This is a genomic window from Devosia sp. 1566, assembly GCF_004005995.1.
Classification (GTDB): Bacteria; Pseudomonadota; Alphaproteobacteria; order Rhizobiales; family Devosiaceae; genus Devosia.
The window spans coordinates 3,681,487-3,737,015 of the sequence record NZ_CP034767.1; the positions used below are offsets into that span (position 1 = coordinate 3,681,487).

General features: G+C 63.6%; 55 protein-coding genes (1 of these 55 running past the window's edge). 25 read left to right on the forward strand and 30 right to left on the reverse strand.

Annotation, left to right across the window (positions count from 1 at the left end; genetic code table 11):
* Nucleotides 1-28: 28 nt before the first annotated feature.
* The 3 genes from ELX51_RS17545 to ELX51_RS17555 all read left to right on the forward strand — a co-directional run bounded on the left by ELX51_RS17545 (nucleotide 29) and on the right by ELX51_RS17555 (nucleotide 6,187).
* Nucleotides 29-1,297, forward strand: a complete 1,269-nt coding sequence (locus ELX51_RS17545; RefSeq protein ID WP_127754704.1) for a DNA repair exonuclease — start codon at nucleotides 29-31, stop codon at nucleotides 1,295-1,297.
* On the forward strand, nucleotides 1,297-4,779 hold the full coding sequence (locus ELX51_RS17550) for an AAA family ATPase (protein ID WP_127754705.1): 3,483 nt from the start codon (nucleotides 1,297-1,299) through the stop codon (nucleotides 4,777-4,779). Before ELX51_RS17545 ends, ELX51_RS17550 begins: the two co-directional genes overlap by 1 nt.
* A gap of 232 nt (nucleotides 4,780-5,011) precedes the next feature.
* Nucleotides 5,012-6,187, forward strand: coding sequence for a hypothetical protein (locus ELX51_RS17555; protein WP_127754706.1), 1,176 nt, complete (start codon nucleotides 5,012-5,014; stop codon nucleotides 6,185-6,187).
* A 127-nt stretch (nucleotides 6,188-6,314) separates the two neighbouring features.
* Here ELX51_RS17555 and ELX51_RS17560 read toward each other — a convergent pair whose 3' ends face one another.
* From ELX51_RS17560 to ELX51_RS17580, 5 genes are all read right to left on the reverse strand, one after another.
* Complete coding sequence (locus ELX51_RS17560; RefSeq protein ID WP_127754707.1) at nucleotides 6,315-7,082, reverse strand: hypothetical protein; 768 nt, start codon at nucleotides 7,080-7,082, stop codon at nucleotides 6,315-6,317.
* 134 nt (nucleotides 7,083-7,216) lie between these two features.
* Nucleotides 7,217-9,523, reverse strand: a complete 2,307-nt coding sequence (locus tag ELX51_RS17565; protein WP_127754708.1) for an EAL domain-containing protein — start codon at nucleotides 9,521-9,523, stop codon at nucleotides 7,217-7,219.
* Between the two features lie 134 nt (nucleotides 9,524-9,657).
* Entirely contained in the window at nucleotides 9,658-13,080 is a 3,423-nt protein-coding gene (locus ELX51_RS17570; RefSeq protein ID WP_127754709.1) for an error-prone DNA polymerase, read from the reverse strand.
* Nucleotides 13,077-14,747 (reverse strand): DNA polymerase Y family protein, encoded by a 1,671-nt coding sequence (locus tag ELX51_RS17575; protein ID WP_164854907.1) that lies wholly within the window; start codon nucleotides 14,745-14,747, stop codon nucleotides 13,077-13,079. Before ELX51_RS17575 ends, ELX51_RS17570 begins: the two co-directional genes overlap by 4 nt.
* Nucleotides 14,632-15,438 (reverse strand): hypothetical protein, encoded by an 807-nt coding sequence (locus ELX51_RS17580; protein ID WP_127754711.1) that lies wholly within the window; start codon nucleotides 15,436-15,438, stop codon nucleotides 14,632-14,634. The genes ELX51_RS17575 and ELX51_RS17580 overlap by 116 nt, the downstream gene beginning before the upstream one ends.
* Nucleotides 15,439-15,635: 197 nt before the next feature.
* Between ELX51_RS17580 and ELX51_RS17585 the strand changes: the two genes are divergently transcribed.
* Nucleotides 15,636-16,076, forward strand: coding sequence for a TerB family tellurite resistance protein (locus ELX51_RS17585; RefSeq protein WP_127754712.1), 441 nt, complete (start codon nucleotides 15,636-15,638; stop codon nucleotides 16,074-16,076).
* Nucleotide 16,077: 1 nt separating this feature from the next.
* Here ELX51_RS17585 and ELX51_RS17590 read toward each other — a convergent pair whose 3' ends face one another.
* Nucleotides 16,078-16,590 carry a hypothetical protein gene (locus ELX51_RS17590; RefSeq protein ID WP_127754713.1) on the reverse strand — a complete coding sequence of 171 codons (513 nt, stop codon included), beginning with the start codon at nucleotides 16,588-16,590 and terminating at the stop codon, nucleotides 16,078-16,080.
* 126 nt (nucleotides 16,591-16,716) lie between these two features.
* On the opposite strand from ELX51_RS17590, the gene ELX51_RS17595 reads away from it, so the two are divergent.
* From ELX51_RS17595 to ELX51_RS17610, 4 genes are all read left to right on the forward strand, one after another.
* The gene (locus tag ELX51_RS17595) at nucleotides 16,717-17,169 is read left to right on the forward strand and encodes a universal stress protein (protein WP_127754714.1); all 453 of its coding nucleotides are present in this window, start codon (nucleotides 16,717-16,719) and stop codon (nucleotides 17,167-17,169) included.
* A gap of 94 nt (nucleotides 17,170-17,263) precedes the next feature.
* Nucleotides 17,264-17,797, forward strand: coding sequence for an inorganic diphosphatase (gene ppa / locus ELX51_RS17600; RefSeq protein WP_127754715.1), 534 nt, complete (start codon nucleotides 17,264-17,266; stop codon nucleotides 17,795-17,797).
* Between the two features lie 65 nt (nucleotides 17,798-17,862).
* Nucleotides 17,863-19,233 (forward strand): serine hydrolase, encoded by a 1,371-nt coding sequence (locus tag ELX51_RS17605; RefSeq protein ID WP_164854908.1) that lies wholly within the window; start codon nucleotides 17,863-17,865, stop codon nucleotides 19,231-19,233.
* Nucleotides 19,230-19,829 carry a chloramphenicol phosphotransferase gene (locus ELX51_RS17610; RefSeq protein WP_127754717.1) on the forward strand — a complete coding sequence of 200 codons (600 nt, stop codon included), beginning with the start codon at nucleotides 19,230-19,232 and terminating at the stop codon, nucleotides 19,827-19,829. Before ELX51_RS17605 ends, ELX51_RS17610 begins: the two co-directional genes overlap by 4 nt.
* Here the strand turns inward: ELX51_RS17610 and ELX51_RS17615 are convergent.
* A complete protein-coding gene (locus tag ELX51_RS17615) occupies nucleotides 19,826-20,359 on the reverse strand; it encodes a cytochrome b (RefSeq protein ID WP_127754718.1) in 534 nt (177 codons plus the stop codon). The two genes, ELX51_RS17610 and ELX51_RS17615, sit on opposite strands and share 4 nt — an antisense overlap.
* 75 nt (nucleotides 20,360-20,434) lie before the next feature.
* Here ELX51_RS17615 and ELX51_RS17620 point away from each other — a divergent pair, with 75 nt between their 5' ends.
* Complete coding sequence (locus ELX51_RS17620) at nucleotides 20,435-20,893, forward strand: MarR family transcriptional regulator (RefSeq protein ID WP_127754719.1); 459 nt, start codon at nucleotides 20,435-20,437, stop codon at nucleotides 20,891-20,893.
* Here the strand turns inward: ELX51_RS17620 and ELX51_RS17625 are convergent.
* From ELX51_RS17625 to ELX51_RS17640, 4 genes are all read right to left on the reverse strand, one after another.
* The gene (locus ELX51_RS17625; protein ID WP_127754720.1) at nucleotides 20,890-21,441 is read right to left on the reverse strand and encodes a dihydrofolate reductase family protein; all 552 of its coding nucleotides are present in this window, start codon (nucleotides 21,439-21,441) and stop codon (nucleotides 20,890-20,892) included. The two genes, ELX51_RS17620 and ELX51_RS17625, sit on opposite strands and share 4 nt — an antisense overlap.
* Nucleotides 21,442-21,658: 217 nt before the next feature.
* Nucleotides 21,659-23,800, reverse strand: coding sequence for a sodium-translocating pyrophosphatase (locus ELX51_RS17630; RefSeq protein ID WP_127754721.1), 2,142 nt, complete (start codon nucleotides 23,798-23,800; stop codon nucleotides 21,659-21,661).
* A 126-nt stretch (nucleotides 23,801-23,926) separates the two neighbouring features.
* A complete protein-coding gene (locus ELX51_RS17635; RefSeq protein ID WP_348983134.1) occupies nucleotides 23,927-24,280 on the reverse strand; it encodes a DUF167 family protein in 354 nt (117 codons plus the stop codon).
* Nucleotides 24,264-24,554 carry a YggT family protein gene (locus ELX51_RS17640; protein ID WP_127754723.1) on the reverse strand — a complete coding sequence of 97 codons (291 nt, stop codon included), beginning with the start codon at nucleotides 24,552-24,554 and terminating at the stop codon, nucleotides 24,264-24,266. Before ELX51_RS17640 ends, ELX51_RS17635 begins: the two co-directional genes overlap by 17 nt.
* 153 nt (nucleotides 24,555-24,707) lie before the next feature.
* Here ELX51_RS17640 and ELX51_RS17645 point away from each other — a divergent pair, with 153 nt between their 5' ends.
* Complete coding sequence (locus ELX51_RS17645; RefSeq protein WP_127754724.1) at nucleotides 24,708-25,205, forward strand: DUF3597 domain-containing protein; 498 nt, start codon at nucleotides 24,708-24,710, stop codon at nucleotides 25,203-25,205.
* Between the two features lie 42 nt (nucleotides 25,206-25,247).
* On the opposite strand, the gene ELX51_RS17650 is transcribed toward ELX51_RS17645, so the two are convergent.
* The 5 genes from ELX51_RS17650 to ELX51_RS17670 form a co-directional block, all read right to left on the reverse strand.
* Nucleotides 25,248-25,856 carry a DedA family protein gene (locus ELX51_RS17650; protein WP_127754725.1) on the reverse strand — a complete coding sequence of 203 codons (609 nt, stop codon included), beginning with the start codon at nucleotides 25,854-25,856 and terminating at the stop codon, nucleotides 25,248-25,250.
* Between the two features lie 93 nt (nucleotides 25,857-25,949).
* On the reverse strand, nucleotides 25,950-27,761 hold the full coding sequence (gene typA, locus ELX51_RS17655; protein ID WP_127754726.1) for a translational GTPase TypA: 1,812 nt from the start codon (nucleotides 27,759-27,761) through the stop codon (nucleotides 25,950-25,952).
* Between the two features lie 186 nt (nucleotides 27,762-27,947).
* Entirely contained in the window at nucleotides 27,948-29,168 is a 1,221-nt protein-coding gene (gene chrA, locus ELX51_RS17660; protein ID WP_127754727.1) for a chromate efflux transporter, read from the reverse strand.
* Nucleotides 29,169-29,228: 60 nt separating this feature from the next.
* A complete protein-coding gene (locus tag ELX51_RS17665; protein ID WP_248305367.1) occupies nucleotides 29,229-31,322 on the reverse strand; it encodes an EAL domain-containing protein in 2,094 nt (697 codons plus the stop codon).
* A gap of 115 nt (nucleotides 31,323-31,437) precedes the next feature.
* Complete coding sequence (locus ELX51_RS17670; RefSeq protein WP_127754729.1) at nucleotides 31,438-32,664, reverse strand: argininosuccinate synthase; 1,227 nt, start codon at nucleotides 32,662-32,664, stop codon at nucleotides 31,438-31,440.
* A gap of 114 nt (nucleotides 32,665-32,778) precedes the next feature.
* On the opposite strand from ELX51_RS17670, the gene ELX51_RS17675 reads away from it, so the two are divergent.
* Complete coding sequence (locus ELX51_RS17675) at nucleotides 32,779-33,426, forward strand: LysE family translocator (RefSeq protein WP_127754730.1); 648 nt, start codon at nucleotides 32,779-32,781, stop codon at nucleotides 33,424-33,426.
* Between the two features lie 51 nt (nucleotides 33,427-33,477).
* Entirely contained in the window at nucleotides 33,478-33,636 is a 159-nt protein-coding gene (locus ELX51_RS17680; RefSeq protein WP_127754731.1) for a YqaE/Pmp3 family membrane protein, read from the forward strand.
* Nucleotide 33,637: 1 nt separating this feature from the next.
* On the opposite strand, the gene ELX51_RS17685 is transcribed toward ELX51_RS17680, so the two are convergent.
* From ELX51_RS17685 to thpR, 8 genes are all read right to left on the reverse strand, one after another.
* Nucleotides 33,638-34,018, reverse strand: a complete 381-nt coding sequence (locus tag ELX51_RS17685) for a restriction endonuclease (RefSeq protein WP_127754732.1) — start codon at nucleotides 34,016-34,018, stop codon at nucleotides 33,638-33,640.
* Nucleotides 34,018-34,422, reverse strand: a complete 405-nt coding sequence (locus ELX51_RS17690) for a VOC family protein (protein ID WP_127754733.1) — start codon at nucleotides 34,420-34,422, stop codon at nucleotides 34,018-34,020. Before ELX51_RS17690 ends, ELX51_RS17685 begins: the two co-directional genes overlap by 1 nt.
* Nucleotides 34,423-34,432: 10 nt before the next feature.
* A complete protein-coding gene (rlmN, locus tag ELX51_RS17695; protein WP_127754734.1) occupies nucleotides 34,433-35,635 on the reverse strand; it encodes a 23S rRNA (adenine(2503)-C(2))-methyltransferase RlmN in 1,203 nt (400 codons plus the stop codon).
* A 95-nt stretch (nucleotides 35,636-35,730) separates the two neighbouring features.
* Nucleotides 35,731-35,856: a hypothetical protein gene (locus tag ELX51_RS20460; RefSeq protein WP_282567565.1), complete on the reverse strand. Its 126-nt coding sequence runs from the start codon at nucleotides 35,854-35,856 to the stop codon at nucleotides 35,731-35,733.
* On the reverse strand, nucleotides 35,853-36,074 hold the full coding sequence (locus ELX51_RS17700; protein WP_127754735.1) for an amino acid transporter: 222 nt from the start codon (nucleotides 36,072-36,074) through the stop codon (nucleotides 35,853-35,855). The genes ELX51_RS20460 and ELX51_RS17700 overlap by 4 nt, the downstream gene beginning before the upstream one ends.
* A 4-nt stretch (nucleotides 36,075-36,078) precedes the next feature.
* Nucleotides 36,079-36,582 carry an invasion associated locus B family protein gene (locus ELX51_RS17705; protein ID WP_127754736.1) on the reverse strand — a complete coding sequence of 168 codons (504 nt, stop codon included), beginning with the start codon at nucleotides 36,580-36,582 and terminating at the stop codon, nucleotides 36,079-36,081.
* Nucleotides 36,583-36,672: 90 nt separating this feature from the next.
* Nucleotides 36,673-37,194: an invasion associated locus B family protein gene (locus tag ELX51_RS17710; protein WP_127754737.1), complete on the reverse strand. Its 522-nt coding sequence runs from the start codon at nucleotides 37,192-37,194 to the stop codon at nucleotides 36,673-36,675.
* Nucleotides 37,195-37,409: 215 nt separating this feature from the next.
* On the reverse strand, nucleotides 37,410-37,949 hold the full coding sequence (gene thpR, locus ELX51_RS17715; protein ID WP_127754738.1) for an RNA 2',3'-cyclic phosphodiesterase: 540 nt from the start codon (nucleotides 37,947-37,949) through the stop codon (nucleotides 37,410-37,412).
* Nucleotides 37,950-38,150: 201 nt separating this feature from the next.
* Here thpR and ELX51_RS17720 point away from each other — a divergent pair, with 201 nt between their 5' ends.
* Together ELX51_RS17720 and ELX51_RS17725 are read left to right on the forward strand one after the other, a co-directional pair.
* Nucleotides 38,151-38,921: a Bax inhibitor-1/YccA family protein gene (locus tag ELX51_RS17720; RefSeq protein WP_127754739.1), complete on the forward strand. Its 771-nt coding sequence runs from the start codon at nucleotides 38,151-38,153 to the stop codon at nucleotides 38,919-38,921.
* Between the two features lie 99 nt (nucleotides 38,922-39,020).
* Nucleotides 39,021-39,518, forward strand: coding sequence for a GNAT family N-acetyltransferase (locus tag ELX51_RS17725; protein WP_127754740.1), 498 nt, complete (start codon nucleotides 39,021-39,023; stop codon nucleotides 39,516-39,518).
* A gap of 81 nt (nucleotides 39,519-39,599) precedes the next feature.
* Here the strand turns inward: ELX51_RS17725 and ELX51_RS17730 are convergent, their stop codons facing one another.
* From ELX51_RS17730 to acnA, 4 genes are all read right to left on the reverse strand, one after another.
* Nucleotides 39,600-39,947 carry a DUF2794 domain-containing protein gene (locus tag ELX51_RS17730; protein ID WP_248305368.1) on the reverse strand — a complete coding sequence of 116 codons (348 nt, stop codon included), beginning with the start codon at nucleotides 39,945-39,947 and terminating at the stop codon, nucleotides 39,600-39,602.
* A 322-nt stretch (nucleotides 39,948-40,269) separates the two neighbouring features.
* Nucleotides 40,270-40,971 (reverse strand): DUF1223 domain-containing protein, encoded by a 702-nt coding sequence (locus ELX51_RS17735; protein ID WP_164854909.1) that lies wholly within the window; start codon nucleotides 40,969-40,971, stop codon nucleotides 40,270-40,272.
* Nucleotides 40,972-41,079: 108 nt separating this feature from the next.
* The gene (locus ELX51_RS17740; protein WP_127754743.1) at nucleotides 41,080-41,445 is read right to left on the reverse strand and encodes a VOC family protein; all 366 of its coding nucleotides are present in this window, start codon (nucleotides 41,443-41,445) and stop codon (nucleotides 41,080-41,082) included.
* A 126-nt stretch (nucleotides 41,446-41,571) separates the two neighbouring features.
* Complete coding sequence (acnA, locus tag ELX51_RS17745; protein WP_206524655.1) at nucleotides 41,572-44,262, reverse strand: aconitate hydratase AcnA; 2,691 nt, start codon at nucleotides 44,260-44,262, stop codon at nucleotides 41,572-41,574.
* 154 nt (nucleotides 44,263-44,416) lie between these two features.
* On the opposite strand from acnA, the gene ccmA reads away from it, so the two are divergent.
* From ccmA to ELX51_RS17770, 5 genes are read left to right on the forward strand one after another with little or no spacing between them, the layout of a single operon-like run.
* A complete protein-coding gene (gene ccmA, locus ELX51_RS17750; RefSeq protein ID WP_127754745.1) occupies nucleotides 44,417-45,052 on the forward strand; it encodes a heme ABC exporter ATP-binding protein CcmA in 636 nt (211 codons plus the stop codon).
* A complete protein-coding gene (ccmB, locus tag ELX51_RS17755; protein ID WP_127754746.1) occupies nucleotides 45,049-45,714 on the forward strand; it encodes a heme exporter protein CcmB in 666 nt (221 codons plus the stop codon). The genes ccmA and ccmB overlap by 4 nt, the downstream gene beginning before the upstream one ends.
* A gap of 9 nt (nucleotides 45,715-45,723) precedes the next feature.
* The gene (locus tag ELX51_RS17760; protein WP_127754747.1) at nucleotides 45,724-46,488 is read left to right on the forward strand and encodes a heme ABC transporter permease; all 765 of its coding nucleotides are present in this window, start codon (nucleotides 45,724-45,726) and stop codon (nucleotides 46,486-46,488) included.
* The gene (gene ccmD, locus ELX51_RS17765; RefSeq protein WP_127754748.1) at nucleotides 46,485-46,658 is read left to right on the forward strand and encodes a heme exporter protein CcmD; all 174 of its coding nucleotides are present in this window, start codon (nucleotides 46,485-46,487) and stop codon (nucleotides 46,656-46,658) included. The genes ELX51_RS17760 and ccmD overlap by 4 nt, the downstream gene beginning before the upstream one ends.
* Nucleotides 46,658-47,191 (forward strand): DsbE family thiol:disulfide interchange protein, encoded by a 534-nt coding sequence (locus ELX51_RS17770; RefSeq protein ID WP_127754749.1) that lies wholly within the window; start codon nucleotides 46,658-46,660, stop codon nucleotides 47,189-47,191. The genes ccmD and ELX51_RS17770 overlap by 1 nt, the downstream gene beginning before the upstream one ends.
* Nucleotides 47,192-47,250: 59 nt before the next feature.
* On the opposite strand, the gene ELX51_RS17775 is transcribed toward ELX51_RS17770, so the two are convergent.
* Nucleotides 47,251-47,478 carry a DUF1674 domain-containing protein gene (locus tag ELX51_RS17775; RefSeq protein ID WP_127754750.1) on the reverse strand — a complete coding sequence of 76 codons (228 nt, stop codon included), beginning with the start codon at nucleotides 47,476-47,478 and terminating at the stop codon, nucleotides 47,251-47,253.
* Nucleotides 47,479-47,570: 92 nt separating this feature from the next.
* Here ELX51_RS17775 and htpX point away from each other — a divergent pair, with 92 nt between their 5' ends.
* The 6 genes from htpX (at nucleotide 47,571) to ELX51_RS17805 (ending at nucleotide 55,168) form a co-directional block, all read left to right on the forward strand.
* On the forward strand, nucleotides 47,571-48,554 hold the full coding sequence (gene htpX / locus ELX51_RS17780; protein ID WP_127754751.1) for a zinc metalloprotease HtpX: 984 nt from the start codon (nucleotides 47,571-47,573) through the stop codon (nucleotides 48,552-48,554).
* 74 nt (nucleotides 48,555-48,628) lie between these two features.
* Nucleotides 48,629-49,864 carry an RsmB/NOP family class I SAM-dependent RNA methyltransferase gene (locus tag ELX51_RS17785; protein WP_127754752.1) on the forward strand — a complete coding sequence of 412 codons (1,236 nt, stop codon included), beginning with the start codon at nucleotides 48,629-48,631 and terminating at the stop codon, nucleotides 49,862-49,864.
* A 116-nt stretch (nucleotides 49,865-49,980) separates the two neighbouring features.
* Nucleotides 49,981-51,594, forward strand: coding sequence for a heparinase II/III family protein (locus ELX51_RS17790; protein ID WP_127754753.1), 1,614 nt, complete (start codon nucleotides 49,981-49,983; stop codon nucleotides 51,592-51,594).
* 72 nt (nucleotides 51,595-51,666) lie between these two features.
* Nucleotides 51,667-53,259 (forward strand): bifunctional phosphoribosylaminoimidazolecarboxamide formyltransferase/IMP cyclohydrolase, encoded by a 1,593-nt coding sequence (gene purH, locus ELX51_RS17795; RefSeq protein ID WP_127754754.1) that lies wholly within the window; start codon nucleotides 51,667-51,669, stop codon nucleotides 53,257-53,259.
* A 98-nt stretch (nucleotides 53,260-53,357) separates the two neighbouring features.
* A complete protein-coding gene (leuC, locus tag ELX51_RS17800; RefSeq protein ID WP_127754755.1) occupies nucleotides 53,358-54,761 on the forward strand; it encodes a 3-isopropylmalate dehydratase large subunit in 1,404 nt (467 codons plus the stop codon).
* Nucleotides 54,752-55,168, forward strand: a complete 417-nt coding sequence (locus ELX51_RS17805) for a metallopeptidase family protein (protein WP_127754756.1) — start codon at nucleotides 54,752-54,754, stop codon at nucleotides 55,166-55,168. Before leuC ends, ELX51_RS17805 begins: the two co-directional genes overlap by 10 nt.
* A 3-nt stretch (nucleotides 55,169-55,171) precedes the next feature.
* On the opposite strand, the gene ELX51_RS17810 is transcribed toward ELX51_RS17805, so the two are convergent.
* Nucleotides 55,172-55,529 carry the 3' portion of a hypothetical protein gene (locus ELX51_RS17810; RefSeq protein WP_127754757.1) on the reverse strand. The gene runs 35 nt beyond the window's last position, so the window shows 358 of its 393 coding nt (coding positions 36-393); its start codon lies off the right edge, out of view — the gene reads right to left on this strand; the stop codon is at nucleotides 55,172-55,174.

Consider the following 55,529-nt stretch of genomic DNA (forward strand, 5'->3'; position numbering starts at 1 on the left):
GCCGCGCCCCTCCGACGAGCTCCCTTTCATGCCCTTCCGCTTCGTCCACACCGCCGATATTCACCTCGATTCCCCCCTCCGCTCCCTGGCATTACGCAATGCCGATCTGGGGCAACTGGTCGGCGACGCGACCCGCCAAGCGCTTGTTTCCATTGTCGATCTTTGCCTTGCCGAAGCGGTCGACGCCCTCGTGATCGCGGGCGATCTTTATGACGGCGATCAGACCTCGATGAAGACCGCCCGCTTCATCGCCACCCAACTTGGCCGCCTGCACGAAGCCGGCATCGCCGTCTTCATCGTCCGCGGCAATCACGACGCACTGTCCAAGATCACCCAGGAACTGATCCTGCCCGACAGCGTCAAAATCTTCGGCAGCCGCGCCGAAACAATCACCCTGCGCCGCGGCGCCCTCGATATCTCATTGCATGGATTGAGCTTTTCGCGTCCGCACGCCCCCGAAAGCCTGCTGCCGAAGTTCCGCGCCCCCTCCCCCGACACCGCCCATATCGGCATCATGCATACCAGCCTTGCCGGCGCGCCGGGCCACGACAATTACGCCCCTTGCAGCCTCGCCGACCTGCAGGAATGGGGCTTTGATTACTGGGCCTTAGGCCATGTCCACGCCCGCGCCCATCACCCCGGCGACCGCCATGTCATCATGCCCGGAATGCCCCAGGGCCGCGACATCAACGAGGCCGGCCCTAAAACCGTATCGCTGGTGACCATCGCCGATGATCGCTCGGTAACCGTCGAGGAAAGGCTGACCAGCATTGCCCAGTTCGAGCGGCTCGCGGTTGATCTTTCGGGCCAGCAATCCTGGCGCGAAGTCATCGACGCGCTTGAAAGCAGCGTCGCCGCCTTACGCGCCGCCACCGCAGCGCCCCATCTGGTGCTGCGCCTCAAGCTAGCGGGTGAAACGCCCCTGAGCTGGCGCATGCGCCGCGATCGCGACTTGCTCCTCACCGAAATTGAGCAGCGCCTGGAGGGAATTGGTCAAACCTGGATCGAAAAGATTGAGCTGGCCACCACCTCCCCAAACACAGCCGAAATCCGTCCTTCGGCCGATCCGGTGCTCGAACTGGGTGACCTCATGCGCACCCAAAGCATCGGCCAGCACAGCGTGCGCGAAACCCTCCGGCAACTGGTCAAGGATGTGCGCGACAGCTTGCCGCCCGAAGCGCGGCGCTTTGCCGGCGACGACGAAGCAGGTTTCGAAGCCTTTATCGATCAGGTGCTGAGCGAAGGCAGCGAGGACGTGGTCGCCCGTTTGCGTCAAAGCGAAGCCGGGGCCGATTAATGCGCCTGCGCCGCCTCGACCTGCTTCGCTATGGCAAGTTCACGGATTTTTCGCTCGATTTCGGCGCCCATGAGCCCGGAACCCCCGACCTGCACATTATCTATGGGCTTAATGAAGCGGGGAAATCCACCTCGCTTTCGGCCTATCTCGACCTGCTGTTCGGCATCGAAGAGCGCAGCCGCTACAATTTTCTCCACCCCTATCCGTCCATGGAAATTGGCGGGGTTTTGGAGTTCAACGACGAAAACCATGCGCTGCGTCGCGTCAAGGGCCGCACCAATTCGCTGCGCGATGGACGCGGCCAGCCCGCCAATGAGGCGCTGCTGAGCACGCCACTGGCAGGCCTTACCCGCGACGCCTATCGCATGATGTTCTCGCTCGATGATCAAACCCTTGAAGATGGCGGCAATGCCATTCTGGAAAGCCGGGGCGATCTAGGAGAGCTGCTATTTTCGGCGAGCACGGGCCTTGCCGATATCGGCCGCATTCTTGAAGGCCTCAAGGCGGAAGCGGACGGGATTTACCGCAAAAGCGCCAGCTCCACCCAGATTGCCGTCCACAAGCGCCAAATTGCCGAGCTGAAAACGAAGCGGGACCAGATTGATGTGCAGGCTTCCGCCCACAATGCCCTCGTCGCCGATCTGGACCGGGCGACCAGGGCATACGAGGAGATCAGCAGAGAACTTGGGCGCGCCCGGGCTGAGCATGAAGCTCTAAGCCGCATCGCACGCGCATTCCCCCTCGCCCAGGATCACGCTCGCCTGACCGAGACGCTCGCCAAGTTGGAGGATCTTCCCCGCCCGCCCGCCCATTGGGGCCAGGAACTGCCAGGCCTGATGCACGATGAAACCCGGCTTCAAACGCGCAATGCCGAACTGGAAGGCCGCGCCAAGCGCCTTCGTGCCGAGATCGAGGCCATTGCAGTGGACGGGGCCGTGCTGGCTCTCGCCGAGCCCATCGAGGCACTTGCCGATGCCGCGGCCCGCTTTCGCACCGCCGAAGACGACTTGCCTAAGCGGCGCCAGACCTTGCTGGAGCAACAGGCCCGCATCTCCGCCATTACCCGCTCACTTGGGCGGGCGGACCAAGCCGACGCCCGCGCCCTCCTCATCCCGGCGCCGGTTGCCGGAACCCTGCGCGACCTGATCGAGCAGCGCTCCGGTATCGACGCGCTGCTCGCGACGGCCGAGCAGGAAGTCACCGCAGCTCAACTTGCCTTCGAGGCGGCCGAGCAGGAGCAACAAGCCTTGCTTGCCAAGCGGCCAAGCTTAGATCCATCGACTCTAGCCAATCTGCAAGCCGGCATCGCCGCCGCGCGCCAAAGCGACCTTAGCGCCCGTGAGCGGATCCATGCCAGAGAGCTCCCGCGGCTGCAACGGGAGTTCGATGGCGCGATGGCTGCCTTGCTGCCCTGGTCCGGCACTGCTGATGATCTGGCTGGCCTCACATTGCCAACAGTCGCGCAAATCAGCCAATGGCGGAGCGGCATCAGCGAAGCGGAGGCACGCGCAACAAGGCACCGGGAGAACCAGCGGGAACTGCTGGCGCGCCAAACTGAACAGCTTAATCGCATCAAGCATTTGCGGGCTGCCGGAGCGATCGACGATACCGAGGCTGCAAACCTGCGGGCCGAACGCGATGCCGCCTGGGGCCGCCATCTGGAGCAACTCGACCGCGACAGCGCTCTGCAATTTGCGGCTACCATGACGGCCGCCGACCAAATGACTGACGCCCGCATCGCCAACGCGCAGGCTACGGTGGAGATGCGCAGCCTTTCGGCTGAACTCACTTCCACCGAGGCGCGCCTGGCCCAGGAAGAAGCACAGCTGGAGGAAGCGGCAGCAGAACTCGAAACGCTGCGCTCGGCCCCCCGCGCCAGCCTGCCCGCTGACCTGGATCAACTCGCCGACACCGCCACACGCCAATTGCTGGACGACATCGACAATTGGCGCACGGGGGTCGAGCGCGCTCGCGCTGCGCTGGCGACGCTGGACGGCGCAACCGCCGCGCTCAGCGACACGCGCGCTGAACTTACCCGTGAACGGGACGAGCTTGCCCAAGCGCTGACCGCCACTGGCGCCGACACAAGCGCGTTGAGTGTGCCCGCGCTGCTGCAAAGCGCCGAGAACGCTTTGAACGCCGTCGCCTCCGCTCAGGCGGCAAGCGAAAGCGCGGACAAACTGCTGCGTGAGCGTGAGCGCGAACTGCTGGCGCGCCGCCGCGTTCGAGACGCAGCTTTGGGCAAGCAAACAGACTGGCAGAACCGCTGGGACCGAACGGTGGAAGAAACCTGGTTTGCCGACCAGGCCCCCAGTACCGGCGCAGTGCGGGCAATTCTGGACGCCTTGGCGGAGCTTGGTGCAGAACTGCGCCACCGAGAGGAAACCGAGCATCGTATCGCTGCCATGGAGCGCGATCAGGCTGCCTTTCGCGAGCGAGTGGCGGAACTGCACAACGAGCTGAAGGAGACGTTCGAGCCTGCACAAGCCCCGCAACTGGCTGGAGCCCTTGCCCAAAGGAGCCGCCAAGCCCGCCAGAGCCTGCAACGCCGCATGGAAAAGGCTGGCGAACTCGAAGCGCTGCAGGCCGAGTTGGGGTCCCTGGCGCAAGAGCTGCGGGTCTGCGAGGCCAAGAAAGGCGAACTGCTCGAGTTCTTTGCCGCCGAGGACCTGGCCGGGGTAGCGGCAGCCCTGGCGCAGTGCGCCGAGCGCGACCGGCTCGAACATGAGCAAGCCAAGCTTGCAGCCCGCATTGTCGGCGAGATGAACGTGTCGAGCCTTGAAACGGCATTGAACAGGCTTGCCGATATTGACCGTACGGCGCTGGACGAAACGGCGGCGGTGCTTGCCGCCAGGCTTGAGGATTTGGACGAGCGGCGGCGGATGCTGTTCGCTGAAAGATCAATGGCGCAGGAACGACTCGCCGCAGTTGGCGGCGATGACGCGGTTGCCCGGATCGAAGCGGAACGGCGCACCTTGTTGCTCCAGATCGAGGAGCTCGCCTTGCGCTTTGTGCGCCTCCGCGCGGGAGGGCTTGTGGCCGAGCACGCCTTGCATGCCTACCGCGAACAGCACCGCTCTTCCATGATGCAACGCGCGTCCCAGGCATTCCAGCTGATTACCCGCAACGAATATACGGGCCTCACCACCCGCGCTGAAAAGGACGGGGAAGCGCTCATTGGGCTCGCGCGCGGCGGCGGCTCCAAGCTCGCCACCGATATGTCCAAAGGCACCCGGTTCCAGCTCTACTTGGCCTTGCGCCTTGCAGGATATGCCGAGTTCGCTGCCGTGCGCCCTTCTGTGCCGTTCATCGCCGACGACATCATGGAAACCTTTGACGAGCCGCGCTCGGAAGAAGTGTTTCGGCTCTTTGCCCAAATGGCCATTGTGGGGCAAGTGATCTATCTGACCCACCACCGCCACCTCTGCGACATTGCCCAGCAAGTGGTTCCGGGTGTGCGCATCCACCAGATCGCTTCCTGAGGCCTCAACTGGGCGCTCGGTGCATTCCGAGTGCCCCGCCGCCCTTTTATGTAAGAAACTTACAACTATCCTCAGCTCTTTGGGCAAATTCGTCATTGCCACCGAATGAATAGGTGGCCCTTCGCGGCGGTTGCTTGACGACGAAAGTAGGTTTGTTACAGATTGCTGCATCCCGGCCGTTTCGGCCAAGCGCACCAGCGCTCTAACCTGCCATTCCTGTCGAGGTCCGCCGATGAGCTACAAAGCCATCTATACCTATGCCTGGGACCTCCAGGAGGCTGGTGTTCCCGCGGCCGTTGACGAATTCCGGCGGCTGGGGCTCGACACCGTAACAGTGGCCGGTAGTTATCATGCCGGCAAGTTCCTGCGGCCGCGTGGCACCAGGGGCAAGGTGTATTTTCCCGAGGATGGCACAGTTTATTTCCATGCCGATCCGGCACGCTATGGCACAATTCAGCCGCTGGCAAACTCCCTGCTCGCCGAGGGCGATGTTCTTGGTGAACTGACGCGCTCGGATATGGCTACCAATGTGTGGCTGGTGCTGTTGCACAATACGCGGCTGGGGATGGCCCACCCGGAAAGTGTCGTGCGCAACGCCTTTGGCGATCCCTATTTCTACAATCTCTGCCCATCAGCTCCGGACGCACGCGCCTATGCTGTTGCTCTCGCGAGCGACGTAACCGAGCGCTATCCGGTATCGGGCATTTCCCTCGAAGCACCCGGCTGGACGCCTTATGCCCATGGCTTTCACCACGAATTTGCCCTCCTGAAGTCCAATGCCTGGCTCGAAAACCTGCTCGGGCTTTGCTTTTGCGAGCATTGCCTCGCCAGTGCGGAACGAGCCGGCATCGATGCGCGCCGGCTCAAGGCTCAAATTGCCAGCGACATCGAGGCTTATCTGGAAAGCGGCATCGATTATCCCGCCGACATGGCGGAAGCCTTCTGGCGAGCCGACCTGGCGGGAGACTTTGAGCTCCAGAGCTTTCTGGATTTCCGTTGCGGCGTCGTAACGTCCTTGGTCGGTGAAATTCGGGACGCCGTCAGAGCCGATGCAACGGTTTCGGTGATCCCCTCCGTTGCCCGGCCGACCGCCGGCGCCTGGTACGAGGGCAGCGATTTGCCCGCGCTGGCGCAAACGGCTGGAATCATCGAGGCGTGCTTTTATGAAGCATCGGCCGAGCGGGTTTCCGCCGACCTTTTCGATCTCCAGCGACGCCTCAGGGGCGCGGGCAAGCTGCGCGGCATCCTGCGCCCCTCTTATCCCGACCTTGCGAGCAAAACCGAATTCCTCGGCGCTGTGCAGGCGCTCCGCAACGGCGGCGTTGAAGAAGTCGCCTTCTACAACTGGGGCTTCCTGCCCCAAGACAATTTGGCGTGGATTGGTGACGCGATGCGCGAACTTGGCTGAGCGGACCGGAACCGACCTGCGGCAAACTCCCTTTGGCCGGTTCCGACGCGTGAGGCATCGGTCAGGAACCACACGCCCCCTGGTGCGCGAGTTTAGCCCGGCTGTGTGCACCACAAGGGCCCGGTTCTCACAGCTCCCCTTCGGCTGAGCCGCCGAGTTGGGCAATGCGCCGGGCCATGCGGGCGCTGGGAGCGACCAGCTTTACCGAGCCGCTGGGCGAGCCGAACAGCGCCTGCCGCTCTTCTTCGGTGGACATGAAGAACGGGTATCGCTCCAACAGCGGCGGATAAATCACCGGCACATCGGCCACCATCAGCACCATCGGGAAGCGCAGCCCGTGATAATACCGAGCCTCGCCCCACTGCGTGGAGTTGAACACCCTTCGGTAAAAGGCGGAGTGTTCGGGCCTCACCGAGGACAGGCAATAGCGAGCGCCATAATGGCGCGCGGCCATCACCCCGATCCTCAGGGCCAGAAAGGGCAAGGCCGGATAAGCTAGAGTCGCTTCGTGATCGGCGGTGAACCGGCCGGGATCCACCATGTGCACCCCGTCCGCAATCAACGGATCGAGGAGGTCAGGAAATACCGATTGTGATGGCGAAACCGGGGTGTCTCGGCTCAGATGATGGACGCGGATGGAACTCACCAGCCGCCCGTCGATAAGCACCCCGAAACAGGAAACATTGGGCAGTTCGTCGAACTCGTCGCGCACCACCTGCTGGCTGTTGAACGGGATGAATTCCTCCCGCCGATAGGCCTCGTAACGAAGCCGATACACTGGATCAAGCTGATCCTCTACGCTCACCCGCCGGTACTCGACCCTGTCCAAGAGATCGACAAGCGCTTCCGCAAAACGGGAAGTGCCCCCAGCAACGGGTGTGACTACCGCACTCATCACATCACCCCTTACACCCGACACAAGTTAATCACTTGTTAGTCATGTTGAAAACAGGGGAACTGCGGGGTTTGGCGGCGTTTCTGGCGAGGGAAATTTTCTGCCGCCGGCAAAAACGCCGGAGGGGCGGGCGTTTACCGAGAATTAACCGTTTTGACGATTTTCGCAGGGAAGCTTTGCGCCATGCGCATGCGGCCGATCAACTCGGCAATCTCGCGCCGCGGGAGCGGCGCGCCAAACAGGAAGCCCTGGATTTGATCCACGCAAGTATGCTGGGAAACCAGCTCCAACTGGTCCTCGGTTTCCACGCCTTCGGCAGTGATCACCAGATTGTTGTCCTTGCCCAGTTGGGCCACATTGGACAGGAGCTTGAGGGCCCGCGCATCGGCGGCGATGTTCATGACGAAGCTGCGATCGATCTTAAGCTTGGTGAACGGCAGCGCCTGCAGATAGCTTAGCGACGAATAGCCGGTGCCGAAATCATCAAGCGCAATGCCGATTCCCCTGGTCGCCAATCCACTCAGGATCTTGGTGGCCGCGTCCCGCTCCTCGATCAGCGCGGTTTCGGTTACCTCGACTTCCAGCCGGTGCGGTGCCAGGCCGGAACTGCGCAGCGCCTCCTCGACCATGTCACCGACATCGGCATTGCGGAAATCGCGGGCCGAGATGTTCACCGAAACGCTGACATCTTCGGGCCAGGAGCGGCATTCGCGCGTAGCGGTCGTCAACACCCAGCGGCTGATATCGGAGATCAAGCCGGTTTCTTCGGCCATTGGGATAAAAATGGCTGGGGATATGGGTCCGAGTTCGGGATGGTGCCAGCGCGCCAGCGCTTCGCAGCTGACCACGCGCTGGGTCTTGATATCAACGATCGGCTGGAACACCAGGGACAGCGCGTCGGTATCAAGGGCATGGCGCAGATCGGTCTTGAGGCGCTGGCGATACCGGTAATCCACGTCCATTTCTTCCTGGAAGCACTGCACCTGCGACTTGCCCGAGCCCTTGGCCTTGTAGAGCGCAAGATCGGCCTTGGTCATCAGCGAATCCAGCCCCTCGGCCATGGCGTCCTCAACCACGAGGCCGACGCTGACATTGACCGCGATAACCTGGCCCATGATGTTGAATGGCGGCTTGAACACGGCAACGATGGCTTCGGCATCGCGCGCTGCCTCTGCCTGGGTGACATCGCCGCGATAAACCAGGAACTCATCCCCGCCAAAGCGGCCGACAAGGCAATCCACCCCCATCAAGGTGTCGAGGCGGTGGGACACCTCCACCAGCAGGCGGTCCCCGATCAGGTGACCCATCGTATCGTTCACATGCTTGAAGTCGTCGATGTCCACGATCATCAGCACGATCTCGCCAAAGGCGCGCGTGGTGCGGCGCTGCACCAGATCGGCTTCCACCAGTTCGGCGAAGTGCCCCCGGTTCGGCAAACCGGTAAGGCTGTCGAAATGCGCCATGAAGTTGATCCGCTCGGCCGCCTCCACGCGCGCGGTGATGTTTTCGAACAGCAGCACCTTTTGTTCGCGCCGTGAACTGACCGTAACTTCGATGAATTCACCGGTTTCGAGCTTCAGGACGGTCTTGCCACTACCCCGGGCAACGCAGTCGAGCAGATTCTGCGCATCCGGGTGCGACAGGGTATCGTGGGCTTCGGCCTGCGCGATGCTGTCGGAAAAGCACCGGCCGCCCCATTCTCCCGGCACCAGCGCCTGGAAGATCTTTTCGGCATAATCATTGGTGACCGAGATAAAGCCCCGGCTATCGAGCATGCACAGGCCATGCTGCATCGTATCGAGTGCGGTATCGAGCTCAATGGCGAGGCGGGAGGCCTCAACCCGCTGGTGAACCGCGCTAAGGAGGATCAAGCGGACATCGCGCGCCAATACGCGCATGCTGAGCAGCATGGGCAGCATCAGGACGCCAAGAACCTGGTGGTAGATATCCCCCCCGAGCAGCAACCCGGCGCACATCAGGGTGCAGGCAATAACCAGTTGCAGGGTGAGGAGCCGGTCCAGCCCGAAATTGCGCGTGACAATGCCCACCATGCAACCAGTGGTAGTGACCATGCTGATGATCTCCGCGACGGGATCATCAACAAAGACGAAGCTGAAGAAACACCAGGAGCCATAAACAAGCGCGGCGAAAGCGCCCCAGAGCGTAGCGCGCACTTCCCACTGATAGGCCGCGTCGACATCCTCTGGACCGATATCGGCCTGCTTGAACTGCGTCATGTCGATAAATCGAAAGACGGCGATCAACAGGAAAATGACGGTGATGCCCCAAAGCAGCGGAGATCCGGTTTTCAGCGCGGTCGTGGCCGCGCCGACAGCGCTGGCCAGCGTGCCGTAAATCATCGCGCGCCTGTCCTTATAGACAGACTTGACGGTCGATACGTAATCGAGCGCCGGCATTGATTTATGCGCGGGGGTGAACACACCTGTCTCCGGTTCGTGATCGGCCAATCAAACCTTATCGAGGTTAAGGAGGGCTTGAGATCGTGTCCTCAATACGTAAATTACCGAGAGCGATACCGGAAAGCCGCTTGCGAGCTTTTTCAGGAACGACCCGCCTAGTGAAAATTGCGTCCGCTGGGCAGGGCCGCATGGGCGTGGCGGCGGGCTGTATCTTCGTGGCGCAACTGGTCTCGTTCCGGTCCCCGGCTGCCCGGGGTGCCGGTGCGCCCTTCGTCCGCACGCGCCAACACGGCATCGCCCAAGGGATGACCATCGGCAATGTCCAAGAGGGTTGGTGTCAGGTCCGTCAGCTGTCGGGCAACAATATGGATCACGAGACCCTCCCGCTGCAGCTCGCCCTTGACCGCCAGCATGCGCGCACCCAGCACCACGCGCCGATTGGCTTCAAACACTTTTGGCCACACGATTATATTGGCCACGCCGGTTTCATCCTCGAGGGTAGCAAAGATCACTCCCTGCGCAGTGCCCGGCCGCTGGCGCACCAGCACCAGACCCGCCACCTCCACTTGCCGGCCGGGGGAAAGCCCCAGCAAGGCGCTGGCCTTGACCACGCCGCGCCTTTCTAGCTGCGGCCGGGCAAAATGCACCGGGTGGCCTTTTAGCGAGAAGCTGAGGTGGCGATAATCATGGATCACCTCTTCGCCGGGCGGCATCGGCGGCAGGCCCGCATCGGCTTCTCCTTCGCCGAGCGATTGCGCCCCTGGGGTGGCGGCAAACAAGGGCAGCGTTTCGGCGCCGGCAGTGGCCGTCAGCCCTTTTACCGCCCAGGCCGCATCGCGACGCGATAGCCCCAGTGAGCCAAAGGCATCCGCCTGCGCCAGGATCTCCAGGCTCGCTACCGGCAGCCCGGTGCGCAGCCACAGATCGCGCACGGAATCATAGCCCCGCCCGCGGCGGGCGACGAGACGGTTGGCGTGGTCCTCCTTAAGGCCCTTGATCGCCGACAGCCCCAGCCGGATGGCATGGGTAGAGCGGATGTCGCCCACCATTTCGGCATGCTGCACCCACAAATGCTCGGCCGCCGGGCGGCTATTGCCTTCCAGCACATGCTCGAGGTGGGAGCGGTTGATATCGACGGGCCGCACTTCCACCCCATGCTCGACCGCATCGCGGATAATCTGGGAGGGAGCATAGAAGCCCATGGGCTGGCTGTTGAGCAGCGCGCAGGCAAACACATCGGGATAATGGCATTTGAGCCAGCAGGAGGCATAAACCAGCAGCGCGAACGAAGCCGCATGGCTTTCGGGAAAGCCATATTCGGCAAAACCCTGGATTTGCGCAAAGCAGCTTTTGGCGAACTCCAGCTCATAGCCATTGGCGAGCATCCCGGCGATGAACTCCTCGCCGAATTGCGCGATCTGGCCGGTGCGTCGCCACGCGGCCATGGCCCGGCGCAACTGGTCGGCCTTCCCAGCCGAAAAGCCCGCCCCGACCACGGCGATCTGCATGGCCTGCTCCTGAAACAAGGGAATACCGAGGGTGCGCCCCAGCACGGCCTTGAGCTCGGGCTTGGGATAGGTGACCTCCTCATTGCCTAGCCGGCGCCGCAGATAGGGATGCACCATGCCGCCCTGGATTGGCCCTGGCCGCACAATGGCCACCTCGATCACAAGGTCATAAAATCTTTGCGGCCGCATCCGCGGCAGCATGGACATCTGCGCCCGGCTTTCGATCTGGAACACCCCGATCGTATCGGCGCGGTGGGTCATGGCATAAACTCGCGCCTTCTTGGATTGGTCGGGATCGGTTTCTTCAGCCAAAAGATCTACCAGCCGGATCTCCTGATTGTAGTGGCGGTGCATCAGCTCAAAACCGCGCCGCAGGCAAGACAACATGCCGAGTGCCAGAATATCGACCTTGAGAATGCCCAGCGCGTCGATATCGTCCTTGTTCCACTCGATGATGGTGCGGCTTTCCATGGCCGATTTGCTGATCGGCACCAGACTTTCCAGTGAGTCCCGGGTGATGACGAACCCACCCACATGCTGGCTCAGATGGCGTGGAAAGCCATGCAGAACCTTGGTCACCTCGAACAATTGGGCGAGCACGGGATCATCGGGATGCATGCCGATCCGCTCGACTTCGCGCAGATCGAAAGGGGCACCCCAGCCCCATTGCATCTGGTTGAGCGCAGCCACCGTATCCTCGGCCACCCCGAACACCTTGGCCGCTTCGCGCATGGCGCTCTTGGAGCGATAGGAAATCACATTGGCGGTGAGGCCCGTGCGCTTGCCCCCATATTTCTGGTAAACATATTGCATCACCTCTTCGCGCCGCTCATGCTCGAAATCGACGTCGATATCGGGCGGCTCGTCGCGTTCGGTGGAAATGAAGCGCCCGAACACCAGATTGCCGGTGACCGGATTGACCTCGGTGATCTCAAGGCAAAAGCAGACGGTGGAATTGGCCGCCGAACCGCGCCCCTGGCACAGGATCTTGCGCTCGTAGCGGGCAAACATCACGATGTCATGGACCGTCAGGAAATAGGCCGCGTAGCGCTTATAGGCGATCAGGCACAATTCGCTCCAGATCATGCGCTTGACCTCGTCGGGCACCCCATCGGGAAAGCGCCTGGCTGCGCCGGCCCAGGTCAAGCGCTCAAGGGTCTGCTGGGCGGTTTCCCCATTGCCGACCGTTTCCTCGGGATAGTTGTATTTGAGCTGGTCGAGCGAAAAGCCAATCCGGTCCATCAGCAGCTGGGTTTGCCGGAGGGCATCGGGATGTTCGGCAAAGAGCCTTGCCATTTCCCGGCCGGGCTTGAGATGGCGTTCGGCATTAGCTTCGAGCCGCCTGCCGGCGGTTTCAAGGGTCAGGTGCTGACGGATGCAGCTGACCACATCCTGCACCATCCGCCGGTTGGGCTCGTGGTATAAAACGTCATTGGTGGCGAGCATGGGCACGCCATGCCGGTGCCCCATCTCGGCAATGCGGTTGAACCGGGCCCGATCGGAGCCGGCGTAGCGGGGGGCGGCAGCAACCCACACCCGCCCCTTGGCCTGCCCGGCCAGGGTTTGCAGCGTGCGCTCGGTCAAATCCCAATCGCTTTCATCGGGCATGAGGATGAGGAGCTGCCCCGCCGCCGCTTTTTCCCCCGCTTCGTCCCTTTCCAGAAGATCGGCGAGATACAGCACCGGAGCGCCCTTTTCCCCTCGCCCATTGCCCAGCGTCAGCAGCTGGCACAGGCGGCCATAGGCCTGCCGGTCACTGGGATAGGCGATGATGTCGGGTGTGCCGTCGCTGAACACCAGCCGTACGCCCACGAGATAACGAAAGCCGGGCGCCTGCGGCCCCATGTCTCGCGCCACCATGTAGCCGCGCACCACGCCGGCAAAGCTGTTGCGATCGCATAGCCCGAGCCCGGTCATGCCATAGTGGATGGCGGCTGATACCAACTCTTCAGGGTGCGAGCCGCTGCGCAGAAACGAGAAATTGCTGGTGCTCACCAGTTCCGCAAATTGCGGCGCCGGCGGCTGCTCCCGCCCACCTCCGGACGGAGGGAATGACAGCACCCGGTTCATGAAAAGAACCCGTGCAGATACCAGGACGGTCCGGCGGTGCTGCCGTAAAAGCCCTGCCGATAAAGCCAGAACCGCCGCCCGCCATCATCCTCGGCAATAAAATAATCGCGCGTTTGCGCTTCGGGATCAAAGCGCACCAATTGGGGTAGATAGGGCTGAGCCTGCCCCGGCTTGCTCCCCTGTCCCTGCGGTGGCACCAATTGCAGGCGCTGGCCGCTGCGCCACCATTCGGCCGCTAGGCGCTCGGGCCCCGAGGTCTTGATGAACTGGTACCCCACCCGCCGCCAGATCATGCCGGCGGGAGGACCATCGGGCACCTGGGCGGCGGTGATGGTGATGGGCTCGGGCACCGGCAGGAGCCGCAGCGGCCGCGCCCGGCCGGGATCGGGCAGCGCTTCGGGATCGTCGGGGGTGCGGGCGATCACCGGCTCAAGCCGCACGGCCCGCTCGGGAATATGGGTATTGCTGAATTTGGTGCGCAGCACCGCCAGCGCCCCCAGGCGGCTAGCCATGCGGTCATAAAGCCGGTCCAGATCCTGTGCCCCGTCGGCAGCGGCAAAGGCGCCCACCTGCACGGCATCGAGCGGGGACACCGAGCTGGCAGCAAGCCGGATCGCATCAATGCCAAACCCCGCATCGTAATCTCCGCCCAGCCGCTCGGAGCGATGGGCGAAAAGACGCGCAATATGGGCAGGGTCTCGCGTGGCCCGGGCCGCATTGACCGACAGGCACATCACCTTGTGGTCCACCCGATAGAGGAACAGATGAAAGCTTTGCGCACCCAGCCCTTCGCTTTCGAGCCGCAGCCCAATCTGCACCGCCAGGTCATGGGCACACATCAGCACATCGTCCATCAAGCCGATCGGGTCGGCAAAGCGGCGCTCGGCATAGCGTTCAGCCAGGGGCAGGCGGGGCACGGGACGTTCTTCGAGTGCGCCATAGGCTTGGTCGAGCCGGGTCAGCAGCGACAAGCCGAACCGGGCCTGCAGGGCCTTGCGCTCGCGCCCGCGCACCTGCCCTACCTGCTTGAGCCCCATGGCATTGAGCCCGGCAATCTGGATCGGGCTGAGGCGAAGCGCGGCGACCGGCAGATGCGCCAGGACCCGCTCGGTATCGGCCGCAGCCACCACCTGGTTGGCGGCAAAATGGGCAACAGCCCAGGCTGCGCCCACGGTGGAGGCCACCGCGCCCTGGACCCGATAGCCCAGAACCGCCAGCCGCTTGAGCAGGGTCGCAAGCATCGCTTCCTCGCCGCCAAACAGATGCGATACTCCGGTGATATCGAGCACCAGATCGCCAAAGGGGCTCATGTCGGGCAGCACCGCGACCAGCGGGCTGGCATTGGAATGCCAATCAGCAAAATCGGCAAAGGCGGCTTCCAGGAGCGGCCGGCCGATAGGCAGCGTGTGCAGATTGGGCACCAGCGCGCGCGCATCGGCCAGGTTCTGGCCCGGGCTGAGCCCGGCCGCCGCCGCTTCCCGATCCACCGCTGCCAGCCGCATGCCCCCCTTGATGCGCTCAAACAGCGCCAGGGGTGACTGCAGCCGCCGATCAGCCCGCTTGAGATAGTCGGTCGCCCAATCGGTCAGGTAAAGTGCCAGGAAGCGGCGTGCTCCCCGTTGTTCCATCCACACCGGGGCGGGCTGCTTGCTCTGCTCGAAAGCCATTTTCTGTCCACTCCAGGATCCATTCGCCGCCATGGCTTTGTCCAAGCGCGCCCTTTTCAAGTCGGGCGCTCCAGCGGCTCGCCCCCGGCGCACGGGCGTCGAACGGGGTGGGTGAGCTCAGCAGGGGCGCCAGGTGCCAGCGCAACTGCGCGGCGCTCGATTCGCGCCAGCGCCCATAGCGCAGCAGAAACACCGATGCCCCGCCGCTTTGGGCGCGCATGCTGAGGCGCCGGCTGGCGGTGAAATCGAGAATCTTGGGCTGGCCCGCGACGTCGGCGACCACGGCCGCTACCGCCCCGCAGCCCAGCGCTTCTTCAGCCGCCCACAGCAATTCGGCGATATTGGCAGGCCGGATCAGCACCAGGTCAGCCGCATCAAAGCCAAAAAACTGCAGCCCGCTGCCATAGGGCAGGCCCATTTCCTGAGCATCGGCCGTCATCTGCAGATAAACCACTGCTTGGCGGGTACCCCCCAGCAATCCCCGCGCCTGCCCCAGCGCAAACCCCAGCACAGCGCCGCCATTGCGCCGTTCATCGGCGAACACTTCATGCACCACCCCCGGGCCAGCCAGGGGAAAGCCGCCCGCCATCGCTCCCGGTGCCGCCGTTTCGGCCAGGGCCGGGCGGCGTTCGAGATCGGCAATACGGGTGCGCAGCGCCGCAAGGCGCGTTTGGCGGTCAAGGTCGCTCATGGGGCTTTCGGTTCTTGGTTCAGAACAAAACAAGAACACTACGGACCGGGTTCCGGAGTCAAGCCGAGTCTTTTTGCGGGGTTGGGGAAAAGGTTAACCTTTGCCATCCACCGCCCTCGCAATGAAGGATGGAACGCTAACCGCGCCTTAGCGCTTTCCTCTTACGCCGAAAGGCCAGATGCCGGCAGAGGTTTTGCATGTTCGACGCCCTTACTCGCTTGTTTGCAAAACCGGAAACGGCAATGGACGAGCATGATCCGCAACTGGCGGCAGCAGCCCTCCTGGTGCATCTGGCATCGGTGGACGGGCAGATGAAGCCCGAAGAGCAGCAGGCCATCAAGACTGCGCTGATGAGCCACTACCAACTCGATGAAGCGGCTGTGGATAAACTGGTGCGGCAAGGCGCCATGCGCGATGCCGAGGCGGTGGATTTCTACCGCTTTACCTCGGCCCTGACCGCGCTGGAGCTCGAGGATCGCATCGCCATCATCCGCATGATGTGGGAAGTGGTGTTTGCCGATGGCAAGAATCACGAACTTGAGGACAACATGGTCTGGCGCATTGCCGAGTTGATCGGCGTACCTTCGCGCGAACGCACCGTGCTGCGCAACCAGATCGGCAAATCTCGATCCTCTTGAGCTACCAGGCCTTGAAGGTGCCGATGGTTTTGGCTTCATCAAGCGCACAATCGAACTCGCCAGCCTGGTCGGCGGCGGCACGCGCCAACTCGTTGGCATCGGGATTAGCCAAGGCGTCCACATAGGCGATGTGACAGGAATTGCCTTCGGCAATCTGGCTAACCACCAGGATCTCGTTGCTGTCTTCGCCCGTTTCGGCATCGGCAGTGTGGTAGCGCACGATGGTCGCGATAGGCAGCCAGCGGCCTGAGGCGTTGGACAGCCGCCATTCCAGCTTGGGGCCGAGGCGGTTGAAGGGCGGCAGGGTTTGGGCGCCGTTCTCGTTGTTGTCGCCAAAGCCATAGGCCAGGGAAAAGCGCAGGTCCCCTTCCATGACCTTGAGCGGAAAGCCTTTATAGCCGGGGCAGGCCCAGCTGGCGCCGAAATCGTCGGCGTCAAGCACGAGGCACTCGTTCAGATCCAGATCGGTATAGGCGCTGTTGAAACCCGATTGGGCCAGGGCGGGGGTCGCCAAGGCACTGGCCCCCCATGCCGCACCGAGGCAAAATAGCCCTGCCATTCTGATCGAGATCAAATTCGCCACCTTTGTGTTTCTGCTACAAAACCGTTGCAAGCCATTCCATCACAGGGAGAAACGCCGATGTTCAACAACATCCTCATCGCCACCGACGGCTCCGAACTGGGCGACAAGGCCCTCGCTGCGGCGCTCAACCTAGGCAAGGGCAGTGGCGGAAAGGTGACCGTTTTGACCGTGACGGATCCGGTGACCACCATGGTCGGGGGCACGGGTGGATTTGGCCAGATCGATGCGGGGCCGCTGATCACCCAGCTCGAGGATGGCTATCGCGAACGTGCCGGCAAGGTGCTGGCGGCGGCCCAGGAGCAGGCGCAAGCCCTTGGAATGGCTGCGGAAACGCTGCACCTGCCCGACCATCTGGCGGCTGACGGCATCATCGAAACGGCCGAGCAGCAGGGAAGTGATCTGATCGTGATGGGCTCGCATGGGCGGCGGGGACTGGGGCGATTATTGCTGGGCAGCCAGGCGGCCGAGGTGCTGGCCCGCGCCAAAGTGCCGGTTTTGGTGGTGAAATAAGCCACTACAGGCAAGAGGCTTGCTTTTGCTGGCGGTTCTGGGCAACAAGGCCGCCACCTTTTCGCCACCCAGATGAACCAAGGCTGAACGCCCAATGAACATCGACGCCATTCCAATCGGCAAGAACCCGCCCGAAGACCTCAATGTGATCATCGAAGTGCCTTTGGGCGGCGAGCCGATCAAGTACGAAATCGACAAGGCCTCGGGCGCGTTGTTCGTGGATCGGTTCCTCTACACCCCAATGCGCTATCCCGGCAATTACGGCTTTGTGCCCCATACGCTGTGTGGCGATGGCGACCCGCTCGATGTGATCGTGATGAATTCGCGCCCGCTGGTGCCCGGCGCCGTGGTGCGCTCGCGCCCGGTCGGCGTGTTGTTCATGGAAGACGATGGCGGGCAGGATGAAAAGATCATCGCGGTGCCCGTATCCAAGCTAACGCGCATGTATGACAACATCCTCGATATCGAGGATTTCCCGGAAATCCAGCTTGAGCGGGTGAAGCACTTCTTCACCCACTACAAGGATCTCGAGCCCGGCAAATGGGCCAAGATCGACCGGATCGGCAATCTGGCCGATGCGCGCAAGGTGATTCTCGATTCCATCGAGATGGCCAAGGGCGCCCAATAGGCCCTGCCCCATCTTGGCCGCAACGCGGGTGCAGCTTTCGAGCAATGCACCTGCGAGGGCCCCTGATGAACCGTCGAACTGCAACGCTGCTTACCCTGGGCCTTTGCGCCACCCCGGCGCTGGCCGAGACAGCATCATCCTCCTCGCCCGACATCGCTGCGGCTTTAGCTGACCGGCTCGATCGCGCCGGGCAAGGCAAGGGTATTGCGACGGCCCGGCTGCACAATGGCGAGGTCCAATTTGCCGCCCAGGGCGTTGTTGCCGAGGGCGGCGCGCCGGTAAGCGAAACGACGATCTTCGAGATCGGCTCGATCAGCAAGCTCTTCACCAATCTGCTGCTGGCGCAACTTGTGCTCGATGGCGCGGTGAGCCTTCCTGCACCCGTTGCCAACTACCTGCCGGCCGGCACGGCGGTACCCAGCCTTGCCGGCCGCGAGATTACCCTGTTTGATCTTGCGACGCACAGTGCGGGCCTGCCCGCCATTCCCCCCGATCTGGGCGTGGCAGATCCCGCCGATCCATATCGCGGCTACAGCGCCGAACAGCTGCTGGCGTTTCTGACGGGCTACACGCTGCTCCGGGAACCGGGCAGCCAATTTGAATATTCCAATACTGGGGCGGCGCTCCTCGGACTGGCGCTCGAGCATACCGGGGGGAAACCCTACGCCGATCTTGTGCACGAGCGCATTCTTGAGCCCTTGGGCATGACCGAGACTGGCCTTGTGCCCGTCGATCCCGGGCGGTTTGCCACCGGGCATGACCGGGCCGGCAATGCGGTACCCCATTGGGGCTTTGACGTGTTTGCCCCGGCGGGTGGTTATTGCTCCACCGCCGCCGATCTCACTCGCTTCGTCCAAGCCGCCAGCGGCGCTGTGGTGACCGATCTCGCTCCAGCCTTCGCGCTGATGCTGGCCGAGCAACGACCGGCTGGTTCGCCCAATATGCGCATTGGGCTGGGCTGGATGGTGCTTAATGGCCCAACCGGCCCACTGATCTGGCACAATGGCATCACGGGGGGCTTCAACAGCTTCATCGGCTATGCGCCCGAAAGCAAAGCGGGCGCGGTGGTGCTGGCCAATGCGGTGACGCAAACCGGGATCGAGGATTTGGGCTTTCACCTGCTCGAGGCCAGCCTGCCGCTGGCGCCACAACCAGAGCGGCGAGAGCCGGTCAGCATCGATCCAGGGCTGCTGCCGCGCTATGCCGGCACTTATCGGCTGGGGCCCGAATTCGACCTGGTGGTCACGAGCGAAGGGGGGCGGCTGTTCGTGCAGGCGAGCGGGCAAGAGCGGCTGGAAGTGCTGCCGCAAAGCGAAACCGAGTTCTTTTACACCGTGGTCGACGCCCAGATCAGCTTCGAGCTCAATGCCGAGGGGCAGGTCACCGGGCTCGTGCTGCACCAGAATGGCCAGGATATTCCCGGCAAGCGGCAATGAGCGGCCGGGTCGTCATCCTCAATGGCGCGCCGCGCTCGGGTAAATCGAGCATCGCCCGGGCCATGCAGGACAGCCTGCCCGGGCAGTGGATCAATCTAGGGGTGGATGGCCAGAACGCCACCCTGCCCGAAGTGCTGCGCCCGGGAATTGGGTTGCGGCCGGGCGGTGAGCGGCCCGATCTCGAGCCGGTGGTGGTCCGGCTTTATCACGCGCTTTACGCCTCGATCGCCGCGCATGCCCGCGAAGGCTTTGATGTGGTTGCGGATGTCGGGCACCACGACGGCTATTCGGCACCCCTCGGGATCCTGCCGCGCTCGGCGCGGCAGCTAGCGGGGCTCGATGCACTGCTTATAGGCGTGCGCTGCCCGATCGAGACGATCATGGCGCGCCGCAATGCCGATCCGCAAAACGGGTTCTATGCCGCGGGACCAGGTGTTCCCGCACCGGTGCTGCGCTGGCAGGAGGCGGTGCACCAGCCCGGCATCTATGATGGGGAAGTGGACACGGGCAGCATGAGCCCACAGGACTGCGTGGCCGTGATCGCGGAGGCGCTGACCCGGCCCAAAACGGCCCTGCCCCAGCTCGCCCGGCTCTAGCGCCCCAGCCCCATGCGGGCCAGCAAATTGTCGCGGCGGATGAACTGGTGGTAAAGCGCGGCGGCGATGTGCCCAAGCGCCAGGATCAGCAGCAGCCGTGCCACAATGGCATGCACGGTAAAGGGTGGTGCCAGGGCAAAATCGGGCAAGGCACCGCCGCCGCCAAACAGCACCAGATTACCGCCGGTTGTGATCAGGGTGCCCATGCCGCTCGCGACCATGACAAGGATCACCAGGTAAAGCCCATAGTGCACGCTGCGCGCCGCCAGGTGCTCGAGCCGCGAGGGGCTGGCGCCGTCCTCGGGCCGGCGATCGAAGAACACCCACCAGACAATGCGGAACACGGTCAGCACGGCGATGCAAACCCCGACAATGGCATGAAAGCGCAGCAAGCCCGCTTCGGTCGCCGGATCACTGGCATTGCTGGCAGACAGGCCGGTACCCAGCATGACGGCGATGGCCGCCGCGGTGATCCAATGGATGAGGATGGCGATAGTGCCATAACGACGCGGCGTACTCTTGAGCGACATGGGAGTGATCCTTGTGCCGGCTGGAGGGACCGCCTATACATATCATACTATGAAAAAAAATAGCAAGCTATGTAAATGGCACTGAGCCGTGAAACTTCGGCGGGGTACCTCGCCAACTGGGCCGCGCGGCTGTTTGCGCGCGAACTGGACCGGCAGTTGCAGCCCACCGGCATTGCGCCCGCCTATATGCCGGTGATGTTCGCCCTGGGCGACGGGGGAACGCTGACGCAAAAGGAACTGGCGCGCCGCGCGGCCGTGGAGCAACCAACAATGGCCGCAACGCTCAACCGCATGGAGCGCGACGGCTTCATCAGCCGCCGGCCCGACCCGGGGGACCGACGCAGCGCGCTCGTCGTGCTGACCCCTTCCGGGCTGGCCCTGCTGCCCGAGGTGGAGCGGGTGGTGCACACGATCAATGCTCTGGCCCTGGCGAGCCTTTCCAGCGCCGAACAGGCGGCGTTCTTTGCCGCAATCGGCAAGATCATCGCGGCACTGGAACAGCAGGATCCAGCCCTTGCCCCATCGACCGCCTAATCGGCGCGCCGGCTATAGGTCAGGATGGCATTGCCCTTGCTGGTGCGCTCCATATTCTTGAGCTCGAGGCGGGTGGTCGGATCATCGGGGCCGAACAGGTGCCGCCCCTTGCCGGCAATCACCGGGTGCATGATCAGCACCAGCTCGTCCATGAGGCCCGCGAGCAGCAACTGGCGCACCAGCGACAACCCGCCCATGGCGGCGATATCGCCACCGGGCTGGTTCTTGAGCCGGCGTACGAAATCGAGGAGGTCCCCCTCGATCAGCTCGGCATTGCTCCAGGCAAGCGGCGGGGTCAGGGTTTCGGAGGCGACATATTTGGGCACGCCATTGATGAACTCGGCAAAATCGAGGTCCTGGCTGGCATTGGGCCAATAGCTCGCCCATTGCTCAAAGCCGACGCGGCCCATCAACACCGTGTCGATGCTGCTGATGGTCTGGTCCATCAGGGCGCTCAGTTCCTCGTCAAAGCTATCGAATTGGAACTGGTCAGGCGCTTCGGCGACGCCATCCACGGAGTAAAACAGGCCGGCTATGAGTTTTCGCATGATGTTGTCCTGATCGGGATGACACTTGCTCTTGCGACGCACAGAACGGCCCGAGTTCGACAATTCTGCGGCGATTTTGTTGGGGGTCCCTCCGTTTAGCTCGAAAGGATCAGTCGGTGTTTTCCGGGGGCAAGGGGGCTTCGGGTTCCCGGCTGATGGCAAGAAGGCCCGGGAAACACCCGGGCCTTCTTCAGTTTCGGTCGAGGCGGATGCCTCACTAGCCCCAGTGCGCTAGGACGGCGAGCAGTAGCAGGGCGACGATATTGGTGATCTTGATCATCGGATTGACGGCGGGGCCCGCCGTATCCTTGTAGGGATCGCCGACGGTGTCGCCGGTGACGGAAGCCTTGTGGGCGTCGCTGCCCTTGTGGTGCACCACGCCGTGGGAGTCAGTGAAGCCGTCCTCAAAACTCTTTTTGGCATTATCCCAGGCGCCGCCGCCGGCGGTCATGGAAATAGCGACAAAGAGCCCGGTGACGATCACGCCCATCAGCATGGCACCGAGGGCGGAAAAGCCGGCCGCGGGCCCGGCGATCCAGTTGATCAGGAAGAACACCACAATGGGCGACAGCACCGGCAGGAGCGACGGCACGATCATTTCGCGAATCGCGGCTTTGGTCAGCATATCCACGGCACGGGCATAATCGGGCTTGGAAGTGCCGGCCATGATGCCGGGATCGGCCTTGAACTGGCGGCGCACTTCCACCACGACCGATTGGGCGGCGCGCCCCACCGCCGTCATCGACATGCCACCGAAGAGGAACGGCAGCAGGCCACCAAAGAGCAGGCCCACCACCACATAGGGGTCCGCGAGCGAGAAGGTGAGCGTGCCCATGCCCTGGAAGATCGCGGGGGCATCGGGCAGGGCCGAGAAGTAGATCAGGTCCTGCGTATAGGCGGCAAAGAGCACCAGCGCCCCTAGCCCCGCCGAGCCAATGGCATAGCCCTTGGTGACGGCCTTGGTGGTGTTGCCAACGGCGTCGAGCGCGTCGGTGTTGTGCCTGACTTCGGCGGGCAGGCCCGCCATTTCGGCGATACCGCCGGCATTGTCGGTGACAGGCCCGAAAGCGTCGAGCGCGACGACAATGCCCGCCAGCGCCAGCATGGTGGCGACGGCGACGGCAATGCCGAAGAGCCCCGCCAGCGAATAGGTGACGATGATGCCGGCAATGATCACCAGCGCAGGCAGCGCGGTGGATTCGAGCGACACCGCGAGGCCCTGGATCACATTGGTGCCGTGGCCGGTGACGGAGGCTTCGGCGATGGAATTGACCGGGCGCCGACCGGTGCCGGTGTAATATTCGGTGATGACGATGATGAGCCCGGTGATGGCCAGGCCCGTCACCCCGCACCAGAACAGCGACCAGGGGGTAAAGACCTTGTCGCTGGCTTCGATCAGAAGGTTCATGTCGCCAAAGATCATCCAGAGCACGGGCACGAGCACGATCAGGGACAGCACGCCGGTGGCGATGATGCCCTTGTAAAGGGCGCCCATGATGTTGTTGCTGGCCCCGAGCTTGACCGCAAACGTGCCGGCGATCGAGGTCAAAACGCAGGCGCCGCCAATGGCGAGCGGCAGCACCATGCCGGCAAGCTTGAGCGCTTCGGGCAGGATGATGGCGGCGAGCACCATGGTGGCGACGATGGTGACCACATAGGTTTCAAACAGATCGGCGGCCATGCCGGCGCAATCGCCGACATTGTCGCCCACATTGTCGGCGATGGTGGCTGGGTTGCGCGGATCATCCTCGGGGATGCCGGCCTCGACCTTGCCCACCATGTCGCCGCCCACATCGGCGCCCTTGGTGAAGATGCCGCCGCCCAGGCGCGCAAAGATCGAGATCAGGGAAGCGCCAAAGCTCAGCGCCACCAGGGCATCGATCACGGTGCGGCTGGTGGGCGCATAGCCGATGCCGGTCAGCAGCAGGAAGTAGACGGTGATGCCGAGGAGCCCCAGCCCCGCGACCAGCATGCCGGTGACGGCACCCGATTTGAAGGCCAGATCGAGCCCGCGGGCGAGCGAAGTGGTGGCGGCCTGGGCGACGCGCACATTGGCGCGCACCGAAACATTCATGCCGATAAAGCCGGCAGCGCCGGACAGCACGGCGCCCAGCAAAAAGCCGATGGCGGCATAGGTGCCCAGCAACAGCCAGGCGGCGATGAAGATCACCACGCCGACAATAGCGATGGTGGTGTATTGACGCTTGAGATAGGCCGAGGCGCCTTCACGCACGGCAGCCGAGATTTCCTGCATGCGCGCCGATCCGGGATCGGCGGCCAACAGGGTACGCGTGGTGATCACGCCATAAACAACACTCAGACCGCCACAAACGACGATCAGCCACAAAGCTAAAGTCATGCACAAGTCCCCTCAATGCCTTGAGGGATCCGCTCCCGGTGCGCCGATCCTCCAATCGGCGGAGCCGGCTCCTCCACGAACCCCCTCCGCGGCGATGATGCGGGGGAACGGGCGGCAAGGCAATCGCTAATGCGATGTTTTGTCGCGGCTCGCTGGGAGAGCGGCGGCAAGCCGGGCGGCCAGAACCGGGCCGTCGCCGGCGATGTGAAGGGTCTTGAGGCGGGCGGTGGCGCCCGAGGTGATGCGCAGAGCCGAGCGCGAGATGCCCATCGCCTGGGCGAGGACGGCAATTACCGCGTCATTGGCCTTGTTCTTGTCGGGGATGGCAGCAACGCGCAGCTTGAGGGCCGCGCGCCCATCACCCAGCACCATGATCTCGTCGAGGGCGGTGCGCCCGGCATTGGGCAGCACGCGCACCAGCAGGGTCAGCCCGGCGGCATCGATCCGCCAGGGGAGCGTTGGCTCAAACGACGTTGGGATAGCCGTAGCGCAGGATCACCTGCTGGATAAAGAAGATGATCAAGAACAGCACGATCGGGCTGATATCGAGGCCCGAGAAATTGGGCAGCATGTTGCGGATCGGGCGCAGCACCGGCTCGGTCAGCTGATTGACCATGCGCCAGACCGCCGCGACGAACTCGTTGCGGGTGTTGATGACGTTGAAGGAAATCAGCCAGCTCATGATGATCATGATCAGCACGACCCACCAGTAGAGCTGGAGGACAACCATGATGACATCGAGGACGGCGGCCATGAGCGGATGATCCTTCGCGAAATAACTAGGCGCTATCTAGGGCTTCAGCGTCGCTCCGGCAAGAGTGCCCATGCAAGGCTGGCAGCGACGATCCCCGGAACAGGGTTGCGCCCGAGACGTTGAGTGGCTCCAACAACAAACAGGAACCAAGCAATGGGTTTTTTCAGCGACATCAAGGACAAGATCTTCGGCAAGCACGAGGCGCAGCCCACAATCGTCGCGCAGGCCGCCGCGCAGGCATCCCCAAGCGCTGCCCCGGCCGCACCAGCTCCAAGCCGCCAGCCGGCCGGGGCTGCCGCGTCGCCGGCCGCAGTTCCCTCGCCGGTGCCAACAGCACCAGCCGCCCAGGGCAATGCTGCAGCGGCCCCGGCGGCGACTGGCGCCAGCAGCGGGGCGCAGGTCGACGTGGCTGCGATCCTTGATGCCGCGGTGGCCAAGAGCGGCCAAACGCTGGACTGGCGCAAATCCATTGTCGATTTGATGAAAGCTCTAGGTATCGACAGCAGCCTCGCCGCCCGCAAGGAGCTGGCCCAGGAGCTCAACTACACCGGCAGCACCGAGGACAGCGCGGCCATGAACATCTGGCTGCACAAGGCGGTAATCCAGAAGCTCGCCGACAATGGCGGCAAGGTGCCCGCTGAACTACTCTAGAACAGCCGAGCGGCGTCCGGCCGGCTGCCTGGGCGCCCATCCCTAGCCGATATCCTTGATCGGCTTCCAGGTGGCGAAGCGATAGAGATAGATCACGACCGCAAGGACGACGACGCCGGTGGAGACCGGATCGACCCAGGCCTCGACGGCTTCATAGCCTTCGTGGAGCAGATAGCCTGAGGCGGTCAGGAGCCCCGTCCAGAGCACGGTGCCGATCGCCGAAACGGTGATGAAGCGGCCAAAGGGCATGACAGCAAGACCGGCCGGCACGGAAATGAGGGTGCGGATGGCGGGGATCAAGCGCCCAACCAGTATCGCCCAGATGCCATGGCGGTCGAACCAGTGCACGGCCTTGTCGATATCGTCTTCGCTGACCGTGGCGATGCGCCCAAGGCGGTTGCAAAGCAGGGTGAAGCGATGCAGGCCCAAAAGGCGGGCCGCGAAATACCAGACCGACGTGCCCGCGAGCGACCCCAGCACGCCGGCGAGCAGCACGCCCCAGCCATTAAGCTCGCCGCTGGCGGCCACATAGCCGGCAAAGGGCATGATCAGCTCGGAGGGAATGGGTGGAAAGACGTTCTCGGCCACCATCAGGAGAAAGATCCCCAGATAGCTCCATTGGGTAATGGTGCCGATGATCCACTCGCTCATGATCCACTCCGTCTCCGATGGGGCGCACCATTACCGCAAAACGCCAAGAAAGGGTAAGGGCCCCGTTGTTTCCAACGGAGCCCCTGGTATTTTTTAGCCGGCCTTGGAGCGCAGCGCGCGCTTGCGATCATTGGGATCGAGCCAGATCTTGCGCAGGCGGATCGACTTGGGGGTCACCTCGACATATTCGTCTTCGGCGATATAGCCGAGCGACTGCTCCAGGGTGAGCTTCTTGGGCGTGGTCAGGCGAACCGCCTCATCCTTGGAGGTGGTGCGGATATTGGTCAGCTGCTTGCCCTTGAGCGCGTTCACTTCAAGGTCGTTGTCGCGGCTGTGCTCACCGATGATCATGCCTTCATAGATGTCGACGCCAGCATCGATCATGATGGGGCCGCGATCTTCGAGGTTCCACAGCGCAAAGGCGACGGACTGGCCGGTGCCATTGGAGATCAGCACGCCGGTGCGACGGCCCGGCAGTTCGCCCTTGAAGGGGGCAAAGGAGTGGAACAGGCGGTTGAAGATGGCCGTGCCGCGGGTATCGCTCAGCAATTCGGGCTGGTAGCCGATCAGCGAGCGGGTCGGCACCAGGAGACGAATACGCGTACGGCCAACGCCCGAAGCGCGCATTTCGACCAGCTCGCCCTTTCGCTCGGTCATCTTCTGGACGACCGTGCCGGTGTGCTCGTCATCGACGTCGATGATGACTTCCTCGATCGGCTCGAGCTTGACGCCGTTTTCTTCCTTCATCAGCACTTTGGGGCGGCCGATGGTCAGCTCGAAGCCCTCGCGGCGCATGTTTTCGATCAGAACGGCCAGCTGCAATTCGCCGCGGCCAGCCACGTCGAAGCTGTCATTGTCATCGCCCGGCGTCACCTTGATGGCGACATTGCCTTCGGCTTCGCGCATCAGGCGTTCACGGATCACGCGGGACTGCACCTTGTCGCCTTCGCGGCCGGCCAGTGGGCCGTCATTGATGCGGAAGGTGACCGACAGGGTCGGGGGATCGATCGGCTTGGAGGCGATCGGCTCCATATTGGTCGGCGATGAAATGGTGTCGGCAACGGTCGAGGTTTCGAGACCGGCAATGGCGACGATGTCGCCGGCTTCACCGACATCGACGGGCGTGCGCTCGAGGCCACGGAAGGCCAGCACCTTGGAAACGCGGCCCTTTTCGACGATCTTGCCTTCGCGGCTGAGCGTGTGGATGGGATCGCCGGCCTTGACCGAGCCCGAAAAGATGCGGCCGGTCAGGATGCGGCCGAGAAAGGCATTGCGCTCGATCGTGGTGACCAGCATGCGGAACGGGCCGGTTTCGACCTTGGGCTCAGGCACATGCTCGATAACCTTGTCGAGCAGCGGCGCGAGGCTTTCCTTGGGACCGGCGGGATCGGCACTCATCCAGCCCTGCTTGGCAGCGCCATAAAGGATCGGGAAGTCGAGTTGTTCGGGCGTTGCGTCGAGGGCGATGAAGAGATCAAAGATTTCTTCGAGCACTTCGAGGTGCCGCTCGTCCGACTTGTCGATCTTGTTGATCGCCACGATCGGACGCAGGCCCTGGGCCAGCGCCTTGCCAAGCACGAACTTGGTCTGGGGCATCGGGCCTTCGGCGGCATCGACGAGGATCACGACACCATCGACCATGGACAGGATACGCTCCACTTCGCCGCCGAAATCGGCGTGGCCGGGGGTGTCCACGATATTGATGCGGGTGTCTTTCCAGAGCAGCGAGGTCACCTTGGCGAGAATGGTGATGCCACGTTCGCGCTCGATGTCATTGCTGTCCATGGCGCGCTCTTCGACGCGTTCGTTTTCGCGGAACGAGCCGGACTGCTTGAGCAGCACGTCGATCAGGGTGGTCTTGCCATGGTCAACGTGAGCGATGATGGCGATATTGCGCAAGGACATTAGGGGCGGAGCCTTTGAATGCATGATTCACGCCCACAAACCGCCACGCGGCGACAACGAGTTGAACCATGAAGGAAAACAACAACGCCACCCGCTAACAGGCAGGACCGGCGCTTTTGTCGCGGCTATTACAGGTTTTAGCGCCATCGGACAATCCCTGTGACTGCAGGGCGGCAATGCACCGCGTCACATAAGGGCCAAAAGGCATCCACCAAGCGCGGTCGCGCCGACCAAAATCCAGGGCGGCACGCGACCGGCCGCGAGTAGTAAATAGATGGTTACGGCGAGGGCATAATCCAAGGGGGTACGCAGCGCCAATGTGGCTACGGGATCAAACAAGGCGGCAGCCAGCAGCGCCACCACCGCCACATTGGCGCCCGCAATCAGGTGGGCGATGGCGGGAACAGCGGCAAGGCGGCGCCACAGCGGCAAGGCGGCGCCCATCAGCAGCAAGCCAGGGGCGAAGATGGCGAGCGTTGCGCCGAGCGCACCTAGCAGGGTGTAGCCGGATGGGGCCGCGGCGGCGCCAAGGAAGGTGGCAAAGGTAAACAGCGGCCCCGGCACCGCCTGGGCGGCGGCATAGCCGGCCAGAAAGGTTGGCGGCGACACCCAGCCGGGCGCCACCACGCTGTCTTCCAGCAAGGGCATCACCACATGCCCGCCCCCGAACACCAGCGCGCCGGTGCGATAAAAGGCATCAAGGAACTGCACGGCAAAGCCGCCCACCCCCGCAGCGGCGAGCAGCGGCAGACCAAGGAGCAGCAGGGCGAAGGCGGCAAGGAGCGCGATGCCCACACGCATCGACGAGGCTCCGGCAGGCACGGAAGCGTTGGTTCCGCTGGCATTGCCCCAGCCCAGCAAAAGGCCACAAAGCGCGCCAAGGCTCATCACCAGAAGCTGCCCGGCAATACCGGGCACCAGCGCCAGCAACACCAGCGCCAGGGCAGCCACGCCAAGGCGGGAGGGCGTGGTGAGGAGCGCGCCGCGCATGCCCCAGACCGCCTGGGCCACAACAGCCACCGCCACCAATTCAAGGCCATGGAGCGCCCCGGACAGAGCTGGTCCCTGAAGGGCGAGAAGGCCGGCAAAAAAGGCCAGCATCAGGAGGGCCGATGGCAGGGTGAAGCCAACAAAAGCCGCCAGCCCGCCGAGCCAGCCGGCGCGCACCACGCCCAGGGAAAAACCGACCTGGCTCGAGGCCGGCCCCGGCAGGAGCTGCCCCAAGGCCACGAGCTGGGCATAGCCATGCTCATCCACCCAGCCGCGCCGGGCGACAAGTTCGTCACGGAAATAGCCGAGATGGGCAATGGGGCCGCCAAAGGAGGTCAGTCCCAGGGCGAAAAAGGCGGCGAAAACCTCGCCCGGCGTGCCGGCAAGCGGGGCGGTGGGGGCGTCGGCTCGGCTCATCCGCGCACCCTTAGCCTCAAGTTATGACAGCGCGATAACGCCACCGCTTGCCAGCGGCGCTCAGGAGGCCGCGCGCAGCAATCGGGTGTGCTCGACTTGCCGAATAAGCATCAGCTCGAGCACGGCCGGGGCCAGGGGCGGGGAAAACAGGAACCCCTGCACTTCCGAGCAACCCAGGGCGCGCACCAATTCGAGCTGTTCGGGGGTTTCCACCCCTTCGGCCGTGGTGGTCATCCCAAGGCTCTGCCCCAGCCCGATCACCGCGCGGATGATGGCCAGATTGTCGCTGCGGGTGGTCAGATCGCGCATGAAGGAGCGGTCGATCTTGATCTTGTCGAAGGGGAAGGAGCGCAGATAGGAAAGCGAGGAATAGCCGATGCCGAAATCGTCCATGGAAATGCGCACACCCATTGCGCGCAGCTGATGCAGCGCCCGCAAGGTGGATTCGTTGTCGGCGAGCAGCAGCGATTCGGTGATTTCGAGCTCGAGGCGGCTCGCAGGCAGGCCCGCATCAGCAAGCGCCGAGCGGATTACGCTCACCAACTCCTTGTTGCGGAACTGGACGGTTGACAGGTTCACTGCAACGCGCACCCCGTCGGGCCAGGTGGTGGCCGTACGGCAGGCCTCGCGCAGCACCCATTCGCCCAGGGGCACGATGAGGCCGGTTTCCTCGGCAATGGGGATGAACTCGGCGGGAGAAATCGAGCGCTCCGCGCAATCCCAGCGCAACAGGGCCTCGACGCAGCCGATTTTGTTTTGCTCCAGATCGAGCAAGGGCTGGAAGACAAGGCGCAGCTCGTCGCGCGCCAGGGCGGCCCGCAGGCCCGCCTCGATGCTGCGGCGCTGCTGCAACTCCTCGTCCATACCCGTTTCAAAGAAGTGGAAGGTGGAGCGGCCATCCGCCTTGGCCTTGTAGAGCGCCATATCGGCATGCTTGACCAGGGTATCGGTGTTCACCCCATCCTGGGGCGCCATGGCGATACCGACCGAGGCGCTGATATCGATCTGGTGCTCGCCGATGGTAAAGGGGGCCGCCATGGCCTTGACGATGCGGTTGGCCACCTTGGCGACATCGGCCTCGCTAGACACCGAGCGCAGCAGCAAGGCAAATTCATCGCCCCCCAGACGGGCCAGCAGGTCGTTGTCGCGCGTCGTGCGCCACAAGCGCATCCCGGCTTCCCGGATCAGCTCGTCACCCACCGCATGGCCCAGCGTGTCGTTGACGCCCTTGAAGTGGTCGAGATCGATATACAGCACCGCCGCCTGTTCGCCGCGCCCGATCGCGGCTTCCGCATTGGCCATTTCCTCGAGGAACTGCACCCGGTTGGGCAGATCGGTCAGGGCGTCATGGCGGGCGAGATAGCGGATGCGCGCCTCGATCTGGCGCTGCTCGGTGATGTCTTCGTGGCTTGACACCCAACCACCATCCTTCATCGGATGGTGCTGCATCATGATAACGCGGCCGTTGAATTCATGCACGTTCTTGCCGTATTCGCCGCGCGCGATGATGTCGCGGCGCCAGGCGATATATTGCTGCCGGGAGGTGCCCGAACTCATGCCGCTGTCGAACAGGTGGCCCAAAATTTCTTCGAGCTGCGTACCGGGACGCACCAGCGCCTCGGGCAGATTGTAGATGCGCTGATAGGGCTCGTTGCAGATCACGAGGCGCCCCTGGGCGTCGCACATGCACAGGCCCTGGGAGATATTGTTGACCGCCGCGTCGAGCCGGATGTTCTGGCGCTCGAGTTCGCGCCCGCGCTTTTGCATCACCTCGGTGCGCGCGATTTCCTCGGTCACGTCCTCATGGGTGATCACCCAGCCCAGCGCCGGATTAAACACATGGGCGGTTTCGATGATGCGCCCGCCCCGCACTGCTTCCTGGCTTTTGTGGCGCGCGCCATCGCGATTGGCCAGCAATTCGCCGGCATAGGCCGCGTAAAAGGCCTCGGGGGTTTGGTCGGGGTGATTGCCCAGGCTCGACGAGATCCCCACCACCGCCTCGAGCGTCATGCCGACCTGGAGGTGCTCGGGCTCAAAACCATAGATTTCGCAATAATGCTGGTTCCACAGCACCAGGCGAAATTGGGGGCTCCACACGCAAAATCCATAGGGCATGCTTTGGAGCGCCGCATCCAGCAGCAGCGCCCCGGACATCTCGCTCAAACTTCCAGCGTCCAATGCCCGCACGAGCCGACCCCTTCCGCGGTGCTTTGCGCACAACGGACTAACGCTAGAGGTCGGCTCTTAAGGCCCGATTAACGCGGACGGCTTATGGGCGCTCCGCCTTGCGATTGCGCGCCGCCCAAGTCTTGAGCCGCAAGCCGTTGAGGCGGATGAAGCCCTCGGCATCATGGTGGTCATAAGCGACCGCGCCTTCCTCGAAGGTGACGAGGTCCATGGAATAAAGCGAGTTGGGCGATGTGCGCGCAATCACATTGGCGCTGCCCTTGTAGAGCTTCACCGTGACTTCGCCCGACACATAGTCCTGGCTCTTGTCGATCATGGCCTGCAGCATTTCGCGCTCGGGCGAGAACCAGAAGCCGTTATAGATCAGCTCGGCATATTTGGGCATCAGCTCGTCCTTGAGGTGAGCTTCGCCGCGATCCAGCGTGATCGATTCAATGCCGCGATGGGCCACCAGCATGATGGTGCCGCCCGGCGTCTCATAAAGCCCGCGCGACTTCATGCCGACAAAGCGGTTCTCGACGAGGTCAAGTCGGCCAATGCCATGCTTGCCACCGAGCTCATTGAGCTTGGTCAGCAGCGCGGCCGGCGACAGCTTTTCGCCATTGACCGAGACCGGATCGCCCTTTTCGTAGCCGATGGTGATGATCTCGGGCTCGTTGGGGGCCTGTTCGGGATCAACCGTGCGCTGGGGCACATAATCGGGATAAGGCACGCCGGGATCTTCGAGCACCATGCCTTCCGAGGAGGTGTGCAGCAGATTGGCGTCAACCGAGAACGGGGCTTCGCCCCGCTTGTCCTTGGATACCGGGATCTGGTTGCGCTCGGCATAATCAAGCAGCTGGGTACGGCTGCGCAGGTCCCATTCGCGCCAGGGAGCGATCACCTTGATCGAAGGGTCGAGCGCATTGGCGGTCAATTCGAACCGCACCTGGTCATTGCCCTTGCCTGTGGCGCCATGGGAGATGGCATCGGCGCCGGTTTCCTGGGCGATTTCAACCAGGCGCTTGGCGATCAGCGGGCGGGCAATGGAGGTGCCCAGCAGATACTGACCCTCATACACCGCGTTGGCGCGGAACATGGGAAACACGAAGTCGCGCACGAATTCCTCGCGCAGGTCCTCAATGCGGATATCCTTGATGCCGAACATCTCGGCTTTCCGGCGCGCCGGCTCAAGCTCTTCGCCCTGCCCGAGGTCCGCGGTGAAGGTCACCACTTCGCAGTTATAGGTTTCCTGCAGCCATTTGAGGATGATGGAGGTATCCAGGCCGCCCGAATAGGCGAGCACGACCTTCTTGATGTCTTTTGCCATAACTTTGGTTCTTGCGCTTGGGGATTGGCGCCAGCTGGCGCCACAAATCGGGCGCACCCTATTCAGCCCGGGCCGGGCATGCAATTGTCCGGGCCGAATTTCTTGAGCACCTCTATGCCCGCCTTTGTTCCCGATCTTTCCGTGCTGCTGGCCTTTGCGCTGGCCGCTTTTGTTCTGGCGATCACGCCAGGCCCCGATATGGCGCTGCAAATGTCGCGCGCCATCAACTATGGGCGGGCGCATGGCTTTGCCACGGCGGCGGGGGCAATGAGCGGCATTCTCGTGCATACCTGCCTCGCGGCGTTGGGCATTTCGGTGCTGATCGTCGCAGCGCCAACCGCGTTCTTCGTGCTCAAGATCGCCGGCGCCCTTTACCTCTTGTGGCTGGCCTATGGCGCGGTGATGCATGGGGGCGGGCTGCGCCTGGCCGAACGGGCGGCCCGGACGCCAACGCTGCGCGAAAGCTATGCCACCGGGATCGGGATTAATCTGCTCAATCCCAAAGTGGTGCTGTTCTTCGTGACCTTCCTGCCCCAGTTCGTCGACCGGCACGATCCGGCCGCGCCCGGCAAGCTGTTCTTCCTTGGCGGCGAGTTCATCCTGGTTTCCATTCCGGTCGCCATCGCCATGGTGCTGGCGGCTGAGCGCATGGCCGGGCTGCTCGCCACCAACCAACTGGTGCAGCGCGCGCTCAACTGGAGCTTTGCCGCCGTGTTCACCGGTTTTGCCCTGACCATCCTCCTTGCCGAAGGGCGGCGCTAGGAACGGCTGGCCCCGTTTGTTCGTTAGCCCGGCAAAGCAAGAGGGCAAGGCATGGACGTTCTGCGCATTATCCTGTCGGTGATCATTCCACCGGTCGGCGTCTTTCTCCAGGTGGGGCTCGGGCTGCAGTTCTGGCTCAATATCCTGCTGACGCTGCTGGGCTATTTCCCCGGCCTGATCCACGCCATTTGGGTGATCTTGCGCAAATAAACTAGTCGCTCGGCTTGCGGCTCGCGCGCCGCTCCCGCGTCATGCGGGTGGGGGCGTGAAAGTCTGGTCGCTTGGTTTGCACCCACGCAATAAACTCGGCCAGTTCCCGATCGGCCCGCAGCGCCTCGACGTCGTTGAGCTTGCTCGCCAGCTCGGTTTCGGAAAACCGCGCGTGAATGGCGCTGTGGCAGATCTGGTGCAGCTGCACCGTACCCAAATGGGTACCGCCCTTGAGGCGCGGCGTCAGATGATGGCGGCTGGATTTGGCTTCGGGCGGGATGGGGCGTTCGCACAGGGGGCAGATCAAAGGCGCCCGGCTCGCCGCCAGGCGTTCGGCGGCGGCACTCGCAGCATCGATGCGCCGTTGCGAGGGTCTGGGCATCAGCCGATCTCGGCAAGGCGCAGCAGATACCCGTCCGGGTCCTGCACGCAGAACTGGCGTTGCCGCACGATGCCGCTGCCCGCCGCATAGGTCTTGGTTTCAACGGGCAGGAACAACTCCAAACCGGCAGCCGCAAGGTGCTCGAGCACGGGATCAAGGGCGCTGACGCGGATCTGTAAGTTGATGCCGCGCCCGAAGGGAGGCTCGAGCGACCCCGTCTTCCAGTCTCGAGCCAAGCCGAGTTGGTCGAGCATGAGAAGGGCCCCTTCCCGCTCCAGCATGGCAAAGCCTTCGGCGGGCCGCTCGTAGCGAACGGCAAAGCCCAGGAACTCGCAGTAAAAGCGCAGACTGCGCGAGAGATCGGCGACGGACAACTCGGGGATCAATGCCGGATCGCCGCCCATCGCTGCTCCCTTAGCCGGCGAGCGCTTCGCGATCCTTGCGGCTCAAGCGCTCGCTTTCGCTCTTGAGCTGGCCGCAGGCCGCAAAGATGTCGCGCCCGCGGGGCGTGCGCACGGGGCTGGCATAGCCGGCCTTGTTGACGATATCGGCAAAACGCTCGATCCGTGAGGAAGGCGAGGTGCCATAGTTCGAGCCGGGCCAGGGATTGAACGGGATCAGGTTGATCTTGGCAGGAATGCCCGCGAGCAGCCGCACCAGTTCACGCGCCTCGGCATCGCTGTCATTGATGCCATCGAGCATCACATATTCAAAGGTGATGCGGCGGGCATTGCTGAGGCCCGGATACTTGCGGCAGGCTTCCAGCAGCTCTTCGATCGGCCACTTCTTGTTGATGGGCACCAGCACATCACGCAGATCATTGTTGGTGGCATGCAGCGAAATGGCCAGCATCACATCGATCTCGCGCCCGGTGGGCTCGATAAAGGGCACGACGCCAGAGGTCGAAAGGGTAATGCGGCGCTTGGACAGGCTCATGCCGTCGCCCGCCGACGCGATCAGCAGGGCCTGCTTGACGTTCTCGTAATTATAAAGCGGCTCGCCCATGCCCATCATCACGATATTGGTGATGGCACGGCTCCCGTCAGCCGGAACAAGACCGCCATCATCGGGGCGGCTGCCGCCGGGGAAATCGCCCAGCCGCTCGCGGGCCATCAGCACCTGCCCGAGAATTTCCCCGGCGGTGAGATTGCGGACAAGCTTTTGCGTGCCGGTATGGCAGAACGAGCAGGTAAGCGTGCACCCGACCTGGGAGGAAACGCAAAGCGTGCCGCGGTCCTGCTCGGGGATATAAACGGTTTCCACCTCGACGGGTGGATAGAGCGGATTGGCGGGATCGCGGAAGCGGAACAGCCATTTGCGGGTGCCATCGCTCGAAACCTGCTCGGAAACGATCTCGGGGCGATCAAGGATGAACTTGTCGGCCAGCAGCTGGCGCACCGGTTTGGCGACATTGGTCATGCGCTCGAAATCGGTGACCCCGTTCACATAAAGCCAGTTCCACAACTGGCTCGCGCGCATCTTGCTTTCGCGCTCGGCAATGCCCGCGCCCACCAATGCCTCGGCGAGCTGCGGCTTGCCCAGGCCGATCAGCGAAGGCCGGCTGGCGACCGGCGAACGCACGGCAGACGAATGGTCAAGATTAAGCGCAATGCTCATGGGGGCAAAGGTCCGGAAGGTGCGGGATCAGGTGGCCAATAGCATATGGGGCGCGCCGGCGCAAAGTCACGGGCCCGGGAGGTGCTGAGGGGCTGCTATTCGCCAGGCGCGGGATGATCCTTGCCTTGGGTGGGGCGATCAAACAGCGAAGCCGTGAGAGCAACCGAGAAGGCGGCAATGATGACGACGGCAAAGTTGGCAACAACTCCCCACTCAATCATTCTTCCAGTCCTTTCAGATGGCGTCTTGCCAGCCAATGTAAGCCCAAACTGCTGATGAAACAACCAACCACGACGAAGGCTGCAGTGGGCGAGCCACTGGACGATTGCGCCAGCGCCACGATCGGCGCCAAAGCACCAATCCCCACCAGCGCCATGGCTACGCCATTCATGTAAGTGGCGGTCAGCTTGCGCTGTTCATTGCGGACGAGCTTGCTCAATCCCTCAGCATTCGGCGGCGACGGCCTGGGTGGCAGCGGTGGAGCCGGCGAGCGAGAAGGTTTGCGCCACCTTGATGCCGGCACTGGTGGTGCCTTCAACGACCAGGCTCGAGCCGGCGCGGATGGCGCTGGCGAGCGCATCGCTTTGCCCGGCATCGTCGAGCCAGGCGGCATCGTTCTGGGTGAAGAGATTGAAGGTCTGCCCATTCACCGTGACGGTCGCGCCGCTATCGGGCTGGAAGGTGAAGCCGGCAACCAGGTTGAACTCGCTGGCGACATTTTCGCCGGGCCGGCTGGTGAGGTAGAGATAGGCCTGCGTATAGCCGTCGGGCGTGGGGGTCACAGTGGTGGGCTTGGTCATGGCAAAGCAGACCGGCCCGGCCCCATCGGACGCTGCATAGCTCGACCAGTCCCGGAAATCACCGAGCAGCCGCACCGACTGGGCTGCAGCGCTGCCAACCGAAAGCAGGCTGGCCACGACCACAAGCGAAACAAAGCGCGAAACCATAAGGGGCCTCATCAAACACAGGAAGGACGAGGGCCGCGACGCGGCACCTCGCCCGGAGAGAAGGATTGCTCGAGCGGGGTCCAGCCCCGATCAGGCGCAGGCTGCGTCGATGGCGTTCATCGCCGCCGTGGCGCCCGAAAGCGAATAGGTGTCGATCGTGTTGGTGCCGCGCTGGGAGGTGCCGCGCACCTGCAGCTTCGTGCCGCCCTTGAAGGCCTGGACAAACCCGCCTTCGTCGCCGGTCGAAGCCAGCCAGGCAGCCGAGCCCTCGGTGACCATCGGATAGGACTTGCCATCAATCGAAGCGCTGGCCTTGGCGTCGCTGCTGTTGAAGGGGTAGCCGATAATGGTCTGCACCTCGTTCTTGGTGCCCATGCCCTTGCGGTGAATGATCATGAAGTGAATGGGGTCGCGATTAACACCGGCGGGCTCGCTCGATTGCGGCGCGGCCGAGATATAGCAGAGCACCCCCGAAGCATCGGTCGCCTGCCAGGCGGTCCAGGCATTGAAACTGCCGAGCTCGGTTGCCTGCTGCGCCTGCGCGACAGGGGCCAGAGCCATGACCGCGCCGACCGCGAGCCCAAACACAAGGCTACCGGTTTTCAACGTCATCGCCAAATCTTCCTCATCTTTGAAGGTACGCATCTAGTGGGATTTGCTGCTCGCAAGCTTAAGCCCCACATGGTTACTAAGGTGTCAAGCGCCGCCACGCCCCAGCGCCAGCCATCAAGTGAGCGGCAATCGTGACGCTAAAAAGGCGCGGGCAGCGGCAATGACGTGCTTTGCAGGTAAAGGGTCAAGCTCGCGTTAACACTGCCGTGAGCGGCTCACGCTTCGAGCGAATAACTTTGCTCGACCACATAGGGGCCGCCACCCACCGAGTCACGGCTGGAAAACAGCACAAAGCGCCTGGGCGTGAATTCAAGCGGCTCGAAGCGCCCGGCCTCGGCGATAAAGCGGGCCACCTCCTCGGGCGCCGAGCCGCGCAACCTGGCCAAGGTTATATGGGGCACGAATTTGCGGCCCTCGGCGGGAAGGCCGGCGCGCTGCAGCACCCGCTCCTGGGCCGCCTGCAGGCGGCTGAGCGCCTCGCTGGGCTCAACTGCGGCATAAAGCGCGCGCGGCTTGGCCCCCCCAAAGGCACCCAGATGGGTCAGCCGCACCGGAAAACTCAGAGACTGGCTCAACCGGTCGAGGCTGTCGGCGACTTCATTGGCGGTGCCATGATCCACATCACCGATGAAGCGCAGGGTGATGTGGTAATTCTCGGCATCGATCCAGCGCGCGCCGCTGAGGCCGCCGCGCTTGAGCGACAGGGCAAAGGCAATATCGCCGGGAACTTCAAGGCCAGTAAACAGCCGGGGCATGAGGCCTCCTTTGCCCGCGGGCAGGCAAGACAATCGCAGCCAGCCTAGCATAACTGCCCGAGAGGGGCAGTCGAATCGTCGCGGCTGGGCGAACAGGGTTGTAAAGGACTTCTCCCCCATCCATATTACCGATCAAGTGGCGCCCAACAACGCCCTCGGCGGGAGGAAACCGCCTTATCCGTCAGTGAAAGGATAGTGCATATGGCTGAATATGACCGTCAGACCCTGAATGCGCGGGCCGGCTCGGCCTTAGCCATCGACGAGGGCCTGCGCAGTTACATGCTGCGCGTCTACAATTACATGGGCATTGGCCTGGTGGTAACTGGCCTTGCGGCCTGGTTTGCTGCCGCCGCTGCCATCACCACCAATCCAGATGCCGCCGTGGCCCAACTGGCCAATGGCCAGTATGTGACCCAGTGGGGTTACCTGCTTTATGCCAGCCCGCTGCAGTGGGTCGTGATGCTCGCGCCCCTCGCCTTCGTGATGGTGCTGAGCTTTGGCATCAACAAGCTCTCCGTACCCGCCGCCCAGGCCACTTTCTGGGCCTTCTCGGCGATCATGGGCCTGTCGATGAGCTCGATCTTCCTGGTTTACACCGACGCTTCGATCGCCAAGGTGTTCTTCATCACCGCGGCCACCTTTGGCACGATGAGCCTTTATGGCTACACCACCAAGCGTGACCTGACGGCGATGGGCTCGTTCCTGATGATGGGCCTGATCGGCCTGATCATCGCCTCGATCGTCAACATCTTCATGCAGTCAAGCATGATGGAGTTCATCATCTCCGCTGTTGGCGTGCTGATCTTTGTGGGCCTGACCGCCTATGACACCCAGAAGATCAAGGAAAGCTATGCCGAGCACCATGGTGCCGACACGCTGGCCAAGAACGCCATCATGGGTGCGCTCTCGCTGTATCTGGACTTCATCAACCTGTTCATGATGCTGCTGCGCCTGTTCGGCAACCGCGAATAATCCCGACCCGCGGCCACCCGCCGCGGATTTCGATGGACACTGTTTGGGGACCGCAGTCATAAAGGCTGCGGTCCCTTTGCTTTGTCGAGTTGACGTATCGTGTCCGACTTCCGCCTGCGCCCGTTCGAGTGGTCCGATGTGCCCGCGATCACCCGCATCTACCGACATTATGTCGATCACACCGCCATTACCTTTGATACCGAAGCGCCCGACGAAACGGCCATCGCCGAGAAATATGCGGGCCTCTTGCGCTTGGGTCATCCGGTGATCATCGCCGAGCGCGCGGGCAAGCCCATCGGCTATGCCTATGCCAGCTTTTATCGGCCCCGCGCGGCCTATCGCTTCACCTGCGAGGATTCGCTTTACCTAGACCCTGCCGAAACCGGGCGCGGCATCGGCAAGGCAATGCTGAGCGAGCTTTTGGCGCAGTCGCGGGCCTTTGGCTTCAAGCAGATGCTGGCGGTGATCACCGCCGATACGGCCAACTCGGTCGGCATCCACGAGAGATTTGGCTTCCGCCGCGTCGGCTATTACGAAGCGGTTGGCCTCAAATTCGACCGCTGGCACGACATCGTGCACCTGCAACTGGCGCTTTGATCGAGCAGCTTGTTGAACCGATGAGCCTGAGCAACATCCGCTCAGGCGCGGGCTGCAGTCCGCCAAACCGGCAACTGGCGGTTAACCCACCACCGCCAGTTGCGGATCGAGCACGCGGAGCACCTGCGCCAGTTCGTGGCCGCGCTTGAGGATGCGGCCCTGCTGGTTGGTGACGGCATATTGCCCCTGGCGATTGCGCAGGCGGGGGGTTTTCTCGATCAGGTAAAGCGGGCGCTCGGACACGCGGGCATATACCGAAAACACTGCCCGCTCGCGCAGGAAGTCCATAGCGTAATCTCGCCACTCGCCCTGAGCGACCTTGCGGCCATAAACCGACAGGATCAGCGCCAGTTCCTTGCGGTCAAAGGCAACAATGGCGGGGACCTTGCTGGGCTGCGGACTGGGCGGCGCCTCGGCCTGATGCACCAATTCGAGCTTCACCGGCTTGCTGTTTGGAACACGCGCTTGCACGCTTGGCCTCGCACTCCTTGTTGCAGAACCGTCATGATCGCGGCATTCGACCGGCGATGCAAGCGCTTCACGGCACCGCCATCGCCCTAGGCCAAAATACCCCATTTAGGCCACACTGCTTCCCTTTGGCTGCCCCATTGCACCGCGACAGTGTCATCGTTGCCCCAAGGCTGGTGGCTGGCCGACCGAGCCCCCCGAAGAACGCCGCCACCAGTTCCTCCAAAGAGCAGTCAACTTCTCCCGTCCCTGGTTTCCAGCGGCGGGAGATTTGTTTTGAGGGTCAGCGTTCGTAGGACGCAGCGCCCAGAATGGCTCCAGGCAGCCCATTGCGGTCTTCCTGCACGATCACGGCGATGCCGTCGCCCGCTTCGGCGGCAAGTTCGGCCAATGGCAGCTTGAACCGAGCCCCCGCCTCGCCCTCCCACATGCCCAGCATGTGCCGACCGGTGACCACCTGGGTATAGCTCATCGCCTTGCCGGCGTTTTCGCCGCGCTCGATCTGCACCTGCGCCTGGCGCAGATAGGTGACGAGCCAAACCACCGCATCGGCGGTTCCGGCACGAGGGCCGATCTCGACCTCGAGCATGCCGGCATCGCTTTCGATATCCACCGGCAGGGTCAGGCTGGCCGAACGAATGGCGCTATGCACTTCGGCGCGGCGCGATCCCACCACGTCCTGCTTGCCGTTGACCACCATCTGGGGCGTGTAGATGCGCGGTGTGCCCCAGCTCTTGGCATAGGCGCGCTGGCGGTCGGAATTGGCGGGATCGCCAAACGTGTCCTTCCAGCCCACATAATCCCAATAGTCGACGTGGAAAGCGAGGGCGATGACATCGTCGTCCTTGCCCAGGCTCGACAGCAGCGCATCGGCCGGCGGGCAGGACGAGCAGCCCTGGCTGGTGAACAATTCTACCACAGCCTTGGGCCGCTCGCGCAGGCTTTCGGCCTGGCTAGAGGGGGCCATGGCCAGAAGTGCGATCATCGCCATGATTACGGCGGGGGTGCAAGGAGGAACCATCCCCAAGTTGTAAGCCACAGATTGGTTGGCCCGCCAGTCAAAACCGGGTGACAAATACCGGCTCGGTTAACCTTAGGCGGGAGCGTGGCAGACCAGCTCCAGGTTATTGCCGTCGGGATCGAGCACAAAGGCGGCATAATAATCGGGACCGTAATTGGGCCGGAGCCCCGGGCCACCATTGTCGCGGCCACCTGCGGCGAGAGCGGCGGCATGGAATGCATCCACGGTCGCGCGGTCGGGGCTGCGTAGGGCGACATGGACCGGCATCGCGCCGTCGGCTGCGGTCAGCCACAGATCGGCGGGTTCGCCCGTTCCGCCCAGCCCCGCAACCCCGGGATAGGCCGCTTGCTGGCTATAGCCGAGCGGAGCCAATGCTGCCTTGTAAAAAGCCAGCATCGGCTCGAACTGCCCGGTGACAATGCCCAGATGATCGATCATTTTTTCCACTCCATTTGCGTATGGCGGAACCCTCGCAGCCCCTTGCGACAAACCCTGTCAGCAGCAAACGAAAATGGCGGCCCCCAAGGGCCGCCATCAAGAATTATCTGGCGCGGGAATGAACCCTTATGCGGCCACGAGGCTGCGCAGCACGTAATGCAGGATGCCGCCATTCTTGTAGTAGTCGAGCTCGTTGGCGGTATCGATCCGGCAGCGGGTTTCGATGATAAAGCTTGTGCCGTCGGCGCGGGTGATCTTGACCGGCACAATAGCACGGGGAGCCAGGTTTTCCACCCCGACGATGTCGATGGTTTCGGTGCCGTCGAGCCCCAGCGTCTGCCAGCTCTCGCCGTCCTTGAACTGCAGCGGGATCACGCCCATGCCCACAAGGTTGGAGCGGTGAATACGCTCGAAGCTCTGCGCGATCACGGCCTTAACGCCCAAGAGATTGGTGCCCTTGGCCGCCCAGTCGCGCGATGAGCCCGTGCCATATTCCTTACCCGCAAAGATCACGAGCGGCGTGCCCTGGCCCTGATAGGCCATGGCCGCATCATAGATCGGCATCTGCGAGCCATCGGGACCCTTGGTGAAGCCACCTTCAACGCCCGGCAGCATCTGGTTCTTGATGCGGATATTGGCAAAAGTGCCGCGCATCATCACCTCGTGGTTGCCGCGCCGGGCGCCATAGGAGTTGAAATCGCGCGGGGCGACCTGGTGCTCCTGCAGATATTGGCCCGCCGGGGTGGAGGGCTTGAACGAGCCGGCCGGGGAGATGTGGTCGGTGGTGATCGAGTCAAGGAACAGGGCCAGCACCCGCGCGCCGTTGATATCGGTCACCGGCTTGGGGGTCATGTCCATGTCTTCGAAATAAGGCGGGTTCTGCACATAGGTCGAGGAGCTGTTCCAGCCATAGGTTTCGCCGCCTTCGATGGCGATGGCCTGCCAGTTGTCGTCGCCCTTGAACACATCCGAATAGCGCCGCTTGAACATTTCAGGCGTCACATGGGTGCGCACGATCTCGGCGATCTCGTGATTGGTGGGCCAGATATCGCGCAGATAAACCGGCTGGCCGTTCGAGCCGATGCCCAGCGGCTCAGTGGTGATGTCGACATTCATCGAGCCGGCAATGGCATAGGCCACAACGAGCGGCGGGGAAGCGAGGAAGTTCGCCTTCACATCCGAATTGACGCGGCCTTCGAAATTGCGATTACCCGACAGCACCGACGCAGCCACCACGTCGCCGGTCTGGATCGCCTTGGAGATGGCGGCCGGCAGCGGGCCCGAATTGCCGATGCAGGTGGTGCAGCCATAGCCGACAAGGTTGAACCCAAGGGCATCAAGATCGGCCTGAAGGTTCGCGGCGGTGAGGTAGTCGGTCACCACCTGCGAGCCGGGGGCCAGCGAGGTCTTGACCCAAGGCTTGGAGTTGAGGCCGAGGGCGCGTGCCTTGCGGGCAACGAGACCGGCAGCCACCAGCACCGATGGGTTGGAGGTATTGGTGCAAGAGGTGATGGCGGCGATCACCACATCACCATGCCCGATGCTGAACTCTTCGCCTTCCACGGGAACGCGGGTGTCCTCGGTCTTGCCGAATTCCTTGGGCAGCCCTTCGATAAAGGCCTGCTTGGCATTGGTCAGAACGATACGGTCTTGCGGGCGCTTGGGACCCGAGATCGAGGGCACGACGGTGGAAAGATCGAGCTCGAGGGTCGAGGTGAACACCGGATCGGGCGAATTGGTGTCGCGGAACATGCCCTGGGCCTTGCTATAGGCCTCGACCAGCGCCACGCGCTCGGGATCGCGGCCCGAAGTGGTCAGGTATTTGAGCGTATCGGAATCGACGGGGAAGTAGCCGCAGGTGGCGCCATATTCAGGGGCCATATTGGCGATCGTCGCCTGGTCTTCGAGGCTGAGGTAATCGAGACCCGGGCCATAGAACTCGACGAACTTGCCCACCACGCCCTTTTTGCGCAGCATCTCGGTGACGGTCAGCACTAGGTCGGTGGCGGTGATGCCCTCGTTGATCTTGCCGGTGAGCTTGAAGCCCACGACTTCGGGGATCATCATGGTGATGGGCTGGCCGAGCATCGCGGCCTCGGCCTCAATGCCACCTACGCCCCAGCCCAGCACGGCCATGCCATTGACCATTGTGGTGTGGGAGTCGGTGCCCACCAGCGTATCGGGATAAGCGACGATCTCGCCGTTCTCTTCGCGGGTCCAGACGGTTTGGGCGAGATATTCGAGATTGACCTGGTGGCAGATGCCGGTGCCGGGGGGCACGACGCGGAAATTGTCGAAGGCCGACTGGCCCCAGCGCAGGAACTCGTAGCGTTCGCCATTGCGTTCATATTCGAGCTCGACATTCTGCTCGAAGGCCATCGGCGTGCCAAAGCTGTCGACCATCACCGAGTGATCGATCACGAGATCGACGGGCACCAGCGGATTGATCTTTTGCGGATTGGCGCCGAGCTTGGCGGTCGCATCGCGCATCGCGGCCAGATCCACCACGGCCGGAACGCCGGTGAAGTCCTGCATCAGCACGCGCGCCGGGCGATAGGAGATTTCGTGCTCGGTGCTGCGCGTCTTGAGCCATTCGGCCACAGCCAGGATATCGGCCTTGGTGACGGTGCGGTCATCTTCGAAGCGCAGCAGGTTTTCCAGGACCACTTTCATGGAATGGGGCAGCGCGGAAACGCCCTCCAGCCCGTTCTTTTCGGCTTCGGCGATGGAATAATAGGTGTAGCGCTTGCCGCCGACCTCAAGGGTCGATTTGGCGTTGAAGCTGTTCAGTGAGGTCACGGTGTTCCGCCCTGTCATCTAGCGTTGCGGCGAACGCGGGGCGTGCGGCCAAAGGGGCCGGGCAACCGCCCAAAGACGTCGCCTTTCCTGGAATGACTCCAATCTAGAGGGCTTATATCCAACAAAGATTACCCTTGCCAGTGCCGCCTTTAGTTCAATACGAGATGGGGCCATGTCCCCTCGGCAAGTGTTTCCAGCCCTGCATCTGCGCGCCCAAGGCCTTCAATGCGGACGGGGCGGCACGCCCCTTGGCCAGCCTTTGGACCTCGCGGCCGAACCGGGCACGGCGCTGCTGCTGCGCGGACCCAATGGCGCGGGCAAGACGACGCTGCTGCTGACGCTAGCGGGTGTGGTGGCACCCCTGGCGGGCAGCCTGGCGCTCGAGGGCGTTGATCCCGATGAGGGGCCTTTTCTGCATTTTTGCGGCCACCGCAACGCCGTCAAGCCGCGGCTGAGCGTCGAAGAAAACCTGCAGTTCTGGGCCGCGCTGAACGGTGGCGATGGCCTGACGGTGCCCGAGGCGCTCGAGCAGGTTGGGTTGGGCGCCCTGGCCCGGCTCGATGCCGGCTATCTTTCTGCGGGGCAGGGGCGGCGCCTGGCGCTGGCCAGACTGCTGGTCTCGCCGCGCCCGCTGTGGCTGCTTGATGAACCCACCGCCGCGCTTGACCAGCAGGGCCAGGCACTGGTTGCCGCCCTCATCGATGCGCAACTGCAAAGCGGCGGCATTGTCGTGGCCGCCACCCATGACGAACTTGCCCTCGCCGACCCCACACGGATCACCACCTTGACGCTGGAGCCGAGCCGATGAGCGCTTTTGCGGCGGCGCTCGGGCGCGACCTGCGCCTCGCCCTGCGCGGGGGTGGCGATGTGCTGACGCTGGTGCTGTTTTTCGTGATCGTGGGCGTCGTCGTGCCCTTTGCCGTTGGCCCCGACCAGGCGCTCTTGGCCCGGCTGGCGCCGGGCATGATCTGGATCGCGGCGTTTTTGTCCATGCTGCTTGGGCTTGATCGCCTGTTCCGGCCCGACCATGAGGATGGCACCCTGCTGCTCTTGCGTCAGGCGGCGCTCCCCATGCCCGCGATCATTGCGGCCAAGCTCCTGGCGCACTGGCTGCTCGCGGCCTTGCCGCTCCTCCTTGCCAGCCCGCTGCTGGCAATCTTGTTGTCCATGGACCTTGCGAGCTTTTGGCGCACCCTGCTGTCGCTGCTGGTGGGCACGCCGGCGCTCGCCGCTTTCGGCGCTATCGGCGCCGCCATTACCGTGGGCATCGGCCGGGGCGGTTTGCTGGCCCCGATCCTCATCGCGCCCCTCTCGGTGCCGGTGCTGATCTTTGGCGTTGGCGCCATTCCGGCTGGGCCTGGACCGGATCAATCCGGCAGCGCCTTGCTGTTTCTCGCGGCGATTAGCCTCATCGCCTGCGCCACTGCGCCCTTTGCTGCGGCCCTTGCGATAAGTGCGAGCGAGGATTAGTTGAGCCCCATGACGCTTGCAACCGCACCCAAACAGCGCTGGTGGAACCGCATTGCCCATCCCGGGCAGTTCGTCGCCTGGACGCGCCCGCTGCTCTGGCCCCTGACCCTGGTCACCGCGCTCCTGTTCCTGGTTGGGCTGTGGTTCGCCTTGTTCAACTCGCCCGAGGACTACCAGATGGGCGACACCGTGCGCATCATGTATGTGCATGTGCCCACCGCATGGCTGAGCCAATTCGTTTACGCGACCATGGCCGTTTCGGCGCTGGGCACCCTGGTCTGGCGGCATCCGCTGGCCGATGTGGCGATGAAGACCGCCGCGCCCCTGGGCGCCTGCTTTACAGCGCTGGCGCTCTTTACCGGCTCGCTCTGGGGCCGCCCGACCTGGGGTACGTTCTGGGAATGGGACGGGCGCATGACCTCGACCCTGGTCCTGCTATTCATCTATCTTGGCATTATTGCGCTCTGGCGCGCCTTTGACGACCAGCTGCGCGGCGCCCGGGTGATTGCCGTTTTTACCCTCGTGGGAGCGGTCAATATCCCCATCATCAAGTTCTCGGTGGATTGGTGGTCGACGCTCCATCAACCCGCCAGCGTCTTTCGCGCCGATGGGCCGCGCATGCCGCCCTCCATCCTGACGCCGCTCTTCGTGATGTTCTTTGCCTTTACGCTGCTGTTCATCACGCTTCAGCTCAAGGCGATGCACACCGAGATCAAGCGCCGGCGCGTCGCCACGCTCGAGCGCCGGACAGCCCAGGGAGCGGCAGACGCATGATCGATCTGGGACCCCACGCACTCTTCATCGTTTGCGCCTATCTCGGTGTTGCGCTTGTCGTGGCCGCGCTAATCGGCTGGACCCTCTGGGACGCGCGCCGCACCGAGCAGCGGCTCAAGGACCTTGAAGCGCGCGGCATCCGCCGCCGCTCGGCCGAGCCCGTCGCCTGATGCGCTTTCTCCTTTTCGCCCTGCCCCTGCTGCTGCTGGCCGGTCTTGTTGCGATTTTCGCCAGCACCATGAACCGCGATCCCTCGCTGGTGCGCTCGGTGCTGATCGACAAGCCGGCGCCGGTTTTCGCGCTCGAGCCCGTGCCCGAGCTGGGCGTGCCCGGCTTTGCCACCCAGGACCTCACCGGCGGGGTGACCGTGGTCAATGTCTTTGCGTCCTGGTGCATCCCCTGCCGCGCCGAGCATCCGCTGCTCACGAACCTCAAGAACAGCGGCGAGATCCGCCTGTTTGGCATCAACCAGGCCGACGCCCCCGAAAATGCCCGTGCCTTTCTGGCCGAACTGGGCAATCCCTATGACGCCGTGGGCGCCGACCGCGACCGGCGCGTGTCCATCGACTGGGGCGTTTACGGCGTGCCCGAAACCTTTGTGGTCAATGCCCAGGGGATCATCACCTTCAAGCATGTGGGCCCGCTGACCCCCACCAGCCTCGAGCAGGAACTGTTGCCCGCCATTGCCGCGGCGCGGGGATAAAGTTCAGGGCTTTTCATCCGGCGCGAAGCGCCCTCGATAGAAGTCACCGGGCGCCCCCCTCAGAAATCGCTGGTCAAACCCTTGATCTCCCAATCCCCGTAGCGCACCGGCTCAAGGCCGCCGCGGCCGCCTTTTTCGGCTGGGCTTTGGGCGGCCAGACGATCAATCTCCGCGCGCCGGGCCTGCGCTTCGGCCAGCGCGCGTTGCGCCGCGCCAGAGAGGGGCGGGCGGGGCGCCAGCTCTTGGGCGGGGAGCGCAACTTCAGGGATTGGCTCATCATCGTTCATCGTGCTTCTCCCAAGGCTCGGGCACCGGCGCCTTGCATGCAACCGGATCGCACCCAACATAATTGGCCAGACACGCAAACCCAAGAGGCACCATGTACAACACGCTTCGCACCTTTGGCCTGCTGGCGGCGCTGACGGCGCTGTTCATGGTGGTCGGCTATTTCATTGGTGGCAGCTCGGGCATGATGATGGCCTTTGGCTTTGCGCTGCTGACCAATCTGTTCAGCTACTGGAATTCCGACAAGATGGTGCTGCGCATGCAGAACGCCGTCCCGGTGGAGCGCAGCCAGGTCCCCCAGCTCTATGAGATGGTCGATATCCTCTCGCAAAAGGCCGGCATTCCTACCCCGGCCGTTTATGTGATCCAGACCGACCAGCCCAATGCCTTTGCCACTGGGCGCAATCCGCAGAACGCGGCGGTGGCGGTGTCCACGGGCCTCCTGCAGCAACTCGAGACCCGCGAAGTCGCCGCCGTGGTCGCCCACGAGCTGGCCCATATCCGCTCGCGCGACACCCTGACCATGACCATCACCGCCACCTTTGCCGGCGCGATTTCGGCGCTGGCCCAGTTCGGGCTGTTCTTCGGCGGCGGCAATAATCGCGACAATCCGCTGGGCGGCATCGGCGCGCTGTTGATGGTGTTCCTGGCGCCCGTTGCGGCGATGATCGTGCAGATGGCAGTGAGCCGCACCCGCGAATACGAGGCCGACAAGGATGGCGCCGCCATTTCGGGCGATCCCCTGGCGCTGGCTTCGGCGCTGGCCAAGATCGCCACCCTTGCCGGGCGGCAGGTCAATGTTCAAGCCGAGCGCAACCCGGCCATGGCCCATATGTACATCATCAATCCCTTGTCCGGGCAGCGGATGGACAATCTCTTTTCCACCCACCCCGACACGGGCAACCGCATTGCCCAGCTCCAGCAGCTTGCAGCGCAGCTTCAGGTGGTTGATAAGGACCCCCGGCCGGCGCGCGGGCCCTGGTCGGCTTCGCCACGCCGTCCGGCGCCTGGCGGTGCCACCTGGCGCACGCCGTCGGCCGGCCGGGACAATCCCGGTGATCGCGGCCCCTGGGGATAGAACAAATCAAGACGCACAAACCTGAACCGGCTGGCCTCAAGCTTCGCCTCGTTGCCGCCCAGCGCCTGCGGGGCGTGCTCGCGGGCGAACATTTCGCGCCCCTGAGCCCTGCCGATCTGGCTGACGGGCGCGACCGCGCTCTCGCCAACCGGCTGATCACCACGGCGCTGCGCCGCCACGGCCAGCTTAACTTCATCCTCCATGCCCTGCTCGACAAGGGCATGCCGGGCAAGTCTGGCACCTTCGAAGCCGTGCTGCGCTTGTCGGTTGCGCAACTGATCTTCCTGCCGGACCTTGGCGCCCATAGCGCGCTGTTCCTCGCCGTTGAAGCGGTCAAGCGGGACCCAAAGGCGCGCCACCTGGCCGGGCTGATGAATGCCGTGTTGCGCACCGCGCAGGCCAATTCGGCCAAGTTCAGCATGCTGTCGGACGATCTGCTGCTGCCCGAAACCTTTGGCGACACCTGGCTGGCCGCCTATGGCGAAGACGCCATCATTGCCTTTGAAGCCGCGCTTTTGGCCGGCGCGCCGCTGGACCTGACGCTCAAAGAGGATGACCCCGAACTGCGCGACGCACTCGGCGCCGTACCGCTGATGGCCGACAGCGTGCGCATCGATGCGCGCGACAAGCCGGTGGAAGCCCTGCCAGGATATAGCGACGGGCGCTGGTGGGTGCAGGATGCTGCCGCCGCGATCCCAGCGCGCCTGCTCGACCTGCCCGCGAGTTCGCGCGTGCTCGACCTTTGCGCCGCGCCGGGCGGCAAGACCGCCCAGCTGGTCAAGGCCGGCTATGCAGTCACCGCGCTCGACGCCGATGCCAAACGCATGGAGCGCCTCGCCGGCAATCTCGAGCGCCTCGACTATAGCGCGCAAACCGTCGTGGCCGATGCCACCACCTATGCGCCCGAAGAGCCCTTTGCCGGCATCGTGCTCGATGCCCCCTGTTCGGCGACCGGCACTTTCCGGCGTCACCCCGAAGTGCTGTGGCACCGCTCGCTCAGCGACATTGCCGGGCGCGTCCGCCTGCAGCGCAATCTCCTGCGCAATGCCGCCAAGTGCCTCGCGCCCGGCGGGGTGCTGATTTATTGCGTTTGCTCGCTCGAACCGGACGAGGGCGAAGCACAGGCCGCATGGGTGCTGGCCAACCTGCCCGAACTTGAACTGCTGCCGGTTACAGCAGAGCAATTGCTTGGCTTACCCCAAGCCATCACGTCAGAAGGAACGGTGCGCACGCATCCGGGCATGGCACCAGGCGCGCAAAACGGGGGAATGGACGGTTTCTTCGTGGCGCGATTCCGCCGCCGCTCCTAGAATGGCCGCCAGAAAGTCGCGCAAATCACCTAGCGCCTTTGAGGCATGAACTCGTTGCAGCCATTAGCCGCCCCGGCGGACCCATATCGCTCCCTGCCACAAGGGAGCGCCCCGCCGTGATTCCACTGGTTCATCACGCCCGCCGCGCGGCTCTTGAGCTGGCCGACCGTGTGGTCACGCTTCCGGCTGTGCGCTGGACCTGGCGCAGCCTTGCCGACAATAGCTGGAGCGGCAACCTGCCCGAACTGCGTCCGGCCGATGCGGAAGCCGTACGCGACATGATGGCGGGGCGTTATCTGCTGGCCTCCAAGCTGGTGCAGACCGGCGGCACCTCGCCCTTTGCCGAGCCGCCCGAGCACCTCGAATGGTGGCAGAACCTGCAGAGCTTTTCCTGGCTGCGCCATTTCCGCGACCTGCGCGATCCCGGCGAGCGCTTTTTCGCCCGTACCCTGGTGCTGGACTGGATCGCGCGCGATGGCGGCTTTGCCCGCGCCAGCTGGGCGCCCACGATTTGTGCGCAGCGCGTGCTCAACTGGCTGCGCCACCTCAATATGCTGCTCGATGGCGCCACCCCCGAGCAGTCCCGCACTATCCAGCGCGCCCTTGGCGCCCAGATCCAGAGCCTCAAGGTGCGCGAAGGGCTGGCGAGCGATCCGGTTGATGCGCTGTTTGCGGGCATTGCGCTTTTGGGCGCCGCCGCCTGCGATGCCGAGGGCAGCACCGATCTGGCCGCGCGGCTGCGGCGGCTCAACGCGCTTTTGGCCGAACAGCTCGACCGGGACGGGCTGCATCGCTCGCGTAATAGTCGGCTTCAGCTGCAATTGCTGGTGGAGCTTTCAAGCGTGCGCCGCGCGCCCCTGGGCCCCAAGACCGAAGCTACGGCCGAACTGGCGGCTCAGATCGATCGCATGCATATGTGCCTTGATGCCCTCACCCTGGGCACGGGCGAGCCGGCTTATTTCCAGGGCTGCGGCCAGCTACCCCACGACATCCTGATCGCCGTGCAATCCGATGGCCCGCCGCTGCGGCGGCGTAGCATGCTGCTCGGCGGCTACGGCATTTTGCGCGCCGGCGACGCGGTTCTGGTGGCCGATACCGGTCCCGCGCCTGCACCGGACTTTGCCGCCCAGGCGCATCGCAGCCCGCTGGCCTTCGAGTTCTCGACTGGCAACGCGCTGCTGGTGGGCAATTGCGGCCCAGCCCCTGCCGATCTGCCCGGCAGCGAAGCTTCGTTCCGGCAAGCCGTTGCCCATTCCGGCCCAACCATCGATGGCCAGGATCCCGAACCAGCCGGTGCAGCCGGCCGTCGCGGGCCCCTTCCCAAGCCAAAGCTGGAACTGGCGGAAAACGCGCTCACCCTCACCACGGCCGGTTATCGCCGCCGCTTCGGGGTCGACATCGAACGCCAGATCACCTTGATTGGGGATGGCGAAACCCTGGTCGGCCAGGATCGCCTGATTGCGCAGGGCACGCCCAGTGGCGTGCTCTGCCTGCGCTTTCATCTCGGGCCCGGCACGGTGGTGCACCGGGTTTCGGAAGAAAGCGTTGCGCGGCTTGTTCTCCCCAATGGCGAAGTGTGGAGCTTTTTGTGGGAAGGCGCGAGCCTTTACGAAGACGATTCCGTGCGCCAGTCTGCCTCCTTGGGCTTGGTGCGTACACGCCAACTCGTGCTCGAGGCACAGGCCGCTGCTGGCACGGAGATCGCCTGGATCTTCACCCGCCAGAACTGACAGGCGGTTGGCGCATGCGGGCGCTTCATGCTAGCGAGCACCCGGCAAACACCAGATATAGGGGCAAAACCGATGGACGCGGGCAACACACATAAGATCGGCCGGGCGCTGCTATCGGTGTTCGACAAATCCGGCATGGTCGAGTTTGCCTCGGGCCTTGCCGAAGCGGGGGTGGAACTGGTGTCCACTGGCGGCACCCAGCGCCTGATCGCCGAAGCCGGCCTGCCGGTGCGTGAGATTGCCGACCTCACCGGCTTTCCCGAAATGATGGATGGGCGCGTCAAGACCCTTCACCCCAAGGTGCATGGCGGCCTTTTGGCCGTGCGCGACAATCCCGAACATGCCGCCTCGATGAGCGAGCACGCCATCGGGCCCATCGACCTCGTCGCCGTCAATCTCTACCCTTTCGAGCAGACCGTGGCCTCTGGCGCGAGCTATGACGCGATCATCGAGAACATCGATATTGGCGGCCCCGCCATGGTGCGCTCGGCGGCCAAGAACCATGCATTCGTAACTGTGGTGGTCGACCCGGCCGATTACCCCGCCATTCTCGAAGCGGTGCGCGCTACTGGCGGCGTGCCCTTTAGCCTCCGCCAGAAGCTCGCCGCCAAGGCCTATGCCCGCACCGCCGCCTATGACAGCGCCATTTCCGCCTGGTTTGCCCAGGCGCTCGATTATCCCGAAATCCCCTATCGCGCCTTTGCCGGCACCTTGCGCGAAGTGATGCGCTACGGCGAAAACCCGCACCAATGGGCGGCCTTCTACACCACGGGCGAAAACCGCCCCGGCGTTGCCACCGCCCGCCAGGTGCAGGGCAAGACCCTGAGCTACAACAACATCAACGACACCGATGCCGCCTTTGAACTCGTGAGCGAGTTCGACCCCGCCGAGACCGCGGCCGTCGCCATCATCAAGCATGCCAATCCTTGCGGCGTTGCCGTTGGCCCCGATCTGCTCTCGGCTTATCGCGCGGCGCTGCGCACCGACCCGGTCAGCGCCTTTGGCGGCATTGTCGCCACCAACCAGCCGCTCGATGCGGCGGCCGCCGAGGAAATCGTCAAGACCTTCACCGAAGTGATCGTCGCCCCTTCTGCCTCGCCCGAAGCGGAAGCCATCATTGCCGCCAAAAAGAACCTGCGCCTGCTGCTGACCGGCGGCGTTGCCGATCCCAAGGCCGATGGGCTAACCGTCCGCTCGGTCGCCGGTGGCCTGCTCGTGCAGGGGCGTGACAATCGCAACGTCAACGACTGCGAGCTTCAGGTCGTCACCCAGCGCGCGCCCACCGAGGCCGAAATGCGCGACCTCAAGCTTGCCGCCGTAGTCGCCAAGCACGTCAAGTCCAACGCCATTGTCTACGTCAAGGATGCCGCCACTGTCGGCATTGGCGCGGGCCAGATGAGCCGGGTGGATTCCGCCCGCGTTGCCCATCGCAAATCGATCGACGCAGCCCAGGCCGCCGGGATCGAGGGAGCGCTGACGCAAGGCTCCGTCGTGGCCTCCGATGCCTTCTTCCCCTTCGCCGACGGGCTCGAAGCGCTGGTTGCTGCTGGCGCCACTGCGGTGATCCAGCCCGGCGGCTCGATGCGCGACAATGAGGTCATCGCTGCGGCCGATGCCGCGGGTATCGCCATGGTGCTCACCGGCATGCGCCATTTCCGTCACTGAACAGTAACCGTACTCTCGGGTACGGTTCTGCTTGACCGGTGCGGGGGCTTGGGCTTAGAACGGCTCCAAAGTACAGCCCCTATCCGGAACGCTCGCCCATGGCACCCCGCACGCTCTACGACAAGATCTGGGACGACCACCTGGTCCAGAACAATGCTGACGGCACTTCGCTGATCTATATCGATCGGCATCTCGTGCACGAAGTGACGAGCCCGCAGGCCTTTGAGGGGCTGCGCATGAACGGGCGCAAGGTGCGCCATCCCGAGCGCACCCTGGCGGTGGTGGACCACAATGTCCCCACCACCGACCGTTCGCTGCCTAATCCCGACCCGGAAAGCGCCATCCAGATCGCCGCGCTGGCCGAGAACACCCGCGATTTCGGCATCGAATATTTCGACCCCTTCGATAAGCGCCAGGGCATCGTGCACATCGTGGGCCCCGAACAGGGTTTCACCCTGCCCGGCATGACCATTGTGTGCGGCGACAGCCATACCTCGACCCACGGCGCCTTTGGCGCCTTGGCCCACGGGATTGGCACCTCAGAAGTCGAGCATGTGCTGGCGACCCAGACCCTGATCCAGCAAAAAGCCAAGAACATGCTGGTGCGCGTGGATGGCAAGCTGCCGCCCCATGTCACCGCCAAGGACATCATCCTGGCGATCATCGGCGAGATCGGCACCGCTGGCGGCAATGGCCATGTCATTGAATTTGCCGGCGAAGCCATCCAGGCTCTCTCGATGGAAGGCCGCATGACGGTCTGCAACATGACGATCGAGGGCGGCGCCCGCGCCGGCCTGATCGCGCCTGACCAGACCACCTTTGATTATGTTCAGGGCCGCAACCGCGCGCCCAAGGGCCAGGCCTGGGACATGGCGCTCGACTATTGGAAGACGCTTTACACCGACGAAGGCGCCCATTTCGACAAAGTCGTGGTGCTCAACGCCGCCGACCTGCCCCCGATAGTTTCCTGGGGCTCCTCGCCCGAGGACGTGATCTCGGTCACCGGCGTCGTCCCCAATCCCGACGACATCGCCGACGAAAACAAGCGCGCCTCCAAGTGGCGGGCGCTCGACTATATGGGCCTCAAGCCCGGTACCAAGATCACCGATATTCCGGTGGAGCGCGTCTTTGTGGGTTCGTGCACCAATGGCCGCATCGAGGATCTGCGCGCTGCCGCCGCCGTAATCGGCGACCGCAAGGTTGCGCCCGGTGTTTCGGCCATGGTCGTACCCGGCTCTGGCCTCGTCAAGGATCAGGCCGAAGCCGAAGGGCTGGACCAGATCTTCAAGGCTGCTGGCTTTGAATGGCGCGAACCGGGCTGCTCCATGTGCCTCGCTATGAACCCCGATAAGCTCAAGCCGCAGGAGCGCTGCGCTTCGACCTCCAACCGCAATTTCGAAGGCCGCCAGGGCTTCAAGGGCCGCACCCATCTGGTGTCGCCCGCCATGGCTGCCGCTGCCGCGATCGCCGGCCATTTCGTTGATATCCGCGAGTGGCAGTAAATCCCTGGGGAGAGCGCCTGGCGCCCTCCCTCGATGATTTCGAAGCTTTGGCCCGCGAAGCCCTTGCGGGCCTTCCCGAGCCGTTCAAGACCCTGGCGGCCGATGTCACCTGTTCGGTGGCCGAATGGGCCGAGGACGATGTGCTCGAGGGCTTTGGCATGGAAAGCCCCTATGAGTTGATGGGGCTGTTCCAGGGCATTGGCCTCACCGAAGACGGCGCCGTGCCCCAAACCGGGCAAATGCCCAATACCGTCACGCTTTACCGTCGGGCCATTCTCGATTTCTGGGCCGAAAACGACACCGACACGCTGGGCGAGATCATCACCCACGTGCTGGTGCACGAGATCGGCCACCATTTCGGCTTTTCCGACGACGACCTGGACGCCATCGACAACGCCAGCGATTAGGGACTAGGACGCCCGGTCATCCGGATTGGGCGACTGCACCGTGATCGCGGCCGGCTTGCGGGCGGCGTCGGTGGTCTGGTCTTCCTCACTGCCCTCGCGCGGCACGAATTCATAATCATTGCTGAGCGTGCCGGGCTCGTCGTCATTGACGCGCAGCGAGAGGCGCTGCTTATCCAACTGCGCGAACCAGTCATCCCAATCCACCAGTTCCCAGCCGCCATAAGGGTTCACGTCCGGCCCCTCATTGCGCTCGGCATTGAGCGCATGCTGGCCAAAGGTCAGCTGCAGCAAATAGCGGCTTTCGCGCACATCGGGCGTTTCCATCATGATGGGGTTGCCGGCTCGCGCCTGCGTCCATTGC

Excerpts from the sequence above, each read along its gene's own strand:
- ELX51_RS17545 (WP_127754704.1), top strand. The coding sequence starts at position 29 with ATGCCCTTCCGCTTCGTCCACACCGCCGATATTCACCTCGATTCCCCC.
- ELX51_RS17550 (WP_127754705.1), top strand. The coding sequence starts at position 1,297 with ATGCGCCTGCGCCGCCTCGACCTGCTTCGCTATGGCAAGTTCACGGAT.
- ELX51_RS17555 (WP_127754706.1), top strand. The coding sequence starts at position 5,012 with ATGAGCTACAAAGCCATCTATACCTATGCCTGGGACCTCCAGGAGGCT.
- ELX51_RS17560 (WP_127754707.1), bottom strand. The coding sequence starts at position 7,082 with ATGAGTGCGGTAGTCACACCCGTTGCTGGGGGCACTTCCCGTTTTGCG.
- ELX51_RS17570 (WP_127754709.1), bottom strand. The coding sequence starts at position 13,080 with ATGAACCGGGTGCTGTCATTCCCTCCGTCCGGAGGTGGGCGGGAGCAG.
- ELX51_RS17575 (WP_164854907.1), bottom strand. The coding sequence starts at position 14,747 with ATGGCTTTCGAGCAGAGCAAGCAGCCCGCCCCGGTGTGGATGGAACAA.
- ELX51_RS17580 (WP_127754711.1), bottom strand. The coding sequence starts at position 15,438 with ATGAGCGACCTTGACCGCCAAACGCGCCTTGCGGCGCTGCGCACCCGT.
- ELX51_RS17585 (WP_127754712.1), top strand. The coding sequence starts at position 15,636 with ATGTTCGACGCCCTTACTCGCTTGTTTGCAAAACCGGAAACGGCAATG.
- ELX51_RS17595 (WP_127754714.1), top strand. The coding sequence starts at position 16,717 with ATGTTCAACAACATCCTCATCGCCACCGACGGCTCCGAACTGGGCGAC.
- ppa (WP_127754715.1), top strand. The coding sequence starts at position 17,264 with ATGAACATCGACGCCATTCCAATCGGCAAGAACCCGCCCGAAGACCTC.
- ELX51_RS17605 (WP_164854908.1), top strand. The coding sequence starts at position 17,863 with ATGAACCGTCGAACTGCAACGCTGCTTACCCTGGGCCTTTGCGCCACC.
- ELX51_RS17610 (WP_127754717.1), top strand. The coding sequence starts at position 19,230 with ATGAGCGGCCGGGTCGTCATCCTCAATGGCGCGCCGCGCTCGGGTAAA.
- ELX51_RS17615 (WP_127754718.1), bottom strand. The coding sequence starts at position 20,359 with ATGTCGCTCAAGAGTACGCCGCGTCGTTATGGCACTATCGCCATCCTC.
- ELX51_RS17620 (WP_127754719.1), top strand. The coding sequence starts at position 20,435 with ATGGCACTGAGCCGTGAAACTTCGGCGGGGTACCTCGCCAACTGGGCC.
- ELX51_RS17625 (WP_127754720.1), bottom strand. The coding sequence starts at position 21,441 with ATGCGAAAACTCATAGCCGGCCTGTTTTACTCCGTGGATGGCGTCGCC.
- ELX51_RS17630 (WP_127754721.1), bottom strand. The coding sequence starts at position 23,800 with ATGACTTTAGCTTTGTGGCTGATCGTCGTTTGTGGCGGTCTGAGTGTT.
- ELX51_RS17640 (WP_127754723.1), bottom strand. The coding sequence starts at position 24,554 with ATGGCCGCCGTCCTCGATGTCATCATGGTTGTCCTCCAGCTCTACTGG.
- ELX51_RS17645 (WP_127754724.1), top strand. The coding sequence starts at position 24,708 with ATGGGTTTTTTCAGCGACATCAAGGACAAGATCTTCGGCAAGCACGAG.
- ELX51_RS17650 (WP_127754725.1), bottom strand. The coding sequence starts at position 25,856 with ATGAGCGAGTGGATCATCGGCACCATTACCCAATGGAGCTATCTGGGG.
- typA (WP_127754726.1), bottom strand. The coding sequence starts at position 27,761 with ATGTCCTTGCGCAATATCGCCATCATCGCTCACGTTGACCATGGCAAG.
- chrA (WP_127754727.1), bottom strand. The coding sequence starts at position 29,168 with ATGAGCCGAGCCGACGCCCCCACCGCCCCGCTTGCCGGCACGCCGGGC.
- ELX51_RS17665 (WP_248305367.1), bottom strand. The coding sequence starts at position 31,322 with ATGTCCGGGGCGCTGCTGCTGGATGCGGCGCTCCAAAGCATGCCCTAT.
- ELX51_RS17670 (WP_127754729.1), bottom strand. The coding sequence starts at position 32,664 with ATGGCAAAAGACATCAAGAAGGTCGTGCTCGCCTATTCGGGCGGCCTG.
- ELX51_RS17675 (WP_127754730.1), top strand. The coding sequence starts at position 32,779 with ATGCCCGCCTTTGTTCCCGATCTTTCCGTGCTGCTGGCCTTTGCGCTG.
- ELX51_RS17680 (WP_127754731.1), top strand. The coding sequence starts at position 33,478 with ATGGACGTTCTGCGCATTATCCTGTCGGTGATCATTCCACCGGTCGGC.
- ELX51_RS17685 (WP_127754732.1), bottom strand. The coding sequence starts at position 34,018 with ATGCCCAGACCCTCGCAACGGCGCATCGATGCTGCGAGTGCCGCCGCC.
- ELX51_RS17690 (WP_127754733.1), bottom strand. The coding sequence starts at position 34,422 with ATGGGCGGCGATCCGGCATTGATCCCCGAGTTGTCCGTCGCCGATCTC.
- rlmN (WP_127754734.1), bottom strand. The coding sequence starts at position 35,635 with ATGAGCATTGCGCTTAATCTTGACCATTCGTCTGCCGTGCGTTCGCCG.
- ELX51_RS20460 (WP_282567565.1), bottom strand. The coding sequence starts at position 35,856 with ATGATTGAGTGGGGAGTTGTTGCCAACTTTGCCGTCGTCATCATTGCC.
- ELX51_RS17705 (WP_127754736.1), bottom strand. The coding sequence starts at position 36,582 with ATGGTTTCGCGCTTTGTTTCGCTTGTGGTCGTGGCCAGCCTGCTTTCG.
- ELX51_RS17710 (WP_127754737.1), bottom strand. The coding sequence starts at position 37,194 with ATGACGTTGAAAACCGGTAGCCTTGTGTTTGGGCTCGCGGTCGGCGCG.
- thpR (WP_127754738.1), bottom strand. The coding sequence starts at position 37,949 with ATGCCCCGGCTGTTTACTGGCCTTGAAGTTCCCGGCGATATTGCCTTT.
- ELX51_RS17720 (WP_127754739.1), top strand. The coding sequence starts at position 38,151 with ATGGCTGAATATGACCGTCAGACCCTGAATGCGCGGGCCGGCTCGGCC.
- ELX51_RS17735 (WP_164854909.1), bottom strand. The coding sequence starts at position 40,971 with ATGATCGCACTTCTGGCCATGGCCCCCTCTAGCCAGGCCGAAAGCCTG.
- ELX51_RS17740 (WP_127754743.1), bottom strand. The coding sequence starts at position 41,445 with ATGATCGATCATCTGGGCATTGTCACCGGGCAGTTCGAGCCGATGCTG.
- acnA (WP_206524655.1), bottom strand. The coding sequence starts at position 44,262 with ATGACAGGGCGGAACACCGTGACCTCACTGAACAGCTTCAACGCCAAA.
- ccmA (WP_127754745.1), top strand. The coding sequence starts at position 44,417 with ATGTCCCCTCGGCAAGTGTTTCCAGCCCTGCATCTGCGCGCCCAAGGC.
- ccmB (WP_127754746.1), top strand. The coding sequence starts at position 45,049 with ATGAGCGCTTTTGCGGCGGCGCTCGGGCGCGACCTGCGCCTCGCCCTG.
- ELX51_RS17760 (WP_127754747.1), top strand. The coding sequence starts at position 45,724 with ATGACGCTTGCAACCGCACCCAAACAGCGCTGGTGGAACCGCATTGCC.
- ccmD (WP_127754748.1), top strand. The coding sequence starts at position 46,485 with ATGATCGATCTGGGACCCCACGCACTCTTCATCGTTTGCGCCTATCTC.
- ELX51_RS17770 (WP_127754749.1), top strand. The coding sequence starts at position 46,658 with ATGCGCTTTCTCCTTTTCGCCCTGCCCCTGCTGCTGCTGGCCGGTCTT.
- ELX51_RS17775 (WP_127754750.1), bottom strand. The coding sequence starts at position 47,478 with ATGAACGATGATGAGCCAATCCCTGAAGTTGCGCTCCCCGCCCAAGAG.
- htpX (WP_127754751.1), top strand. The coding sequence starts at position 47,571 with ATGTACAACACGCTTCGCACCTTTGGCCTGCTGGCGGCGCTGACGGCG.
- purH (WP_127754754.1), top strand. The coding sequence starts at position 51,667 with ATGGACGCGGGCAACACACATAAGATCGGCCGGGCGCTGCTATCGGTG.
- leuC (WP_127754755.1), top strand. The coding sequence starts at position 53,358 with ATGGCACCCCGCACGCTCTACGACAAGATCTGGGACGACCACCTGGTC.